Source organism: Actinoplanes octamycinicus, from assembly GCF_014205225.1.
GTDB lineage: Bacteria > Actinomycetota > Actinomycetes > Mycobacteriales > Micromonosporaceae > Actinoplanes > Actinoplanes octamycinicus.
The window spans coordinates 4,118,952-4,175,623 of the sequence record NZ_JACHNB010000001.1; the positions used below are offsets into that span (position 1 = coordinate 4,118,952).

Here is a 56,672-nt window from a genome sequence, read left to right on the forward strand (position 1 = left end):
CGGCACGTGGAAGAACGGGACGCCGAAGAAGCGCACCTCGTCGGCGGTGTCCGGGTGGTTGGAGATGACCATCGAGACGTTCACCGGCAGCTCGCCGCGGCGGTGCCGCCAGAGCAGGTCGAGCAGGCAGTGGTCGTCCTTCGAGGCGAAGATCGCCACGCGCTTCGGCTGGGACAGGTCGCGAAGGGTGTACTCCAGCTCGAAGCCCTCGGCCAGCTTGGCCTGCAGGTCCAGCTCGACCTGCGGCAGCCGGGCCTTGAGGTGGTCCAGCGCGAAGACGGTCCGCTGGAAGAACGCGCCGCCGTGCGGGTTGTCGGAGTACTGGTCGAGCGACACGATGTTGGCGTCGTGCTTGCCCAGCACGGCGCTGATCGCGGCGACGATGCCGGTGCGGTCCTTGCCGTGCACGATCAGGACGGCCTGATTGTGGGTGGGCGTGGGCTCTGTGCGGACCGCGAGTGCTTCCTGGGTCAGCGTCACGTCAGGTCCTCCTCTCTTGTCGCCGGAGCGAGCATTGTCGCCGGAGCGAGCGTTGCCCCGGGGCGGGCGTCATCCCCGGAGCGAGCATCGCTCCCGGAGCGGGCGTCATCCCCGGAGCGTCTGCCGTTGGGGCGGTGCGGGTCCCGGTGGCGCGCGTCGTTGCGGCGGGCACGGTAGCACCTGAAGATCTTCCGTCCGGGATTCTCCCGCAACGCGGGCGGCGGAGGTAGGCCGGGGCGGCGCGGGCCAGGTCACAGGGGCGGCGTGCGGTGCCGGGGCGGCGCGGGCCAGGTCACAGGGGCGGCGTGCGGTGCCGGGGCGGCGCGGGCCAGGTCACAGGGGCGGCGTGCGGTGCCGGGCGGCGCGGGCCGCCGGGTCACAGGGAGCCGGCGAGCCGCTCCCCGAGCAGGTGGGTGCCGGGTGGCAGCTCGCCCGAACCGCGCCGGATCAGACTGGTCGGGATCCAGTGCTCGGCCGGCGGCCCGCTGTCCCCGTCGAGGCGGCGGAACAGCGCCCGTGCCGCCGTCCGCCCCATCAGCGCCGGGTCCTGGGCGATCACCGTGACGGCCGGCTCGAGCAGGTCGGCCAGCGGGAAGTCGTCGAAGCCGACCACCGCGACGGCGCCCTGCAGGCCGAGCCGGCGCAGCGCCCGGACCGCCCCGATGGTGATCAGGTTCTGGCTGGTGAACAGGGCGGTCGGCGGGTCGGGCCGGTGCAGCAGCTCCATCACCGCGCTCTCCGCCGCGGCCGTGGTGTGCAGCTCGGTGACGACCAGCCGGGCGTCCGGCTCCAGGCCGGCCTCGCGCAGCGCGGTGTGGTAGCCGTCCTGCCGGAACCGGGCGGTGGAGATCCGGGTGTAGTCGGTGAGGCAGGCGATCCGCCGGTGCCCGTGGGCGATCAGGTGCCGGGTGGCCTCGCCGGCCCCGATCACGTTGGTGGCCAGCACGGTGTCCGCCGGGAAGCCCTGGCCGGGCCGGTCCACGAAGACCACCGGGGTGTCGGTCTGCACCTCGGTCATCAGGTAGCTCTGGTCCGAGCCGACCGGGGCGATGATCAGCCCGTCGGCGCGGCGCATGGCGAACGCCCGGGCCAGCTCCCGCTCCCGCCGCGGGTCCTCGTCCAGGCTGCCGGTCAGCACCTGCACGCCGCGGGTACGGGCCTCGTCCTCGACGGCCCGGTGCAGGGCCGCGGAGAACGGGTTGCCGACGTCCTCGAGCAGCAGCGCGATCGTCCCGGACCGGCGGTCGCCGCGGCGCAGCGTGCTGGCCCCGATGTCGGGCCGATAGCCGAGCGTCTCGATGGCGCTGCGGACCTGCGCGATCAGCACCGGGGAGACGTTCGGCTCGTTGTTCACCACCCGGGAGACGGTTTTGAGGCTGACCCGGGCGACGCGGGCGACGTCGTTCATGGTGGGCCGGCCGGGGCGGCGGCCGGCGGAGGCGGGCACGCTGCCAGCTTAAAGACCGCGTCGCGGCGAGACAACGATGTCATCTCGATCGGCCGTTGCGGTGAGCTGGGCAAACCGCCCACCCGGGCAGATACGCGGCAAGCCGATACAAGCAATAAACCTTTGTAATACATGGTGTTGACAAGGCAATTCGCGTCGCGTTCACTCCGTGACAACGTTGTCTCCGGACGCGTTCGCCACCCCGCCCCCGGCACATCCCCCGGCATCGTGCGCCCGCGCCGATGCCTCGCCGCCTTGTTCCCCAGGAGTCACGAAGAGATGCCGGAGGCCCCCCGCTCCGACCGGCGCGCGCTGCTCGCGCTGGCCGCCGCCACCGTGTTCGCGGTGCTCGGCTACGCCGCCACCGTGACGGTCATGCTGCACACCGAGGCCGAGCCGCCGGGTGGCGCGGCGGCCCCCACGCCGCCCACCTGGGTGCTGCCGGTGGCGTCCGCGCCGGCCTCCCCGCCGGTCTCCATCGCGCCGGCGCCGAGCAGCCGGTCGATCCGTCCAAGCCCGATCCGGGGCGGCACCCGGCCGGTCAGCGCCGCGACGAAGGGCGCCGGCCGGAAGCAGACGGCGAAGCCGACGCCGCCCGCGCCGGTGCTGGTCACCGGCAGCACGATCGGGCTGGGCCTGGTCGACGCGCCCGGATACCGGCTGCGGCACCGGGATTTCGTGGCCCAGGTCGAGCCGCTCACCGCGGACAGCGCTCCGTTGGACCGGATGGACACCCGGTTCACGGTACGGGTGGGCCGCGCCGACAGCCGGTGCGTCGCCTTTGAGGCGGCCGGCCATCCCGGCTTCTTCCTCCGGCACCGGGACTTCGTCCTGCGGCTGGACCGGGCGGACGGCACCGTGCTGTTCGACCGGGACGCCACCTTCTGCCCGGTGCCGCTGGCCGGTGGGTTCGTCCTGCGCTCGGTCAACTTCCCGGACCGTCACCTGGTGCTCGCCGACGGAGGGGTCCGGCTGGAGCCGGTGGCGGCCGGGCAGGCCACCAGGTTCCGGGCGTTGCCGCCGCTATGAATGAGCCGCTCACCCCGGTGGACATCCACAACGTGTCGTTCCGGCGGCCGGCGCTGGGCAAGCGCGGTTACGACGAGGATCAGGTGGACGCGTTCCTGGACGAGGCGGAGCAGGAGTTCACCCGGCTGCGGGCGGAGAACCGGGCGCTCCGCGAGGAGCTGGACCGGGCCGGGGCCATGCCGGAGCGGGAACTGGCCGCCCTGGCCGTCCAGCTGGGCCGGCTGAGCGCGGAACGGGCCGAGGCCGAGCGGCAGGCCCGCGCGGTCGAGGCGGAGCTGGACCGCGCCCGCGCCGCCGGGGCCGAGCCGCCCGCCACCGGGGTGATCGCGATGGCCCGGCGGACCGCGGACGAGTACCTCGACGACGCCCGGCGGGAGGCGGAGCAGCTGCTGACCGCGGCCCGCACCGAGGCCGACCGGCTGACCAGCGACGCCCAGCTGCGCGCGTCCACCACCGACAGCGACGCCCGGCACCGGCACACCCAGGCGCTCAGCGGGCTGGCCGAGCGGCGGGAGGAGGCGCTCGCCGACCTCGACCGGCTGCGCCTGCTCGCGCAGGCGCAGCGGGAGGAGATCCGCCGCATGGTCGCCCAGCGGCTGGCCGACCTGTGACGCCGGCCGGCCGGCGCCGGCTCACGCGGCGGGCGGGTCGGCCAGCGGCCAGCCGCCGGCCGCCAGGTGTGCGGAGACCCGGACCACGTCGGCCGGGGTGGCCTCCTGCAGCATCCGGTCGCTGATCATCTCCTCGATGTCGGCGCCGGTGATCGGCCCGTCACCCGGCCGCGCCTGGGCGACCAGCGCCCGGGCGATCGTGCGGACCTCGTCCTCGGTCAGCTTGCGGCGCAGCAGGCCGAGCAGGACCACGTAGTCCCGGCGGGGGACACCCTCCGGGTAGCCGGCCCGGAGCCACTCCACGGCCCGGGCCAGGAAGTTCGACCGTTGCTCGCTCATGCAGCCTCCCGGCCAGTGCTTGTCGGCGGTGGTGAGAAGAGATGCTCGAAGCGGGTGCCGCTCAGTGCTTGTCGGCGATGGTGGGGAAGACGTGCTCGAAACTGAGTGTCTTACCCAGCGCGCTGGCCACGATGTAGGTGATGCCGAGGACCACGCCGAGCAGCACCACGGTGAAGGCGACGTATCCGCCGACGGTACCGATCCGGTGCGGCCGGGGCCCGGCGGTGCCGGCCGCGTGCACCTCGGCGTCGCCGCCCGCGCCGTAGGCGAGCGACCGGATGCCGAGCGCGAACAGGGCCGGCAGCCCGGCGCCCAGGATCAGGCCGGCGAGCAGGATCTTCCAGACGCTCTCGAAGGCCAGGGTCAGGTTGTGCACGTCGTCCCCCTCAGCTCGCCGTGCCGGCGGTGGCCCGCGGGGTCGCCGGGGCGTCCCAGTCGTCGTTGACGTTGTTGTGGTCGATCGGCTCCCGGCGCGAGCGGTGGTACATGAAACCGGCCAGCAGCACCAGGACCGCGAAGATCGCCAGCGCGCCGGCCAGCCCGCCGATCAGGTCGCTGATCCACCACATCACGGCACCGGCCAGGCCGGCCGCGGGCAGCGTGATCACCCAGGCGGAGACCATCCGGCCGGCGACCGACCAGCGCACCCGCGCGCCCGGCCGGCCGACGCCGCTGCCCAGGATCGAGCCGGTCGCCACCTGCGTGGTGGAGAGCGCGAAACCGAGGTGGCTGGAGGTGAGGATGACCGCGGCCGAGGCGGACTCGGCGGCCATTCCCTGCGGCGGGGAGATCGCCACCAGGCCCTTGCCCAGGGTCCGGATGATCCGCCAGCCGCCCAGGTAGGTGCCGAGCGCGATGGCCACCGCGCAGGACACCTTCACCCAGAACGGGATGGCGCCGGTGTCGGTCCACTCGCCGGCCGCGATCAGCGCCAGGGTGATCACGCCCATCGTCTTCTGCGCGTCGTTGGTGCCGTGCGCCAGCGAGACCAGCGAGGCCGAGCCGATCTGGCCCCAGCGGAACCCGCCGTCGGTGAACCGGGTGGCCACCCCGGCGACGATCCGGAAGATCATCCAGGTGCCGGCCGCGGCGACCACGCCGGCGACGATCGGCGACATGATCCCGGGCAGGATCACCTTGCCGATGACGCCGTCCAGCTTGGAGCCGTCGCCGGTCCACTTGACGCCGGCCCAGCCCAGGCCGGCGACGGCGGCGCCGATCAGCCCGCCGAACAGCGCGTGCGAGGAGCTGGACGGCAGGCCGAGCAGCCAGGTGAACAGGTTCCACAGGATGCCGCCGACCAGGCCGGCCAGCACGATCAGCAGCAGGCCCAGGCCGCCGTCGGCGGTCAGCTCGGCGGCCGGCGTACCGTCGCTGTTCTGGATTCTGACCACCGCGTTGGTGACGGTCAGCGCGACCTCGACGGAGAGGAACGCGCCGACCAGGTTGAGCACGGCGGACAGGAGCACAGCCACCTTGGGACGCAGCGCGCCGGTGGCGATCGAGGTCGCCATCGCGTTGGCCGTGTCGTGGAAGCCGTTGGTGAAGTCGAAGCCGAGGGCGGTGATGACCACGAGGATGAGGACCACGGTTGTCTCGGTCACGAGATCAGCGTCTACCCGCGGCGCGGCGCCCCTAAAGGCACGCCCGGCAGAGTTCGCCCGGTATTCAGCTGGGTTTCAGCTTCCGCCCGCCGGGTCGCGGAGCCGGGTGGGGCGTCGCCGGGTGGGCTCAGCTTTCCGCCGGGCGGATGGGCGGCCAGGTGAGGACGTCGTCCGGGATGGCCGGATCGCGCAGCGCGCGACGGTCGCGGCCGGGGAGGGACCGGCCGGCGGCGACCACCAGGCGGGCCACCTCGATCGCGCCGTGCGCCTGGAAGTGCGTGTTGTCGGCGGCCCCGGCCGGGTAGGTGGGCTGCTCCCCGGCGTCCAGCCAGAGGAAGTGGTCCTTGGTGGCCTCCGGGCCGAGCCGGCCCCACAGGTCGAAGGAGAGCGCGGTCAGGTCGATCAGCGGGGTCCGGGTCTGGCGCGCCAGCGCGCGCATCGCGTCCGGGTAGGCGCCGTGCGAGAGGTAGGGGACGCCGTCGGCGGTGAACCGGCGCCGCTCCACCGGGGTGACCAGGATCGGGTGGGCCCGGGCCGCGCGGGCGCCGTCCAGGTAGCGGCGCAGGTAGTCCTGGAACGTGGTCCACGGGTCGGTGCCGCGGGCCGGGTCCTCGACCTTCTCGTCGTTGTGGCCGAAGGAGATCAGCAGGGTGTCGCCGGGGCGGATGGCGGCCCGGATGAGGTCGAGCCGGCCCTGGTCGGCGAAGCTTTTCGAGCTGGCGCCGGAGAGGGCGGCGTTGACCACGGCGACCCCGTGGTGCAGGAAGACGGGCAGCGCCTGGCCCCAGCCGGCCCGGGGGAGGTCGGCCAGGGCGTAGGTGGCGGCGGTCGAGTCGCCGGCCACGAAGATCGTGGACCGGCGACCCGGACCGGGTGCGGCGCGGGCCGCGGTGGTGACGCCGAGGACGCCGGCGGTGGCGCCGCCGAGGGATGCGCGCAGGAGGGTTCTCCGGTCGATCGTCATCCGCTCATGGAATCAGCTCACATCGATGGAGGCAAGCGCTTTCCCCGTGCTCAGAGTCGGTAGCTTCGACGGCGTGGCGCGGCGCGGCGCGGCCAGCGGGGCGGTGCCCGGCGGCGTCCGGCGGAACAGCCGTCCACCGCTGCGGAACCAGGCCACCGACCCGTCCGCGCCCCGGACGAAGTCGTCCCGCCCGGTCCCGTACTCGCCGTCCGGTGCCTGCTCCAGCACGTAGTCCCGGCGGTAGAAGACCAGCCGCCCGCCGGTCGAGCCGTCGGCCGCCCGGAAGAGCAGCGTCCCGGCGTCCGGCACCAGGTCGAAGCTCACTGAGGCGGTCTCGCCGTCGAAGCCGATCTGCTCGAACGAGTAGGTCCCGGCGTACTCGGCGAGCCGGTCGGCCGGCAGCAGCCGGGGCTTGGCCGGCAGGTTGTGCACGCCGGCGAACCGGCTCAGCGCCCAGTCGTCGGCGAACAGCTCGGCCAGCAGCGCCGGGCCGGTCTCCGAGTTGGTCAGCACGGTGATCGCGAAGTCCCGCTCCGGCACCATCAGGAACCCGGAGTGCTGCCCGGACCAGTCGCCGCCGTGCTGCACCACCAGTGGACCCTCCGCGGTCGGCCGCAGCATCCAGCTGATCCCGACCCCGTTCAACTCGACGAAGAGGGTGCCGCCCGGACCGGGGTGCGACTGCATCAGGTGCATCGAGTGCCGGTTGAGCAGCGGTTTCCCGTCGCCCAGATGGAACCGGGCCCAGCGCAGCTGGTCCCGGGCGCTGGAGAGCAGGCCGCCGGCCGGGGCGAGGCTGCGCGGCACGGCGAACAGCTCGGGGTAGGGGACCGGGTTGCCGTCCTCGCCCGGCGCGTGCGGCAGGGCGATCCGGGCGCCGGGCAGGTCGGCGGGGGAGAACCCGCTGGTGCGCAGGCCGAGCGGACCGGTCACCAGATCGCGGATGGCCTTTTCGTACGGCCGCCCGCTGGCCACCTCGATCAGCCGCCCGGCCACCGACAGCGCCGCGTTGTTGTACCCGAACGTGCTCCCCGGCGCGGTCAGCTGCGGCACCCGGGACATCGCCGCCACGTACCGGGCGAGCGCCCCGTCGTCGGTGCCGGTGTCCAGCAGGAAGTCGCCCAGCCAGCCGGGGCTGTGCTGGATCACCTGGCGCACGGTGACCCGGGCCGAGGCGGCCGGGTCGGCGGTCCGGAAGTCGGGCAGATAGCTGCGGACGGTCCGGTTCAGGTCGAGCCGGCCGCGCTCGACGAGCCGCATCAGCGCGGTGCCGGTGAACGTCTTGGTGGTGGACGCGACCTGGAAGACCGTGTCCGGGTCCACCGGGTGCGGGTCGGCGACGCTGGTCACGCCGTAACCGCGCAGGTAGTCCCGGCCGCGGTGACGCAGGCCGAGGGCGACGCCGGGGATCGCGTACTTCGCCATCCCCTCCTTGATCTTCGCTTCCAGCTCGGCGAAGGCGGATCGGGCCGCCTTCGCGGGTGTCGGGACGAGGGTTGCCGCGCCGGTGGCGGCTGCGGCGACCAGAGCGGTACGCCGGGTAACCGATACGGACATGCGGCCGACTCTATCCATGGCTGTCACTTCCGGGTTCCGGTCGGCGGCGAGCGGGTATCCCGGAGCCACGACCTGGGAGGTGGGATGGCCGACACGACGGCGGAGCAGGCCCGGCTGGACCGTGAGGACGAGGAGGAGCGGGAACTGGTCCGGCCCCCGGACGTGAACCGCGACTCGAACCGCTCGGCGACCCGGCTGGAGCTCTTCTTCGACCTGGCCTTCGTGCTGTTCGTGGCGCGCTGCGCGGACGTGCTGACCGAGCACCAGACCTGGGACGCCGCGTTCAAGTTCACCGCGGTCCTGGTGGCCGGCTGGTGGGCGTGGGCCAGCACCACGCTCTACGCCAACCGGTTCGACACCGACGACGCGATCTTCCGGCTGTTCACCCTCACCGGGATGGGCGGGGTGATCGTCATGGCGGCGGCCGCCGACCAGGCGGTCGGCGCGCACTCCGGCTGGTTCGCGGCCGGCTACGTGCTGCTCCGGCTGGTGCTGGTGGCCGGCTACCTGCGGGTGTGGCGGAACCTGCCGGACACCCGGCCGGGGATCCGGCCGTACCTGTGGGGGCACTCCGCCGGGGCGGTCTGCTGGCTGGTGTCGCTGGCCGTGCCGGAGCCGGCCCGGTACGCGCTGTGGGCGGTCGGCGTGCTGCTCGACCTGATCGGCCCGTACCTGGCGGCCCGGGTCCCGGACGCGCCCCCGCTGCACATGGAGCACCTGCCGGAACGGTTCGGCCTCTTCGTGATCCTGGTGCTCGGCGAGTCGGTCGCGGCCACCGTGGTCGGGCTGCGCGAGGGCGAATGGTCCGGCGGGGCGGTGGCCACCGCCATCTTCGCCTTCCTGGCCGCGGCCGCGCTCTGGTGGTCCTACTTCGACCTGTCCGGCGGCGCGGCGAAACGCCGCCTGGTCGAGGAGGGCGGCGAGCACACCCGCCGCGGCGTGCACGACTTCTATGTGTACGCCCACCTCCCGATCGCCGTGAGCCTGGCCGCCGTGGCGGTCGGCCTGGAGCACGCCATCGCGCACGAGCACCTGTCCACCGGCGCGCGGGTGGTGCTCGGCGCCGGGCTGGCCGGCTACCTGCTCAGTGCCGCGGTGATCCAGGGCGTGCTGTCCCGGCGGTGGCGGGTGGCGCTGGTCTGGCCGGGACTCGGCGTACCGTTGGTCCTGCTGGCCGTGCTGCTGCCGGACGGCCCGCCGGCACTGCTCGTGGCACTCTGCGCGACCGTCCTGGTCGCGGGCGTGATCACCGGGGTGCTCCAGCACCGGGCCGGCGCGGTGCGGGTGGCCAAGGTGTGAGCGGCCAGGTGTGTGAGTGGCCGCCGGCCGGTACTATCCGTGACTTGCACGCTGTGACCCGGGCGTGCGCCTACTCACAAAACGGCAGGTCACCGGCTTTGGGGGCGCGTGATCATGCCGACCGGCGGTAACGTGCCGCCGTTGCGTAGGATTTCGGGCCGCACCACGTCCGCCGACGGGAACCGAGGAATGCGATGCCGCTCACCCCAGCTGATATCCACAACGTGGCCTTCAAGAAGCCGCCGATCGGCAAGCGTGGATACGACGAGGAAGAGGTCGACGCCTTCCTCGATGAGGTCGAGCAGGAGCTGATCCGCCTCCTCGAGGAGAACAACGCGCTGCGGAACCAGGCGCAGCGCGGCGGCGGTGGTGGGATGGCCAGCAACCCGGCCGCCACCATGGTGATCACCAACGAGTTCGCCGACCTGCAGGCCCAGTTGGAGCGGCTGCAGGAGGCCCGGGCCCGGGCCGAGCAGAACGCCCGCGACATGCAGGCCCAGCTGGAGCGGGCGCGCAGCGCCACCCCGTCCGGCGCGATGCCGACCGTCGGCGACGACGACCGCAACGCCCGGGTGCTGATGATGGCCCAGCGCACCGCGGACGAGCACATGCGCGACGCGCAGCGCGAGGTGGAGGCGCTGCTCGACGCGGCCCGCGGCAAGGCCGAGCAGCTCACCGCCGAGGCGCAGATGAAGGCGAGCACGATCGAGAGCGACGCGCGCCGCAACCACGCCGAGGCGATGGACAGCCTGGTGGAGAAACGCGCCGCGCTGATCGACGAGATCGACAAGCTCGGCCAGCTGGCCAAGGGTTACCAGCAGGCCCTCACCAACCACGTCACCCAGCAGCTGATGGACCTGACCAGCGGCCCCGACGCGGCGGGTCGCGAGCTGGAGTAAGCAACCGCCCGGCGGTCCGGAGCCCCGCGGACCTTTTTCGGTCCGCGGGGCTTCTGCATTGAACGCTCTCACTCCATCCGCTGTATTCGGCGATACAGGGGGTGAGCGTCGCTTCACGCGGTGTTCCCCACGACGCCGATGGGGAGGGGCGCCATGGCCTACGGTGAGGCGGCGGACGGCCGGGTCCGGGTCGAACTGGCCGACGACGGGCGGCTGTCCGACCTGTACCTGGATCCGCGGGTGGCCTACCTGCCACTGGAGGAACTGCGCGAGGCGCTCTTCGACGCGTTCGACATGGCCCAGGACACGCTGCGGGACCAGACCGATCAGGACACTTCCCGGTACGCTGCCGGCGCCGCCCCGGACCGTCTGCAGGCCGTGCTGGCCGAGGCGTCGGACACCGCGGACCGCCGGTTCGCCGAGGTCTCCACCGTCCTGTACGACCTCAGCCGGCGGGCGGCCCGGCCGTGGTAGCCGGGCAGCTCCGGCTCGACCCGGAGAGCGTGGCGGCGGCCGGGCGGGAACTGGCCGGCGTCGCCCAGCGGATGGCCGACGACGTGACCCGGCTGGAGCGCGAGGTCGGCGGGCCGGCCGGGCCGTGGGGCGGGGACGAGGCCGGCGGGGTCTTCGCGATCGCGTACCGGGCCGTGGTGGTGACCGCGCTGGACGCGCTCGGCTCCTACACCGAACAGGTCGGCTTCGCGGCGGCGACGCTGGTCATGGAGGCCCGCGCGGTCGCGGCCGAGGACGCCGCGGACGCCCTCTCCCTGTACGGCGCGGCGCCCGGCCTGCCCGGCGCGGCACTCGGCGCCGCGGCTCGTGGTCCCGCCGCCCCGGCTGCCGGGGGACAGCCGTGACCATCACCCTGCCCGCCGAGCTGACCGAGCCGCTCAGCTGGATCGGCCTGGAGTGGCCGGAGGCCGACGAGGACCAGCTCCAGGCCGACGGCCAGGCCTGGATCGAGCACGGCACCCGGATGCGGGCGCACGCCGAGCGGGCCACCGGCACCGCCCGCAAGGTGTGGCTGGAGAACGAGGGTGCCTCGATCGAGGCCTTCGAGCGGTGGTGGAACGGCGAGGACGGGCCCGGCCGGCACCTGCGCGAGGCGGCCGTCGCGGCCGAGCTGATCGGCGGCGCGCTGATCGCCATGGCCGGCGTGACGATCAGCCTGAAAGCGGCGTTCATCGCGCAGCTCACCGCGCTGGCGCTGGAGGTCGGGCAGGCGGTCGTGACGGCGGCGGCCACGGCCGGGGCGACGCTCGCCGAGATCCCGGTGTTCATCGCGCTGACCCGGGTGGCCTGCCGGAAGCTGCTCCACGAGGCGATGGCGCTGATCGAGCGGGAGATCGCCGCGCTGCTCCGCAAGGCCGCCAAGATGCTGGAGAAGGCCGGCGCCAGGCACCTGGCCGACAAGACCCTGAAAGGCAGCGAGAAGACGGCGTTCAAGGGGTTCCTGCACCAGGTGGAGAACGCCGACGTGCGCAGCCCGGTCAACGGCGCCCACTTCTACTCCGGCAAGCAACCGAACGGCGAGAAGATGCGGCAATACGCTGAGAAGCAGGTCGACGGCGTCCTCTCGGTGACGTTGGAGATGACACCGGGCGGCCGTCGCTTCGACGACATGAAGCTTTTCGAGCACGACTCACCGATCAATCGGGACCAGGCGGCCGCGGTGTGGAAACGGCTCTCGCAGCGCTACGCGCAGGACGCGTCCGGAGTGGCCACCGGCTGGACGCACGACAGCTGGGCGGGAAGCATCTGGAACACTGCGGAGAAGCCCGCCTTGCAGCTGAACCCGAAGATTACCAGGATCGATGAGATCGACCCGTTCGCGTAGGAGGCCTCCGGCATGACGGTGCGCGCGTTGGAGTCGCAGCTGGCCCTGCACGTCGAGAGCGGGGTGACGCTGGCCGGCGCGGGGCGTGAGGACGTGCTGCTGCGGCTGGGGGAGCACTCGGTGATGATCGGAGTGGATCACGGGAGCGGCCAGATGCTGTTCCGGCTTCCGGCAGAGCCGCGGTGGGATGACAACGGCGAACTGCTGCCGCCCGACCTGGCCGGCAACCTGCGGGAGATTCTTGGCGAGATCTCGCGGTTCTGGAAGTTCGAGCCGGTGTTCTGGACCATCGGGCAGGAGCCGAAGGAAGGGTGAGACCGGCCCGGCGGTGGGCCGCCGGGCCGATGTCGCGGCGGGTCAGGCGGCCGGGGCGTCCCAGAAGACGTAGAGCGCCTTGTACTGCACGGAGGCCTTCTCGCCGGTGGCGCACGGGCCGGCCGGCGCCACCCCACCGGAGGTGTGGAGCCGGTTGATGTAGTCCGCCTTGGACAGGATCCCGGTGCCGGTGTGCGAGTTCACCTTGAGCAGCAGCTCGGCGATGGTCCCCTCGCGCTTCAGCTCCTTGTCCTTGACCGCGGTGACCAGCGAGCCGTCCCGGGTCGACTGCCAGCTGGGCCCGGCGAAGTGGTGGATCCACCCTCCGGTGCCGAGCAGCTGCGCCTCCGGCACCGACGGCCCGGTGTACGCGCCACTGGCCGCCCCGGCCGGCACCACGCACGTGTAGGTCTGGGTGCCGGTGACCACCAGGTAGGCGCCGACCGGCTTGGACCCGGCGGGCGGCCGGATCGCCTCCGGGACCGCCGAGAGGACCGGCGTGACCGGGCGCAGATTCCCGGTCGCCGCGGCCGTCGTCTCGGCCGCCGAGGCGTCGAAGGTGACCGCCCCCACCGTGCCGAGCGCGGCGACCATGCTGCCGGCCAGGGTGAGCGCGCGGATCTTGGAACGCTTGGTACGGAACATGAATCCCCCTGCGTCACGGGTGAGCCCCCTGCCCACCGTCACCACACACGGATCCGGCGTCCGCCACGGATCGATGCCGACGCGGTTACTGACCGTTCGGACGCCCGGAAGTCATCGTTCGGTGGATGTCGATGTCTTGCCGTGCGCCGGGCCGCGCGGATCGGGCTAATCATTCCGGGTTCAGAACGTGTGCCGGTACAGCGAACAGCCGGCGCACACCTCGGGCGGGGTGGCGCTGTCCAGCCGCCGCCGGAAGTCCCGGTAGGCCGGCCCGTGCCAGATGTCGGCGAAGCTCGACTCGGTCAGGTCGCCGAGCCGGACCCGGTCGTCGCCCATCACCATGCAGCACGGCTGGACGACGCCGGCGCTGGTCACGTACGCCGCCTCCCACGGCCAGCCGCAGTTGCCGCCGCCCTCGTCGGACAGGCTGGGCAGCCGCAGCCGCAGGTCGCTGTCCCGGGCGGCGGCCAGCGCCGCGGCGAACACCGACCGGACCCGGGCCAGGTCGGCGCCGGTCCACAGCGCCTGCCGGGCGGTGAAGTCGCGGATCTCGTCGTAGCCGCCGGTCCCGGTGTCGTCGAAGCTGTGCGACAGGTTCTGCACCCGCAGCTCGTTCACCCCGATCCCGGCCAGCAGCCGGACCAGCGCGGGCAGTTCGGCGACGTTGTCCCGCATGGCCACGAAGACCACCCGGATCCACGGGGTCGCGCTGCCGGCCGCCCGTTTCGCGGCGACCAGCCCGGCCAGGTTGCCGAGCACCGTGTCGAACCGGGCGCCCTCCCGGATCGCCTCGTAGACCTCCGGCCCGGCGCCGTCCAGCGACACGTGCAGCCAGTCCACCCGGCTGGCCACCAGCTCCTCGGCGCGGCGCCGGTTCAGCAGGGTGGCGTTGGTGTTGAAGCCGACCCGGATGCCGCCCCGGACCGCGGTGGCGATCATCTCGGGCAGGTGCGGCGAGAGCAGTGGCTCGCCGAGCCCCTGCAGGGTGAGCTGCCGTAGTGGCAGCTCACCGACCAGCCGGTGGAACAGTTCCAGCGGCATCGCGCCGGCCAGCTTGTTCACCGGCGGGCGGTAGCGGACCAGGCACATCGTGCAGCGCAGGTTGCAGGCCGAGGTCACCTCGACCTGCAGGTGAGCCGGCAGCGGCGGATCCTCCACGGAAACGGGCATGAGGCGCCGGATGCCCGGTGCCGGGCACTCGAAACGCCCGGGGACGGCCGGACAGGCCGCCATCGGGCGATCCCGGGCGGGTCAAGGGGTGTGGCTCGCGGCGCCGGCGGTCCTGGTCGCGGCCACCTTGTGCAGCAGATCGGCGGCGGTGAACGGCTTCTCCAGGAAGGCGATGTCCTCCTCCAGCACGTGGGTGGTGCCGAGCAGCCCGTTGCTGTACCCGGACATGTAGATCACCGGCAGGTCCGGCCGGTGCTCGTGCAGCAGCTCGGCCAGCCGCGGGCCGGACATCCCCGGCATGATCACGTCGGTCAGCAACAGGTCGCAGCCGTGCTGCCGGTACATCGACAGGGCGGTCGTGCCGTCGGCGGCGGTCAGCACCCGGTAGTCGTTCTCGGTCAGGATCCGGGTGATGATCCGGGACAGCGCCACCTCGTCCTCGACCACCAGCACGGTCCGGCCGTCGCCGCGCGGCGGGTCGGTCCGCCGGTCGGCGCCGTCGGTGGTCTCGGTGGGCGATTCCACCAGCGGCAGGTAGATCCGGAAGGTGGTGCCGACGCCGGGCTCGGAGTACAGGTTGATGCTGCCGCCGGCCTCGGTGATGATGCCGTAGACGGTGGCCAGGCCCAGCCCGGTGCCCTTGCCGCGCGGCTTGGTGGTGAAGAACGGCTCGAAGACCCGCTCGGCCACCTCGGGCGGGATCCCCTCGCCGGTGTCGCTGATCAGCAGCCGGGCGTAGCGGCCGGCCGGCAGCGGCGGCTGCATGTTGACCTCGTCGCCGTCCAGGTCGGCGGTGTTCGCCTCGAGCACCAGCGTGCCGCCGTCCGGCATCGCGTCCCGGGCGTTGATCGCCAGGTTGAGCAGCACCTGCTGCACCTGGCCGGGGTCGGCGTGCACGGTCAGCGGGGTCGCCGAGGGCACCGTCACCAGGTGGATGTGCTCGCCGATGGTGCGCTCCAGCATGGCCTGGACCTCGGCCAGGGCCGCGTTGAGCGAGACGTCGCGGGGCTGGATCGCGTCCCCCCGGGTGAAGGTGAGCAGTTGCCGGGTCAGGTTGGTGGCCCGCTCCACGGCGGTGCGCACCTGGACCAGGTCGGCCTGCACGGCCGGCTGGCCGGCGGTCTCCTCGATGGCGAACTCGGTGTAGTTCGCGATGATCGCCAGGATGTTGTTGAAGTCGTGCGCCACCCCGCCGGCCAGGTTGCCCAGGCTCTCCATCCGCTGCGCCTGCTGGGTGCGCTCCTGCACGGCGCGCTGGCGTTCGGCGCTCTCCTTGGCCGCGGTGATGTCCCGGGCGACCAGGGAGATGCCGGTGACCGTGCCGGCCGGGTCCCGGATCGGCGAGACCGTCATGGCGACGTCCACCACGGTCCCGTCCTTGCGCAGCCGCCGGGCCTCGTAACTGACGCTGCGGGCGCCACCGCGGACCCGGCTCAGCACGTCCATCTGGTCGGCGACCGTGCCGTGGCGCTCGGCCAGAATGCTGACCGGCTGCCCGAGGACCTCCTCGGCGGTGTAGCCGAAGAGCCGCTCGGCGCCGCCGTTCCAGGCGGTGAACCTGCCGTCCGGGGTGAGCCCGGCGATCGCGTCCTCGGTGTCCTGGACCACGGTGGCGAGCATGGCCCGCTGGGCCTCGGCCACGTCCCGGGCGGCACGTTCCCGCGCGTCGGCCTCGTCCAGCCGGTTGCGGCTCCACGGGTCGTCGTAGATCGCGCCCCTGGCCAGCAGCAGCCCGTAGCTGCGTCGCAGGGTCCAGTAGTAGACCGCCACGGTCGCGGTGAGCACGTCCCAGGCCGCCGAGGTCCAGAACCAGTCGGCCGAGGCGGCGTGACTGGCCGGGTGGCGGGCGAGGCGGAGTTCGGCGAGCAGCATGGAGAGTGCGTGCAGCCCGTGCCCGACCGAGCAGCTGAAGAAGATCAGCGCGGTGGCCGTCGCGAGCCGGTTGGTGCGCAGCTGGCCGGCGCGGCTGACCGGCACCAGGATCGCCGTCGTGATCGCCGCGTAGGCCACCATGATCACCAGGTTGGCCAGCAGGAACATCTGATCCGGCACGCTCGTCCTATCGGACGCGGCCGGGAGGAGCTGAGGCATTGTCCTGGGAGCGCTCCTACATAACGAGGACGGTCACTGTTCCCGCAGTGAAGGAACGCAGACGCGCGTATTCGCGCGGCTCGCCCTGGGCCAACCCGGCTCCGGACGCCTTCACCGTGAACGGCACCGCCTGCTCGGTGCTCTGACCTGCGATCCGGCGGATATTCCGAAACTTCCGGACCGCCCGCCGGATCGATGTCCTGCTGCACTCATTGACTCAATAGACGCATGGCTATACGTTGCCGGTACCCGATCGGCATGTTTCCGAAAGTTCCGGAGCGCTTCGTCCACCGGAGGCGTACCCATGCGAAGTCCCCTCGCGGGCGCGTTCACCGTGCTCGCCCTCCTCCTCTCCCCGCTCTCCGCTCCTGCCCGGGCCGCCACCACCAGCGGCCAGAACCCCGCGAACTACATCTCCACCCGGCCCGGCCCCGGCCGCTTCCCGCTGGTCTCGGCACCTGTCGTGACCAGCGCCAACGACTACCCGGGCGTCCAGCGGGTGGCCGGCGACCTGCGGTCCGACCTGGGCGCCGCCACCGGCGTCACGCCGTCGGCCGGGCAGGACGCCATCCCGGCCGGTCGCGACCCGATCATCGTCGGCACCATCGGCCGGTCCACCCTGGTCGACCGCCTGATCGCGGCCGGCAAGCTGGACACCCGCGGCGTCGCCGGGAAGTGGGAGACCTCGCTGCAGCAGGTCGTCGAGCATCCGCTGCCCGGCGTCCGGCGGGCGTTCGTGATCGCCGGCAGCGACCAGCGCGGCACCATCTACGGCGTCTACGACGTGTCCCGGCGGATCGGCGTCTCGCCCTGGCACTTCTGGGACGACGTGCCGGTCCCGCACGCGGACGCGCTCTACGCCCTGCCCGGCCGGCACACCCAGGGCACCCCGAAGGTCAAGTACCGGGGGGTCTTCATCAACGACGAGAACCCGGACACCGGCACCTGGGCGCCCGCCTTCTTCGGCCCCGGCAAGGCGCCCGGGTATCCGGGCGGGCTGAACGCGAACTACTACGCCAAGGTCTTCGAGACCATGCTCCGGCTCAAGGCCAACTACCTGTGGCCGGCCGTCTGGGGCCGGGCGTTCGCCGAGGACGACCCGGCCAACCACGCCACCGCCAGCTACTACGGCGTGGTGATGGGCACCTCGCACGAGGCGCCGATGATGCGCGGCATCGAGGAGTGGAACCGGCACCCGACCGGCACCGGTGAGTGGAGCTTCCGGCGCAACCCGGAGGCGATCAAGGACTACTGGCGGGCCGGCATCGAGCGGATGCGCGACCAGGACATCGAGGGCGTGGTCACGCTCGGGATGCGCGGCAACGGCGACGTCAGCCTGCCGGACGGCGACGGCATCGACCTGATGAGCTCGATCATCGACACCCAGCGGCAGATCCTGACCGAGGAGGGCATGCTGGGCGCGCCCCAGGTGCAGACCCTCTACAAGGAGGTGCAGCGCTACTGGGACAAGGGGTACCGCCCGCCGGACGACGTGACCGTGGTCTTCTGCGACGACAACTGGGGCAACATGCGCAAGCTGCCCGACCCGTCGCTCCCGGCCCGCAGCGGCGGCTACGGCCTCTACTACCACTTCGACTACGTCGGGGACGGCCGCAACTACAAGTGGGTGGACACCGCCAACCTGACCAACACCTGGGAGCAGCTGAACCGGGCGTACCGGTCCGGAGTGGACCGGCTCTGGGTGGCGAACGTCGGCGACCTGAAGAACGAGGAGGAGCCGGCCCAGTTCTTCCTCGACTACGCCTGGAACCCGGACGCCATCCCGCTGGACGGCATCAAGGACTGGGAGCGCCGCTACGCGGCGGAGAACTTCGGCACGTCAATGGCCGCGGACATCGCGGAGGTCCTCTCCCGGTACGGCGTGCTGCAGTCCCGCCGCAAGCCCGAGCTGCTGAACCGCCGGATCACCGTGGACCCGGCCAAGGACCTCACCACGGATCCCACCGCGGTGGTCTACGACGACCAGGGCAACCCGTTCAGCCTCACCGACTACCGGGAGATGGACCGGGTGGTCGCCGAGTGGCAGGCGCTCGCCGCGCGGGCGGAGCGGATCAAGGCACGGGTGCCCGACGCCTGGCAGGACGCGTACTTCCAGCTCGTCCACTACCAGGTGAAGGCGACCGCGAACCTCTACGAGCTGCGCCGCGCCGAGTTCACCAACATCCTCTACGCCGCGCAGGGCCGGGCCGCCACCAACGACCTGGCCGACCAGGCCGAGGCCCGGTTCGCCACGGACCAGGCGCTGAACGCGCACTACAACACCGCGCTGGCCGGCGGGAAGTGGAAGGACTGGCAACTGCAACCCAAGATCGGGTACGGCAACGTGGCCCGCTACGGCCCGAACGCCCCGTGGCAGCAGCCCGAGCTGAACAACGTGGCCCTGCCCGACGAGATCTACCCCTACCTGCAGCGGATCGAGGTGCCGGCCGGCGCGGCGCTCGGCGTGGCGCTGGACGGCGGCGACGCCACCACGCTGCCCGAGTTCAGCCCGTGGCAGAGCCAGCCGCAGCAGTACGTCGAGGTCTACAACAAGGGCACCACGCCGTTCGCCTACACGATCACGGCGGAGCAGCCGTGGGTGCACGTGACGCCGGCTGCCGAGACGGTGGACAAGCAGGTCCGCGCCCTGGTGTCGGTGGACTGGCGGCGGGCGCCGGCCGGGCTCACCGTCGTACCGATCAGGGTCGAAGGCGCGGGCAGCGCGGTCGTGGTCCGCGCGCCGGTCCGCAACCCCGGGATCAGGCCGCGTGGTTTCGCCGAGGCGAACGGGTACGTGTCGATCCCGGCGACCGGATTCGATCGCAAGGCCGGGAGCTGGCGGGTGCTGCCCGGGATCGGCAAGACCGGCGACGGGATCATGCCGGCCGGGGCCGGTGACGCCCGGCTCGACTACCGGGTGACGCTGACCAGCACCGGTCCCGTGAAGATCAACGCGCTGCTGGCGCCGCGGAACGGGCAGCTGCGCTACGCGGTCTCGGTGGACGGCGCGCCCCCGCAGGTGATCGACGCGGTCGCCGCCACCGGCGCGGTGGACACCACGATGAACCGGCAGTGGGCCCGGAACACCTCGGACAACGTCAACGTCACCAGCACCACGCACCAGATCGCCACGGCCGGGACGCACACCGTCTCGTTCTGGGCGCTCGACTCCTCGGTGATCCTGCAGCGCCTGATCGTGGACACCGGCGGGGTCAAGGACAGCTATCTCGGCCCGCCGACCAGCCGGAGGTTCTGATCATGAAACGTCGTGCCCTGCTGGCCGGCTCGGCCGGTGTCGCCGCCGCCGGAGTCGTCCCCGCCCCGGCCGCCGCCGGATCCCCGCGCCCCTCGTGGGTGCACACCTGGACCGCGATGCCGCAGCTCACCGAACCGCACAACATGCCGCCGGCGCCGTTCACCGGGACCGACGCGGTGCTGGTGGACACCACGCTGCGGCAGACCGTGCACACCTCGATCGGCGGGAAGGTGCTGCGGGTCCGCTTCTCCAACGCCTTCGGCACCACCGATCTGCCGATCACCGCCGCCTCGGTGGCTCATCCGGTCGGGGACAAGCCGGGAACCTCCGAGATCTCCGGTCCGCGGACCCTGACCTTCGGCGGCCTGCCCTCGGTCGTCGTGCCCGCCGGAGCGCAGATCGTCTCGGATCCGGTGGCGATGCCGGTCGCGGCCAGATCGAACCTGACCGTTTCTGCCTATCTCGCCACCGGCCAGGCCGGGCTCGGCCTCACCGGGCATCCCGGCTCCCGGACGACCTCCTGGCTGACCCAGGGGGAGCAGGTGGACAAACCCGAATTATCCGGTGCGACCCCGATCGATCACTGGTATCTGATCAGCGGGATCGAGGTGAGTGCGCCGTCCGCCGCCGGCGTGGTGATCATCGGGGACTCGCTGACCGACGGGCGGGGCTCGACCACCAACGGCAACGACCGCTGGCCCGACCAGCTGGCCGCCCGGTGGCGGGACCCGCGCCTGGCCATCCTCAACCAGGCGGCCGGCGGCAACCGGGTGCTGCACGACGGGCTCGGGCCGAACGTCCTGGCCCGGCTGGACCGGGACGTGCTCGGGGTCAGCGGCGCCGCCTGGGTGCTGATCTTCGAGGGGGTCAACGACATCGGCACCGCCGAGGCCACCGAGGCCGGGCAGCGGCAGGTGGTGGCGGCGCTGACCGGGGCGTACCGGCAGATCGTGCAGCGGGCGCACGCCCAGAAGCTGCGGGTCTACGGGGCGACGATCACGCCGTTCGGCGGGAACACCGGCTACGACGACCCGGGCGGGCTGCGCGAGCGGGCCCGGGTGGCGGTCAACGGGGTGATCCGGGGCGGGGTGTTCGACGCGTACGTCGACTTCGCGGCGGCGGTGGCCGACCCGGCGGCGCCGAGCCGCCTCGATCCGGCCTTCGACGTGGGCGATCACCTGCACCTGAACCCGGCCGGGTACGCGGCGCTCGCCGCCGCCGTGCCACGCCGGCTGTTCTGACCGGTGCCGGCGGGGCCCTGCCGGTCAGAACAGCAGGGACCCGCCGGCCACGGTGAGCACGCTGAGGACGTGGGCGACGTGGTGGCCGATCGAGGTCACCGTGACGATGCAGATGCCGGCGACGATCGCGGCGAGCAGGGAGTACTCGACGGCGGTGGCGCCCTCATCGGGGCGGCCACCCGGGGTCAGCTTCTCCATGAGACGTCTCCCTGTTCGACGTGCACCGTTCCGGCACCCTTCCCTTCGGACCGGACCCCGCCGCGCTGAGGTTCATCGTGGGTGCGGAACGGGTCCCGGACGGGTGCCGGCCGCCACGATCGGCCGGGCCAGCACCACCGCGACCAGGGCGACCACGCACAGCGCGGCCAGGCTGAGGAACCCGGCCCGGAACGACCCGGTCACGTCCTTCACCGCGCCGAGCAGATAGACGAAGGCGAAACCGCCCAGGTTGGCGCAGAAGTTGCCGAACCCGCTGAGCAGCCCGGCCCGGCCGGCACCGAGCACCGCGATCGGCAGCGCGAACAGCGGCCCGAAGTAGACCTGCACGACCACCGAGATCATCGCGACCACCATCAGCACCGCCGGCATCCCGGGCAGGTAGGTGAGCAGCGCCAGCCCGGTGGCCAGGACGGCAAGCGAGCCGCCGATCACCAGCAGTGGCCGGCCCAGCCGGTCGGAGATCAGCCCGCCCAGGTAGTTGGCCGGCGCGGTCACCGCCGCCCCGAGCGCGACCACCAGCCCGGCCGCGGCCAGCGACTGGCCGCGGTCCACCACCAGCCAGGTGGCCAGCCAGAAGGTGAAGCCCTGGGCGACCGCCAGCCGGGCGAACTGGATCACCCCGGTCAGCCAGACGATCCGATGCCGGAGCAGGACCGGCAGGTCGCCGATCCGGGCCGGGTCAGCGGCCGGCGGTTTCGGCACGGCCGGCCCGGCGGCCCGCCGGTAGAGCACCAGGGCGACCAGCCCGGCGGCCGCGAACAGCGCGAACAGCAGCCGCCAGCCGAGCGGCCCGACCAGCCACGGGCCGAGCGAGCTGAGCAGGATGTTGGAGGAGAAGCCGCCGGCGACGTACAACCCCATCGCGGTGGCCCGCCGGTCGCTCGGGAACTGTTCGCTGATCAGCAGCAGGCCGGGCGCGAAGACCAGCGCCCGGAAGAACCCGGAGAGAGCCTGATCGACCAGGAGGGCCTGGTACGACGAGAGCACCGCGAAGACGGCGGCGAGCAGGTTCGTGCCGAGCAGCCCGATCAGGAACAGGGTCCGTGGCGAGAACCGGTCGGCGAGGAATCCGGACGGCACCTGCATCAGGGCGTACGTCAGATTGCTCGCCGCGGCCAGCGTCCCGGCCTGGCCGAAGGTCAGCCCCAGATCGGTCCGGATCAGCGGCAGGAACAGCGCGATCCCGCCGAAGATCAGCGCCTGGGCGCTCTGACAGACGACGAGGAGAGTGATGATCGCGCGGCGCACCGCGGGATGATCTCACGCCTCAGCGGCCGGGCCGGCGTGCCGAACAGGGGGGTGTCGACTACGTCCGGCCCGGCCGAGGGGGCATCGGTGCGCCTGCCACGTCTCACCATCAAGCTGCGCCTGATCATCTGCGTGGCGCTGCTCACCGGGCTGTCGCTGCTGCTGGTCGCCACCTACATCACCCGGCACAACATGAGCGAGGCGCGTCGTACCGGTCTGGCGTTCGCCCAGGAGACGGCCGCCCGCAACGCGGCCGACGTGCAGGAGCGGCTGACCGCCGGGATGCGGACCGCGCGCGACCTGGCGCGGGCGCTGCCCGCGGTGGCCGCGACCGGCGGCGGGCGCCGGACCGCGAACGCCGAGCTGCGCTCGGTGCTCGCCGGGCACCCGGACTACCTGGCGGTGTGGACCGCGTGGGAGCCGGACGCCTTCGACGGGCGGGACCGGCGGTACCGGAGCCGGGACGCCTCGCACGACGCGACCGGCCGGTTCGTGCCCTACTGGTTCCGGGACGGGGAGACGATCAAGGTCGCGCCGCTGACCGATTACGACAAGCCGGGGGCGGGCGACTACTACCTGATCGCGCAGCAGAGCGGCACGGAGAAGGTGGTCGAGCCGTATCACTACAACGTCGGCGGCACGGACGTGCTGATGACGTCGATGGTGGCGCCGATCATCCGGGACGGCGCGACGGTCGGGGTGGCCGGGATCGACATGCAGCTGGACGGGCTCACCCCGCTGATCGCCGCGATCAAGCCGTTCGGCACCGGGTCGGCGGAGCTGACCAGCACCGGGGGACTGCTGGTGGCCGGCGCGGACGGCGGGACGCCGGGCGAGGCGGCCGACGCCGGCGTGGTGGCGCTGGCCGGGCAGGCGGCCTCGGCGGGCAAGGCCGTGCAGCAGGTGCTCGGCGGGGACGACGAGCGCGTGCGGATCGCCGTGCCGGTCCGGCTCGGCGCGGTGGACACCTGGTCGCTGATCGTCACCGTGCCGACCGCCACCATCCTGGCCGACGCGGTCGCGGCCCAGCACACCAGCATGTGGATCACCCTGGTCGCGGTCCTGCTGGCGGCCGCGATCGCGCTGGTGGTGGCCCGCTCGGTGGTCCGGCCGATCGACCGGCTGCGGGACCGGATGGCGCAGATCGCGGACGGCGAGGGTGACCTGACCCAGCGGGCCACGGTGCTGCGGGACGACGAGGCCGGGCAGCTGGCGCAGGCGTTCAACCGGTTCGTCGAGAAGGTGGCGGTCACCGTGCGCGGCATCGCCGGCTCCGCGGACCAGGTGCGGGCGGCCGCCGACCGGCTCAGCGCGACCACCGCCCGGCTCGGCGCCGACGCGGCCCAGGTCTCCGGCAAGTCGGGCACCGCCGCGGACGCCACCCAGACGGTCAACGAGGGGGTGCAGTCGGTGGCGGCCGGCTCCGAGGAGATGAGCGCGTCGATCGCCGAGATCGCGTCCAGCGCGGCCAAGGCCGCCGGGGTGGCCAACGACGCCCGGACCGTCGCGGAGAGCACCAACGGTCAGGTGGCCGAGCTGGGCACGGCGACCGAGGAGATCGGCGACGTGGTCCGGCTGATCACCAGCATCGCCGAGCAGACCAACCTGCTGGCGCTGAACGCCACCATCGAGGCGGCCCGGGCCGGCGAGATGGGCAAGGGCTTCGCGGTGGTGGCCGGCGAGGTGAAGGAGCTGGCCCAGCAGACCGCGCAGGCGACCGAGCAGATCACCAACCGGATCACCGCGATCCAGGCGATCAGCGGCGCCGCGGCCGCCGCGATCACCGAGATCGTCCAGGTGATCGCGACGATCGGCGACTACACCACGTCGATCGCGTCGGCGGTCGAGGAGCAGACCGCCACCACCACCGAGATGAGCCGGGGCGTCGCCGAGGCGGCCGGCAACACCGGGCTGGTGTCCGAGGCGATCGCCGACGTGGCGACGGTGGCGCAGAAGGCCTCCGAGAACGCCCGGGACGCCCAGTCCGCGGCGGCCGACCTGACCCGGCTGGCCGGGGAGATGACCGCGCTGGTCAACACGTTCCGGTACTGACCGGTGCGGGAAGTTTACGTTAACATCGAGGTCTCTCGATCCCCAGCCGGCTCCGGCCGGCCGAGACGGAAGGCCTCGCCATGCGGGCACGCATCCCCCTCGTCCTCCTCCTTCTCCTCACCGGCGCGTCAGCCCTCCCCAGCGCCCCGGCCGCGGCCGCCACCACCGGCTTCCGCGGGGTCAACTGGGCCGACCAGCGGGACAACTTCGTCGACGACACCCTGGTCCTCGGCGGCCTGAGCAGGTCGGACAGCTACGCCACCACCCAGGCCAAGGCGAACGCGATCCTCACCGGCTTCCAGAACAACCTGGGCGCCAACACGGTCCGGATGCCGGTCAACCACCCGACCGTCGCCGGGTCCTACTGGGCGTCCTACACCGGCGCGATCGACATGGCCGCCGCGAAGGGCATGAAGGTCATCCTCAGCTACTGGGAGGCGAACAGCTCCCGGGACGGCAGGGTGGACGACGGCACCCAGTTCTGGTCGATGTGGCAGACCATCGTGAGCAGGTACTCGTCGAACGCGAACGTCTACTTCGAGCCGTTCAACGAGCCGTACGGCTACAGCGACGCCGACTGGAAGAACCTCGCGGCCCAGTGGCTGGCCACCTACCCGGGCGTGCCGCGCGGCCGGGTGATCATCAGTGGGGCCGGGTACAACCAGCGGCTCACCACGATCGGCGGCGACAGCCGGTTCGACGGCACGCTGATCTCCCGGCACCTCTACCAGTTCTTCGACGCCGGCCGGCACACCGAGGACTCGTGGCGGGAGTCGTTGCGGAGCAGCGTCGGGTCGTACGCGAACCGGGTCCTGATCACCGAATTCGGCGCGACCATGACCGACGGGCGCGACTACGACGCGCCGTCGGCGACCAACGACATGATCGCCTTCATCCGCGGGGTGGCGGCCGAGGCGCGGGCCGAAGGGCTCGGCACGGTCTACTGGCCGGGCGTGCGGATCGCCGACCCCTACCGCCTGCAGGAGATCACCGGCAGCGGCACCGCGCTGACCCTGACCACCACCAGCAACTCCGGCCGGGACCAGCTGCGCTACTCGTGGGGGCTGGACGTCAGCGTCAACACGCCGCTCACCCACTACCGGGTCACCAGCCGGAACAGCGGCAAGGTGATGGACCTGGTCGGCTCGTCGATCGCGGACGGCGCCGAGGTCAAGCAGTACACCTGGAACGGCGGCGCGAACCAGAAGTGGTCCTTCGAGGACCTCGGCAACGGCTACCTGCGGGTGGTCGACCAGTACAGCGGCAAGTGCCTGGACGTCGCGTCGGCGTCGACCGCGGACGGCGCGAACATCATCCAGTACACCTGCGGCGGCGGCACCAACCAGCAGTGGTCCTGGGTCGCCGCGGGCGGCTACCACACGCTGGTCGCCCGGCACAGCGGCAAGTGCCTCGACGTGGTCGGCGCCGGGACCGCGGACGGCGCCGACATCAGCCAGTACACCTGCAACGGCGGCGCCAACCAGCAGTGGACCAGGAGCGCGGCATGACGGCGCTGCTGGCTCTGCTGCTGATGCTCTCCCCGGTCACGATCACCAACGGCACCCAGTTCGGCGGCGTGCACGCGCACGGCGGCGGGGTGCTCAAGGCCGGCGCCTACTACTACTGGTTCGGCGAGAACCGGAACGCCGACGACACCTTCAACGCGGTCAGCGTCTACCGCTCCACCGACCTGCGGACCTGGGAGTTCCGCGCCGACGTGCTGACCCGCTCGTCCGCGTCCGAGCTGGCCTCCGCCAAGATCGAGCGGCCCAAGGTGATCTACAACGCGTCCACCGGCAAGTACGTCATGTGGATGCACAAGGAGAACGGGTCCGATTACGGCGAGGCCCGCGCGGCGGTCGCGGTCTCCGACACGATCGACGGCGATTACGCGTACGAGGGCAGCTTCCGCCCGTTCGGCAGCTACATGTCCCGGGACATCACGCTCTACCAGGAGGGCTCGGCGGCCTACATGATCTCCGCGGCCGACGAGAACCGGGACCTGATGATCTACCGGCTCACCGCGGACTACCGGAACGTCGCGTCGGTCGTCGGCAACTTCTGGAACGACGCGTCCCGCGAGGCCCCGGCCCTGTTCAAGCGGGGCAGCACCTACTTCATGCTGACCTCGGGCACCTCCGGCTGGAACCCCAACCAGTCCCGGTGCGCGACGGCGCCGAGCATCACCGGCCCGTGGACCGGCTGGACCGACGTCGGCGACGCGACCACCTACCACTCGCAGCCGGCCTTCGTCCTGCAGCTCGGCAACAGCTACCTCTACCTGGGCGACCGCTGGGCCGGCGCGTGGGGCGCCCCGGTGAACAACTCCGAGTACGTCTGGCTGCCGATCACCTTCCCGACCAGCACCTCGATGTCACTGTCCTGGTCGCCGGCGGTCACCGTGGACGCGGCGGCCGGCACGGTCAGCGGCAGTGCGGTCCCGTACCACCGGGTCACCAACCGCAGCTCGTCCAAGGTGCTCGACGTCTGGAACGCGTCGACCGCCGACAACGCCGAGGTGAAGACCTACGCGGCGACCAGCGGCACGAACCAGCAGTGGGACTTCCGGACCACCGGCGGCGGCTACCTCCAGGTGATCAACCGGAACAGCGGCAAGTGCCTGGACGTCGCCTCCGGCTCCACCGCCGAGGGCGCGAACATCATCCAGTACGCCTGCGGCGCCGGCGCCAACCAGCAGTGGCAGTGGATCGCGACCGGCGGCTACCACCAGCTCAAGGCCCGTCACTCCGGCAAATGCCTGACCCTGGCCGCCGACGCGGTCGACCTCCAGCAGGCCACCTGCTCGTCCGCCACCACCCAGCAGTGGTCCCGCGCCACGACCTGAGACCCGGAACACCCGAGCGCGGCCCGGCGGCCCGGCCGCCGGGCCCGTAGGCTCGGAAAACGTGGATCTTGGGACGGCGGCGCTGCTGGTGGCCGGGGGAGTCGGGGCCGGGCTGACCGGGTCGATGGCCGGGCTGGCGTCGCTGGTCAGTTATCCGGTGCTGCTCGCGGCCGGGCTCCCGCCGGTGGCGGCGAACATGACGAACACGGTCGCGCTGATGGGCAGCACGGCCGGATCCAGCGTGGGGGCCCGGCGGGAGCTGCACGGGCAGGGTCGCCGGATCGCCGGGCTCAGCGGGATCGCGGTGGCCGGCGGGGTGGCCGGCGCGCTGCTGCTGCTGTGGACGCCGTCCGAGGCGTTCGAGCGGATCGTGCCCGGGCTGATCGTGCTCGGCGCGCTGGTCCTGCTCTTCCGCACCGCCGTCCGGGACTGGTACCTGCGGCCCGGCCGGCGGCCGCCGCTGAGCCTCGCGGTGTTCCTGATCGCGGTCTACGGCGGCTACTTCGGCGCGGCCGCCGGGGTGCTGCTGCTCGCCGTGCTGGCGGTCGCGGCGACCGAGCCGTTCCCGGTCACCAACGCGGTCAAGAGCATGGTGCTCGGCGTGGCCAACCTGGTCGCCGCGGTCGTCTACGCGCTGACCGGCCCGGTGCACTGGGCGGCCGCGGCCCTGCTCGGCGCCGGCTGCCTGATCGGCAGCTGGACCGGCCCGGCCCTGGTTCGCCGCACCCCCGAACGCCCCCTCCGGGTGGCCATCGCCGTCGCCGCCCTGGGCCTCGCCGCCTACCTCTGGACCACCCCCTGACCCGGGTACGGTCCGCGGCACGGTCACGGTCCCGGCTGGTTCTCACGGGTGTCTCGGGTCCCCCGAGACACCCGTGAGAACCAGCCGGGACGGCCGGGCGCGCGCTGCGGACATGTGCCCGGGACGGGCGTCGCGGGGTTTCGGTGACCACCCGCGGACAGTGAAGGGCGCGGCGATCGCTTTGGACGCGCAGCGGCCAGATCGCCGGGCCCGCCCCGCGCGGGAGCATGCGGTCCGCACCCCGGCGGACCCGCGCATATGAAGTTCTTGAAGGTTTTTGCTCTTGGCGCCGCCGCAAATGAGTCGACATTTGCCGATTCACGGGGCGCGGCGTGAACTCAACATTCCGAATACAAAGATGGGGACTCGATCGCGTAACAACTCGGGGTGATACTGCTACCACGGACGGTGCGTTCAGGGCGGTGGTTGCCAGTGCTGAAGCGAGCGATCCACACGGGGGCGGCGGTGATCGCCCTCGCGGCAGTCACCCTGGGATGCGCGGCCCCGGAGTACACCTATGTCAAGAATTCCGACGAGAAGACCTACTTCAAGGTCCCGCAGGACTGGCGGCAGACCAGCACGGACGAGCTGGACGGCTACCTGAGCGGGTCCAATCCGGACTCGGCGGCCGCCGCGATCCGCCAGCAGCTGTGGTGGTCGGTCGCCTACGACGCCTCCTCGATCCCGAGCGCGGTGCATCTGATCTCCTACGACGCGACCGACGAGCCGATCGTCTACGCGCGGGTCGCCAAGCTCACCGAGCCGGAGCGGAACGCGGTGTCGCTGGACATGCTGCGCAACAGCGTCCTGCCGGTGACCGCGGCCGCGCGGGAGGCCGCCGAGGATCCGCGGCTGAGCGACTTCGAGCTGCTCAGCGACGATGTGCTCACCCCGTCCGACGGGACTCACGGGGTCCGGGTCGTCTACGACTACGCGATCACCGGTGTGATGCACACCTTCGACCTGACCGCTCTGCTCAACAACACCGGTGACCGGCTCTACCTGCTCCTCATCAGGTGTTCCACGAGCTGCTACCGGGAGCGCGGCGACCAGCTGGACACCATCGCGACATCCTTCACGGTGAGGAGCAAGTGATGACCGCTCCGACACAGATCGAGCCCGAGGGCCTGCGCCCACCGGACGAGGGCCCCCGGGAGCGGCGGGAACGCACCACCCGCAAGAAGCTCCCGTTCTGGGACCGGATCAAGTTCCTGCTGCTGTTCACCGTCGCCTTCTTCGCCCTGGTCTGGACCGACGTCGCGGACAACCCGATCCTGCCGTTCCAGGACGCGATGTACGCCCGGCTGCACAGCGGCTCCGGCATCGCCCTGCTGGCGCTGGCCGGCATCGAGGTGCTCCGCCAGCTGCACTACCTGATCAGCGAGCACGTCTCCTGGTACCACCGGATGTGGACGCACGGCATCTTCGGCGGCGTCGAGCGGCTCACCCACCGGATGTTCTCCGACTGGACCCGGTTCCGGCTGGCCCGGGTGTTCAAGTGGCTGCTGTTCCTGGCGGTGGTGTCCCTGGTGCTCGCCTCCGCCCTGGACACCACCCCGGCCCTGGCGCTCTTCCAGGTCCCCGCCCTGCTGTGGTCGGCCGCGCCGATGTTCCTGCAGGTCATCTTCATTCTGTTCATCGCGGTCGGGCAGTTCGCGGCGATCTTCTGGTTCCTGTCCCGGGGCGGTGTCGACGTCTACTACCCGGACGACGTGAAGACCCGGTTCACCGACGTGTGGGGTCAGGACCACGTGCTCGACCGGGTCAAGGAGAACATCGTCTACCTGGAACGCCCGGAGGCGATCGAGTCGCGCGGCGGCTACGTGCCCGGCGGCATCCTGCTCTGGGGCCCGCCCGGGACCGGCAAGACCCTGATGGCCGAGGCGGTGGCCGGCGAGACCGGCCGGCCGTACGTGTTCGTCGACCCCGGCGCGTTCATCAACATGTTCTTCGGCGTCGGCGTGCTCAAGGTCAAGAGCCTCTTCCGCAAGCTGCGCAAACTCGCCCTCCGCTACGGCGGGGTGATCGTCTTCTTCGACGAGGCCGACTCGCTGGGCAACCGCGGCGCGCTGGCCCAGGGCGGCCCGGGCTTCCCGCGCGGCGGTTTCAGCCACGCCGGCTGCAACGGCATGTCCTACCTCTCCGAGCAGTCCCGCTGGGAGGTCGCCCGGGAATCCATGATGTACGGCGGCGGGATGGGCGGCGGCGGTGGCATGGGCACCCTGGAAGCGCTGCTCACCGAGCTGTCCGGGCTGAAGAAGCCGCGCGGTTTCATCAACCGGCACGTGCGCCGGGCGCTGGGCATGCGGCCGAAACCGCCGCCGAAATACCGGATCCTGGTGATGATGGCGACCAACCTGCCGGAAGCCCTGGACGAGGCGCTGCTGCGGCCCGGCCGGATCGACCGGATCTACAAGGTCGGCTACCCGAGCAAGGCCGGGCGGGTCCGCACCTACCGGGGCTACCTGGACAAGGTGAAGCACGAGCTGGATGACGAGCAGATCGACAAGCTGGCGACGATCACGCCGTACGCGACCGGCGCCACCATCAAGGACATGGTGAACGAGGCGCTGATCACCGCGATCCGCGACGAGCGGGACACCATCACCTGGCGCGACATCATCCGGGCGAAGCAGCTCAAGGAACTCGGGCCGGCGGAGAACGTCGAGTACATCGAACGCGAACGGCACGCGGTGGCGGTGCACGAGGCCTGTCACGCGGTGGTGGCGTACCGGACCCGGCACCACATGGAGATCGACATCGCGACGATCGAGAAGGGCAGCGGCTACCTCGGCATGGTGGCCAGCATCCCGCCGGAGGACCAGTTCACCACCTGGCGCAGCCACTACGAGTCGGACATCCTGGTGTCGCTCGCGTCGCTGGCCGGCGAGCGGATGTTCTTCGACGGCGACAGCTCCTCCGGCGTCTCCGGCGACCTGGAGCAGGCCACCGCGGTCGCCACCAACATGGAGGGTGTCTGGGGCATGGGCTCGACGGTCTCCTCCTACGCCGCGTCCAGCCGGCTCGGCACCGGCACACCGGGCGGCGTGCCCAAGGGGGAGAAGAACGACCTGAGCGCCCGGCGCGCCCTGGCCGACCGGATCGAGGACAGCCTCGGCACGATGATGGAACGGGCCGCCGCCATCCTCACCGAGAACCGGCGGCAGGTGCTGGCCCTGGCACACGCCCTGGAGACGCACAAGACGCTGACCGGCGAGGACGTGGTCGCGGTCCTGGAGGGCCGGCCCGGTCCGCTGGTCGACGGCTCGGTCTACGCCGACGAGCAGTTCATCGCGGAGGTGGAGAGCTACCACCGGGCGGCGCTCGCCGCGCACCGCGGGCACGGGCGGCTCTCGGTGGCGCTGCCCGCCCGGCACGTGCCGGAGCCGGTGGTCCTGGAGGTGGCCGCTGCCGGCAACGGCGCCGTCCCTGGTAACGGCGTTGCCCCGGGCGCCGCCGCGAGCACCGGCGCTGTCCCCGGCGCGGCCACCGGCAAGGGGCCGGCCGGTCATGAGATCTGGCGCCGGCCGGACCCGATCGACCCGCCCGCCAACGGCAACGGCGTCCCGCAACCCCGGCAGCCGGAGCCGCCGGAGCCGCCGGACCAGCCCTGACGTCCACCGATCGGCGTCGTCCGCCCGCCCCGGCGACGCCGATCATGTGTCCGGACCCGATTACCGGGGTAGCTTGGGGCGGCATGACGACTGATGCGATCGTGTCGTACCGGACCAGCGACGACGGCACCACCCTGCACGCCACGCTGCTTGCCCCGGAGCTGGACGTCGACGTCGCCGACGAGCTGCGCGAGAGCCTGGAGAAAGCGGTCGCCGGCTCCCCCTGCCGGCAGCTGAGCCTGGACCTGGCCGAGGTGACCTTCATCGACTCGTACTCGCTGGGCGCTCTGGTCGGCGTCCGCAACACCGCCGCCGCGGCCGGCCTGACCATGGTGCTGACCCGGCCGTCCGCCCCGGTCCGCCAGGCCATCGAGGTGACCGGCCTGGCGGAGGTGTTCGGCATCGCCCCGGTCTGACCCCGGCAACCGCTCCGGTTCGATCCTGCCGGCAATCCCAAGATCAAGATCTTCGTTCACGCAGGTCCGCTTGGGTGCGGATCGCATGCTCCCGGCACCCCTCTGTCAAGGGGTTGGTGTGAGGGGTGTTTTAGGGTGGTGGTTGGCGGGTCCGGGTTGTGACTTTTCCGAAGTGTCGATCTTGGGGTTTGGGTCGGCCGCGCTGGAGTTCAGAGTCGCCCCCGTGTGTCCTCCCGGACCCGTCGCTGTCTGTTGTGCCGTGTGGTCGTCTTTGATCATTTGGCGGTAGACGGTGTCGGACAGGCGTCGTTTCAACGCTCGCATGGCTTCCATCGCGGTTTTGCCTTCGGCGCGTTTGCGCTGGTAGTAGGCGCGGCCGGGGGTGTCGAAGCGGAGCTGGGTGATGGCCATGATGTGCAGGACCCGGTTGATGCGCCGGTTCCCGGCCCGGTTGAGCCGGTGATGATGGTTGTCGCCGGAGGACACGTCGATGGGGGCGGTGCCGTTCCAGGTGGCGAAGTGCCCGCGGGTCGGGAAGCGGCTGATGTCGCCGATGTCGCCGAGCAGGCGGGCGGCGCCGGAGGGGCCGATGCCGTTGAGGCTGGTCAGCTGGGTGCCGGTGGCGGCCAGCACGGTCTTCAGCTGCCGGTTGGCTGCTTTGATCTTGGTGTCCAGGGTGGTGAGCTCGTCGGCCAGGTCGCCGGCCAGCTGATAGCGGGTGGCGGTGACGATGTCGCCGGCCGGGACGCTGACGCGTTCGAGCAGGGTGCGGGCCTGGTCGGTGGTCAGGTTCTTCTTCGCGCCGCCGGGGATCAGTTCGAGCAGTAGCTGGTGCAGCCGGTTGATGGTCTCGGTGCGGGCGACACCGAGCTGGTCGCGGCGGTCGGCCAGCAGCCGCAGCGCGACGGTGGCGCCGTCGGCGTGAACGCGGCGCAGGCCCGGGGTGCGCAGGGCGGTCACCGCGATGTGGTGCGCGTCGTGACCGTCGGTTTTACGGCCGTGCCCGGTGTCAAAGTTGCGGGCTTTCGCGGCGAGTTTCGCCGGGACGTCCAGCACGGTTTCGCCGTCGGCGACCAGCCGCTGGGCCAGGTGCCGGCCGATGCCGTTACAGCCCTCGACCGCCCACACCCGGCCGGCGTGACGGCGGCCGGCGGCGAGCATCTGCTGGTAGCCACCGGTGTCGGTGCCGTACCTGCCACGGGCCAGCACCTGTTCACGCTCGTTGATGATCTCGATCGTCGCGGACCGCTTGTGCGGATCGACTCCAATGATCAGCTGACCCATGTACCCGTTGACCTTCCCGTCGTCGCGGCAGAACCACACCAGCGGGAGGGCAACGCTACTTACAGCTGGGCAAACCCCTCTTCAGCCACTCCGCGCCACGGTGACCGGCAGGGTCCAAGCCGGGAGAGAGCCACACCCCGCCATATGAGTGGGCAGCGCGGGCCTGAGCACCCTACCGATCACCTCGACCAAGCCTGGCCGGGCCGCGGTCGTACACCAAATTCTCTTTAAGTAGCGCGGGCCGGGCCCGGCGATCTGGCCGCTGGCGCGTCCAGAACGATCGCCGCGCCCTTCACGGTCCGCGGCTGGTCACCGAAACCCCGACCCGGTCACCGACGTGGCCGGACGGCGGGGACCGTGGGCTCCGAGGACGGCACGGATGGCGCCTGCGCGGTGCCGGCGACCGGACTGTCGCCGGGACGCCGGTGCGCGGATCGGCGCCAGCGGGTGACGGTGAGTTGATCGGACCGTGACGGGTGGGGCTACGGTGGGTCGGGTGGAGAGGATGCCCAGAGTTACTCCGGTGGAGTGGGCCCGGCGGGTCCGTGCCGAGCGGGACCACCGCCGGCTGGAGAGCGCCGACGCGCGGGTCCTGGCCCGGCTGGACCGTCTCGGGCCGGACTGGTTCCTGGTGGATCTGCCGGTCGGCCCGGGGTTCCTGGCGATCGGGCCCGGCGGGACCTATGCGGTGACGGTGGCCGACCACGGCCGTTCCCGGGTGCTGATCGTCGGCGACACCGTGCAGATCGGCGGCCGGCGTCCGCCCTATGTGATCGACGCCCGGCTGACCGCGCGCCGCACCGCCGAGGCGCTCTCCGCGGATCTCGGGCGCGCCGTGCCGGTCACCCCGGTGCTCACCTTCATCGGCTCCGGGGTGATCAGCTTCCACGGCCTGCCCCGCGAGTGCCTGATCGCCACCGACCGCGAGCTGGACCGCCTGCTGCTCGCCGGTGGCGCCCGGCTGAGCAAGGCCACGGTCAAGAAGCTCGCCGAGATCGCCGAGGAGCAGTCCCGCCCCGCCGGCCGCTGACCGCCCCGGCCGCTCACGCCGGAGGCAGCTCCGGCGACGGGACGGCTTTGATGTCGTGTTGGCCGGCGGGAACGACGGGGCGGGCGGCGGGAAGGACGGGCCGTTGCCGGGGATCGCCGGCGAACCGGGCGGTGCGAACGGGTTGGCGCCGTCCGGCGGAGCCACCCGGGCGCTGCCGGAGGTGGGGCTGGCCCGCGGAATCAGGAACGGCGTTCCGCGGTGACCAGGACGGGGGTCTCGCCGGGGGCCTCCGGGATGCGCTCGACGTGGTCCACCTCGACGAAGCCGGCCTTGGCGGCAACCGCGGCGGAGGCTTTGTTGGCGGCGTCGTAGCGGATCGCCACACGCTCCACGCCCGGCAGGGTCAGGGCGACCCGGGTCAGCACCGAGACGGCGGCGGTCATGTAGCCGCGGCCGGCCCACGGGGTGCGCATCCAGTAGCCGATCTCCAGCGTGCCCGGGCCCATCCGGGTCATCAGGCCGATCGAGCCGACCAGGTCGCCGACGGTCGTGAAGATGGCGTAGTTGAACTCGGTGCCGGCCGCCCAGTTGTCCACCGACATCTGGATGAAGGAGAGGCTCTCCGCCAGGCCGTAGCCGTCCTTGGCCCAGGGCAGGAAGGGTTTCAGCTCGGGCAGCGACTCCTGCACCGCGGCCGCGGCCTCGGCGGCCCACTCCGGCTCCCACCGCTTGAGGACCAGCTCACCGGCGTTGATCATTTCAGGTGCTTCCATGGCGGCCACTGTGCCGCCGACCGGCCCGGCAGGCAAACCGATTCGCTTACCGCTTCCGGTCAGACCGGTTTCCGGTACGACCGGAGCCGTCCCCGGGCGCGGCGGAGCGCCCGGTCAGGCGGCTCCGACGCGCCGTTCCGTGAGCCGGAGAGAGCCGGTCAAGCGGCTCGGGGCCGGCGGCTGGGCTTGCCGGCGTACATGGCGGCGTCGGCCTGGGCGATCAACGCGGTGCGGTCGAGTGGGGCGCACGGGGTGGTGCGGGCCGAGCCGATCGTGACGCCTACCGAGACCTGGCCGGTGGCGAGGGGGATCGGGGTGCTGACCGTGGTGGTGATGCGGTCGCGGAGGTCGGCGATCTCGGCGTCGGTGCCGGCCTGGCAGAGGACCACGAACTCGTCGCCGCCCAGCCGGCCCACCGGGCGGCCGGGGCCGGCCAGCTCGGTGAGACGGGTGGCGACGGCGCGCAGCACCTCGTCGCCGGCCGCGTGCCCGTGCCGGTCGTTGACCGGTTTGAAGCCGTCCAGGTCGCAGAGCAGCACGGTGACCGGGTGCGGGCCGGTCAGCGCGCGGTCGATCTCGGCCATCATCCGCCGGCGGTTGAACAGGCCGGTCAGCTCGTCGTGCGAGGCCTGGTAGGCGAGCACCCGCTCGGCCTTCTCGCGCTGCCCGGACAGCTGCCGGAAGCGGATCAGCACCAGCGGGATGACCAGCAGGGTGGCGATCGGCAACTGCGGGCTGGCGGCCTGCTCGCCGCCGCTCAGCGCCTGCGCCGCGGTGATCGCCGGGTTGACGCTGAGCGCCACCCCGAGCCAGCCGAGCCGGAACCGGCCGGCCGGCCGTTCTGCCACCGAGGCCGGTTCGACCGCGGCGGGCGCGCCCGGGTGCACCGCGCCGGCCGCGATGGTCAGGAAGGCGAGCAGCATCAGTACGCCGGACACCGCCCCGCGGTGCGGCGCCCCGAGCGCCCCGGCGGTCAGCGCGGCGCCGGTCAGCACCACGGTGAGCAGCAGATAGCCGAGGGTGACCCGGGCCGCCCCGGACGCCGCCGCGGCCATCCGCAGCAGGCAGCCGACCACCGCGCAGAGCACCAGCACGTCGGTCAGCACCTGGGCCTGGCCGATCGGGGTGGCGTCGGCCGGCAGGTGCGGCTGGAACACCCAGATCCACAGCGCGCCGCCGGCGCAGACCCCGAACATCGCGGCGTCGACGATGCCGCCGGCGTCCGCGCTCATCCGGTGCCGGACCGCCATCGCGGCGCCGATCAGGAACAGCCCGTGCGCGGCGGCGAGGAGCAGGTCGGCCGGGCGGCCCTCGGCCCGGCCGAGGTGCCCGTCGATGATCCAGAACGGCCAGAGCAGCTGATCGACGAGGAGCAGGAGCAGGCCGCCGATCGCCACCAGCCAGGGCCGCCGGTGGGTCAGGTGCCCGGCCAGCAGGGCCAGCCCGAACAGCGCGATGGAGATCGCCACGACCAGCGTGTAGATGACCGCTCGCCATCCCGGCGTGGCCAGGGCGAAGCCGCCGCCCGCGCCCAGGGCGCAGGTCAGGAAGCCGGCGTGGACGATCCACGCCGGCGCGGTGGCGTGTGGCCAGCGCATCCGGTCACCCCTCTCGGCTCGGCGCGTTCCCATCGGCGGGGCCGGGGGTGATCTGAGTGATCGGGGAGCGGCGGCCGGGTCGTCCCGATCGCGACGAGCGGCGCGGGCGGACCAGACGAAAAGATGATATGCCCGAATTCTAGGGAAACTTAACGTAGATCCGGTCAGCCGATCCCCGGCGAAGGAGGTGCCCCCGATGCGCGGTCGTACCTGGAGCTGAAACTCCCCACCGTCAGCTGATCCCCCGGCGAAGGAGGTGCCTCGATGCGCGGTCGTACCTGGAGCTGAAGTTCCCCCACCGTGAGTCCGACGTCGTCTCTGCGGGAAGGAGTTCCCCACATGCGTGGTCGTAGCTGGGCCTGAGCCCCCTCGGAAAGCAGTGGTTTGACCGTCAGCGACGGCGGGCCGTCCCATCTGGACCTGGGACGGCCCGCCGTCGACCTATGTGCAGGGAAGCATCGTTGTCCGAACAGCAGGCCGGGTACCGCGAGATCTTCGCGGTCCGCGAGTACCGCCACCTCTTCGCCGCCAACCTGCTGTCGCTGATCGGCGACCAGCTGACCGCCGTGGCCCTGTCCTTCCTGGTCTACCAGCGGTCCGGCTCGCCGTTGCTGGCCGCGCTGACCTTCGCCGGCTCGTATCTGACCTGGGTGGTCGGCGGCCCGCTGCTCGCGGTCCTGGCCGACCGGCTGCCGCGCCGCCGGGTGCTGATCGGCGCCGACCTGATCCGGGCCGCCCTGGTGCTGCTCATGCTGCTGCCCGGGATGCCGGTGCCGCTGCTGGTGGCGATCGCCTTCGTGGCCAACCTGTGCCGCCCGCCGTTCCAGTCGGCGCGCGCCTCGCTGCTGCCGGACATCCTGCGGGGCGACCGTTACCCGGTCGCGAACGGCCTGGACAACATCGTCGCCGAGGTCACCCAGGTGGCCGGCTTCGCGCTGGGCGGCCTGCTGGTCACCGCCGGGTCGGCGCAGCTGGTGCTGGCCGCCGACGCGGCCACCTTCCTGATCTCCGCGGCGCTGATCACCACCGGTCTGCGCCGCTGCGCGGCGGCCACCGAGATCGCCGCCGAACCGTCCGGTTCCTGGTGGGCCGAGACCACAGCCGGCGTACGGGTGGTCTTCACCGACCGCACCCTCCGGTCGTACCTGCTGCTCTTCTGGCTGGCCTGCCTGGTCTACGCCACCGAGGGGGTGGTCGCCCCGCTGGCCGGCGAGTACGGCGGCGGCGCCCGCACCGGCGGCCTGCTGCTCGCGATGATGCCGGCCGGCGTGGCGATCGGCGGGGTGCTGCTCACCCGGTTCTGCGGCCCGGACCTGCGGGAACGGCTGATGCTGCCGCTGGCCGTGCTCTCCTGCGCCGTGCTGCTGCCGGTCGCCGCCCGGCCGCCGCTGCCGGTGGTGCTGATCCTGCTCTTCGTCAGCGGGCTGGCCGGCGCGTTCAGCATCCCGCTGAACGGCCTCTTCGGCCGGGCGGTGCCGGCCGCCTACCGGGCTCGCGCGTTCGGGGTGGCGATGTCCGGGCTCTGCGCGGTGCAGGGCCTGGCCATGCTCGGCGCCGGCGCGGCCGCCGAGTGGGTCCGCCCGAGCCTGGTGGTCGGCGGCGTCGCGCTGCTGGCGACGCTCGCCGTCCTGGCCGTGCTGGCCGGCTGGCCGACGGTCAGCCGAAGGTGGTGGGCTTGGTCGGGCAGCCGTTCTCGGCCTTCCACTTCTTGACCGCGGCGACCGGCGACTTGTTCTTCCCGGCCTTCCAGGCGTCGAGGTAGGGCCACGGGTAGACGGTGCCGCGCTGGTTCCACCAGTCGCCCGACTTGGCGCACGGCGGGGAGATGCCGAAGTGCAGGTGGCAGGCGCTGGCGTCGCCGGTGTCACCGGTCCGGCCGATGGTCTGGCCGGCGGTGACCCGGGCGCCGACGGTCACCCCGGCGGAAATCTTCTCCAGGTGCGAGCCGTAGTAGCGGACGCCGTCGTCGCCGAGGATCGAGATCGACAGGCCGCCGCGGGTGGCGCCGTCGTTGACCGAGGCCTTCCACTTGTCGACGGTGGTGACCGCCAGCACCTCGCCGTCGGTGACTGCCCGGAACTTGTTGCCGCAGCCGGTGATCAGATCGCTGGCCGGGTAGTCGTGGTGGGTGCGCGCATAGGAGTTGTTGCCGACCACCGGGAAGACGTACGTGAAGGAGGTCGCCTTCTTCGACGCGGACGGGCTGACGCTCGGCGAGGCGCTGGGGCTCGCGCTCGGGCTCGCCGCCGGCGCGCTGGACGCCTCGCTCGGTGCGGCGGCCGCCGAGGAGGCCGGCGCTCCGGAGGCCGAGGCGGTCGAGCCCTCGCTCACGAAGTACGGCTCCTCGCTCTTGTCGCCGCAGGCCGCCAAGGCCAGCGCCGCCGTCATGGCCGCGACTCCGGCCACGAACTTGCGCATGCCGCCGTCCCCTCATCCGCCGTCCGGCGCCGCGGGCGCGACGCCGACCGCCCACTCTAGGGAACTCGGCGTCGGACGGCGACCCGGACTTGTGGGGATTTGCGCCACTGGTGCTCCGGCCGTACCGGAAAGCGGCGATCGGAAGCCGAGCGGACCGGGCGTCTCAGGCGGGCCGGGAGAGGTCGGTGATGATCCGGTCGATCTCGGCGAGGGCGTAGCCGGCCAGCCGTTCCTGGGCGGCGATCGCGTCCGGGTTGCGCTCCTCCAGGTCGCCGAGGACGACGATGTTCTCGTCGTTGAGGGTGGCGGCCGGCGCGGTGTAGTTGAAGCTGCCGATGATGGTCAGCTTGCGGTCGATCACCATCAGCTTGTGGTGGATCTTCCGGACGCCGTTTCCCGGGACGTTCTCGAAGAGCTGCGCCCCGGCCGCCTTGAGCGGCTCGGTGGCGGCCCACCGCTGCGAGCCCTGCCCGCGGTCGAGCACGCCGCGCACCGGGATGCCGGCTCTCAGCATCCACTCCATGGTGTCGTCGATGCCGGACGACTGGGCGAAGGTGAACATCGCGAAGTCCACCCGCTCGTGCGCCTTCAGCATCTGCTTCATGATCTCCATCTCCGGGCCCTGCTCGGGCGCGAAGACCGGCTTGACCCGGATGCCGCCGAGCCGGAACTCCCGGGGCCGCGGCTCGTGCCGCTCGTGCAGGTCGCCGAAGGTCCCGCTGCGCAACCGGGCGAACTCCGCGAGATAGAGCTCGGCCGCGGTCCTGCCGTGCAGCACCACCACGTGGTTCAGGTTGTTGCCCGGCTTGTCCAGCACGTCCGGCGGGTTGGTGCCGGTGTCGGTGTGGGTGAAGTTGGTCGAGCCGGTGAGCACCGCCGCGGTCGGCCGGCCCGGGTCCCGGACCATGAACTTCTGGTGGAAGATGTACGGGTTCAAGTCGGTGACCAGGTCGATCCCGGCGCGCAGCAGGGCCGCGTGGATCACCCGGTTGCCCTCGTTCTCGCCGCCGATCACCCACGGGTCGGCGACCGGTTTCTCCTCCCGCAGATAGTCGCCCTCCAGCACGATCTGCATCCGGACCCGCCGGGCCCGGGCCGCCACGATCGCGTCGGCGATCAGCCGCGAGTCCAGCTCCTGCACCGCGATCAGCAGCCGGGTGGTCGCGCCGTCGATGAAGTCACGAATGACCGCGTCCAGGTCGTCCGGCCCACCGAGCACCGGGGGACCCGCGTAGAACTCGATTCCGCCGAGGTCAGCACCCATGGGGTCAGTCTGCGCCGGGGGCCCGGCGCCGGCCCATCCACCGATCATCCGCCGTCGTTATGGTGATCGGCGTGACGGTGCGCGTGATGGTGGTGGACGACCACCCGATGTGGCGGGACGGGGTGGCCCGGGATCTGGGCGAGGCCGGATACCTGGTCGCCGCCGCCGTCGGTGAGGGACGGCAGGCGCTGCGGGTGGCCCCCGCGGCCCGGCCCGACGTGGTGGTGCTCGACCTGCAGCTGCCCGACCTGTCCGGAGTGGACGTGATCCACGGGCTGCGGGCCGCCGACCCGGCGGTGCGGATCCTGATGCTGTCGGCCAGCGGCGAGCACCGCGACGTGCTCGAGGCGGTCAAGGCCGGGGCCACCGGGTACCTGCTGAAATCGGCCGGCCGGGCGGAGTTCCTGGACGCGGTGCGGCGGACCGCCGAGGGCGACCCGGTGTTCACCCCGGGACTGGCCGGGCTGGTGCTGGGGGAGTACCGCCGGCCCGGGCGGCCGCGGCTGACCGAGCGGGAGACCGAAGTGCTGCGGCTGGTGGCCAAGGGGTTGTCGTACAAGCAGATCGCCGAGCGGCTCGTGCTGTCGCACCGCACGGTGCAGAACCACGTACAGAACACGCTCGGCAAACTTCAGATGCACAACCGGGCCGAGCTGGTCCGTTACGCCCTGGAGGAGGGCATCTCCTGAAGGCCCTCGACCAGCTGCTCCCGCCGCCCGCCGCCCTGGTAGGTGTCCAGCGGGACCGCGTCGCAGCCGGCGCCGGCGCAGCGCCACACCGTCTCCCGGCGGAACCCGCCGAGGTCGCCGCCCAGGCTCACCCGTAACCCGTCCGGCGGGGCCGACGTCACGGCCGCCGCCACATAGGTGACCCGGCCGCGCGCGGCCCGGGATGGTGTCAACGGCGGCGTGGCAGCCAGAACTCCACCTCGGTGCCCTCGCCCGGCCGGCTGTCGACGGTCATCGTCCCGCCCAGGTCGGCCACCCGGCCGCGCATCGACTGGGCGACGCCGAGCCGCCCGTCACGTTCCGCCTCGGCGAGCCGGCCCGGCGCGATCCCGGCCCCGTCGTCCCGGACCGTCACCCGTACGCCGTCGCCCTCGTCCTCCAGCAGCAGCCAGGCGTGCGCGCCCGGACCGGCGTGCCGCCGGACGTTGTCCAGCGCGGCCCGCACCGCCGCGATCAGCTCCCGGCCGTCGTCGCCGGGCAGCGGCACCGCCTCGGCCGGGGTGGCCACCTCGACCCCCGGACCGGCCAGCTCGGACAGCGCCGCCCGCAGGTCGACGCCATCCGCCCGGCTCACCGGCGGGACCAGCGTGCCGCCCCCGGCGAGCAGCCGGCGCAGCGCCGACTCCTGCTCGCCGGCCAGCGTGGCCAGATCGGCCAGCGCGGTGCCGGCCGCGGCCGGCTCGGCGCCCTGCCGCTGCACCATGGCCAGCACCTGGAGCACCCCGTCGTGGATCGGGCGGGCCAACCGGTCCCGCTCCGCGGCGGCCGCCTCCCGGCGGATCTCCTCGGCCCGTTTCCGCTCCGCCCAGCGTTCGGTCAGGTAGTGCGCGAGCCCCAGACCACCGACCGCGGCGCCGGCCACCAGCAGCAGCACACCGGAGGTGTTCAGGTGCCGGGCCGCGTTCAGCGTGTCCGACGCGGGCCGGCCGTCGCCCTCCAGATAGGTGGCCTGCAGCAGCAGCGCGGCGCTGGCCGCCATCATCCCGGCGACCGGGCCCAGCATCGCCGGCACCGAGCCGCGCCGGGCCAGCACCGGCACCGTCGCGCCGGCCGTCGCGGTCACCGCCGCGACCACCACGACCAGGATGATCAGCGCCGGGACCACCCGGTGCTGGGTGCCGATCCGGCCCGGGTCGCCGGTGGTGGCCGAGTAGGCGATGAACAGCGACGTCGCGGCGAGCACGCTCAGCGTCCCGGCGGCGGCGACCCGCCAGCGGGTGATCGCGGCCAGCACGCCGATCGCCGTCCCGGCCAGCAGGCCCGACCAGCGGGCCGCGGTCTGACCCTCCAGCGCGAAGAAGGCCAGCAGCAGCGGCGTGCCCAGCGCGGCCTGGGCGAGGGCCATGGTCAGCGCGGCGCCCAGCGACCACAGCCCGGCCGCCGCGGCCAGCCCGGCGGCCAGCACCAGGGACGCCCCGCCGGCCAGCGCGTTCTCCACCCACGGGTGCCGGAACAGCACCGACGAGTCGATGCCGAGTAGGGCGGCGACCTGGCCCCGGGTCACCATCGACAACGGGATCACCAGGAACAGGGTGGCCGCCGCGACGATCACCGGCCGGGCCCGCGGACCGCGCTCGCCGGGCCGCACCCGCCAGGCGAAGGCCAGCACCCCGAACAGCGCCACGGCCACCACGGTGGCCTGGAACAGCTGGTGGTCGTGGTGCCGCATGGTGCCGCGGCCGATCAGCCCGGCGGAGAACAGCCGCAGACCCAAGGCCACCACGGCGATCGCCGTGCCCCACCGCGGCACGCCGTCCCGGATCAGGCCCTGCGCGCCGGCCAGCACCCCGATCAGCGTGAACGACAGGGTCAGCGGCACGGCGAGGATCGGCAGCGGCACCACGTGCAGCGTCGTCCCGGCGGTCAGCAGCCCGGCCGCCAGCAGCTGCCACGGCCACCAGCGGACCAGCAGCAACGCCACCACCACCGCGGCGACCTGCGGGAAGACCACGACCACGGCCGCCGCCCGGGGCATCCCCGAGTAGTAGTCGCTGCCGAACGGGGCGACCAGGCTGAGCCCGCCACCCACCGACGCCGGCTGGGTGGCCAGCAGCAGGCAGCCGCTCAGAGCGGTGACGATCGCCGGCCATCGGTAGCCATTCATGGCGGAGATCATCGCTGATGACAGAGATTCCGGTGTGCGCCCGGATGTGGCAGGCGCGGCGGACGTCCGTCCGGGCGGTACTCGAAGTGCCACCACTCGTTGTCGTAGACCCGGTAGAGGCCGTGCAGCGCCCCGTGTCGCTCCAGCCACCGGGCCCCTTCGGTGGGGCGGACGTCCATCGCCGTGCCGGCCACATGCCGGGACTCCTCGGGCGGCAACACCCACCGCCGGGCCTCGGCCACCGAGCCGCAGCGGCGCACCTCGGCGAGGTACAGCGCGGTCTGGGTGTCCCGGTCCCGGTGCCCGGAGGTGAGGCCGATCAGCTCGCCGTGCCGCCACAGCGCCCGGGTGCGGGCCGCCTCGAACGCCGCCCGGGCGGCCGGGGCCAGCCCGTCCAGGTTCTCCGCCGGGAAGCGCGCGGCCAGCGCCCACCGGCAGGCGGTCTGCCGGGCCCGCCCGGGGGCGACCAGGGCGGCGACCGGCGAGAGCGCGAAGGCGAGCATCCGGGTGGCGGCGGCGTACACCGGGTCGCGGCGGCGCACCGGCTCCACCGCACCCCGATCCGTGTCGTGCACAAGCATGTACTCAAGATCCCGGCTGGCCGCCCCGGCTTCATGAGTACGGATACTCAGAAATCCACGATCCGCTTCGGGTCCGCGGTGAGCCCGGCCGGACGGGTTGACGGGGCGGGCGGGCTCCGATACTCATGGGTAACAAAGCTCGGAAGGCTGGTGAGACGTCATGGCCGACGTGACCCGCACGGCGTACCGCACCTGTCCGCTCTGCGAGGCCGCCTGCGGCCTGGAGCTGACCGTCACCGGGGAGGAGGTCACCGCGGTCCGCGGCGACCGGGAGCACGTCTTCAGCCACGGGTTCATCTGCCCGAAGGGCGCGACCTTCGGGCGGCTCGCCGACGACCCGGACCGGTTGCGCCGGCCGCTGGTGCGGCGACCGGACGGGCGGCACGAGGAGGTCTCCTGGGACGAGGCGTTCGCCGCGGTGGAGGCCGGGCTCCGGCCGATCCTGGAGCGGCACGGGTCGCAGGCCGTCGCCGCCTACCTGGGCAACCCGAACGTGCACACGATGGCCGGCGGCCTCTACCTCACCCCGCTGCTCAAGGCGCTCGGCACCCGCGCCATCTTCTCCGCCAGCACCGTCGACCAGATGCCCAAGCACGTCTCCTGCGGCTATCTGTTCGGCAGCCCGCTCGCCATTCCGGTTCCCGACCTGGACCGCACCGACTTCCTGCTGATGCTCGGCGCCAACCCGTGGGAGTCGAACGGCAGCCTGGCCACCGCCGCCGACTTCCCCGGCCGCCTCAAGGCGATCCAGGCCCGCGGCGGCCGGTTCGTGGTGGTCGACCCGCGTCGCACCCGGACCGCCGACGCCGCCGACGAGCACCTGTTCATCCGGCCGGGGACCGACGCGTTCCTGCTCTTCGGGATGGTGCACACCCTGTTCGACGAGGAGCTGACCGCGCTCGGGCGGCTCATCCCGTACGTCAGCGGGCTTGACCTGGTCCGTGAGCTGGCCGTGGGCTTCCCGCCGGAGAGAGTCGCCGCGGTCTGTGATGTTCCCGCGGAGCGGATCCGCGGGCTGGCCCGCGAGCTGGCGGCGGCGCCGACCGCGGCGGTCTACGGGCGGATCGGCACCTGCACGGTCGAGTTCGGCACGCTGACCAGCTGGCTCGTCGACGTGCTGAACGTGCTGACCGGCAACCTGGACCGGCCCGGCGGGGTGATGTTCCCGCTCGCCGCGCACCTGCGGCAGCACACCGAGCCGGGCGGCAAGGGCTTCACCGTCGGCCGCTGGCACAGCCGGGTCCGCGGCCTGCCCGAGGTGAAGGGCGAGCTGCCGGTCGCGGTGCTGGCCGAGGAGATCGACACGCCGGGCGAGGGGCAGGTCCGGGCGCTGCTCACCGTCGCCGGGAACCCGGTGCTGTCCACCCCGAACAGCGGCCGCCTGGACCGCGCGCTGGCCGGCCTGGAGTTCATGGTCAGCGTCGACCCTTACCTGAACGAGACCACCCGGCACGCCGACGTGATCCTGCCGCCGCTGGACCCGACCCGGAAGGGGCACTACGACTTCTCCTTCCTGGCGCTCGCGGTGCGGAACTTCGCCGCCTACTCGCCGCCGGTGCTCGCCGCCGAGCCGGACACCCTGGACGAGTGCGACATCCTGGCCAGGCTGATCCAGATCGTCACCGGCCGTCCCGGCGATCTGCACGAGCAGCTGCTCGGCGGCGCCCTCCGGAAAGTCGCCGACGTGCTCGGCCAGGAGGCGGACGACCTGCGGAAAAAGGTGGTCGGCGACGGGCCGGCCGAGCGGCTGCTGGACGTGGCGCTGCGCACCGGGGCCTACGGCGACTGGTTCGGCGCGGTCCCCGACGGGCTCTCCCTGCAGCGGCTCCTGGACGCCCCGCACGGTGTCGACCTGGGCGCGCTGAAACCGCGGATCCCGGAGGTGCTGCGCACCCCGAGCGGCACCATCGAGCTGTGCACGCCGCCGCTGGCCGCCGAGACCGCGCGGCTCCGCGAGGCCCTCGACCGGCCGCGGCCCGGACTGGTTCTGATCGGGCGCCGGCATCTCCGGTCGAACAACAGCTGGATGCACAACGTGCCGGCGCTGGTGAAGGGCCGGGACCGCTGCACGCTGCAGGTCCACCCGGACGACGCGGCCCGGCTCACCCTGGCCGACGGGGCGTCGGCCGAGGTGACCTCGCGGGCCGGGTCGCTGTCCGCCCGGGTCGAGGTGACCGATCAGGTGATGCCCGGGGTGGTGAGCCTGCCGCACGGGTGGGGGCACGATCTGCCGGGCGTGCGGCTCGCGGTCGCGGCGGCCCATCCCGGGGTCAACTCCAACGTGCTGACCGATGAGCTGGTGGTCGATCCGCTCTCCGGCAACGCGGTGCTCAACGGCATTCCGGTCGAGGTCAAACCCGTTTGAGCTTTCGGTACGGGGTGGTGCCCGTGCCCCGTGCCTATTCGTGGCCGGGCGGCAGCTGATCGGCGCGCCCGGTCTGCCCGGCGGTCGCGAGGTCCGTCTCCCCGGCGGCCGTGCGGTCCGTCTCCCCGGCGGCCGTGCGGTCCGTCTCCCCGGCGGGTGTCAGTCGTCCGGCGCGCCGGGCTATGTCGGTGGCGGTCTCGGTGACCTGGGTGGCGACGTCGTGCAGGCGGGCGCGTGCCGTCCGGTCGGGGATGGACTCCGCGCGGTGGTGCAGGCACGCCTCGGTCTCCTCCAGCTCCGCGGCGGTGGCCCGCATGGTCTCGGCGGTGCGCTGCCGTTCTCTGCTACCCATGATCTTCCGGTACCCATCCTTCCCGGGGATCTCACCTTCCTCGTGCGTCCCGGACATGGGTCCCTCGACCCGGATAATCTGGGCCGGATGGGCTAGATTTTCGAGCGCGGGTCGATTAGAGTTCTTTGTGTTGACAGCAGAGATCAGTTGACGACGCTGACGATGCAGGCCGAGCTACAGCAGGGCCCGGAGGTTCGTGGCTCGCTCGGCCCGCACACTTCGGGGCCCCAGTCGCCCCGCGGCAGGACGCTCGTCGCACGTGTGTGGGGCCATGAAGTCGCGTGGGGCTCCGCCACCGGCGAGCAGCACAGGAAAAGGTAAAGCAGAGGAAAGGGAGGGCAGGACACCGTTGGATCGCCCGCCACCGAGGTGGCGGACACCGCAGTTACCTTCGATTGAGAGGTGGTCTCCGGTCACGCATATGCGATCCCCGCAGCTACGGCCCTCGATGGCAGTGGGTGCGGATCTGACAAGCCGGCGAACCTGCCGGTGAATGGTGTTTCAACCCGTAAACCCTGGGCCCCGGCGCTTGCGCCGGGGCCCTCGTCATGGAGAGGTGTAAGTGGCCCAACCCGACGACATGTTCGGAGACGACGACTACCCCGCCTACACGATGGGCCGCGCCGCCGAGATCGTCGGCGCCTCGCAGGACTTCCTGCGCCGGCTCGACGAGGAAAAACTGATCACCCCGTTCCGGTCGGCCGGTGGTCACCGCCGGTACTCCCGCCACCAGCTGCGGCTGGCGGCGCGGGCACGCGAGATGGTGGACCAGGGCACGGCTCTGGAGGCGGCCTGCCGGATCATCAGCCTCGAGGATCAGCTCGAGGCAGCCCTGGAAGAAAACCGCAAACTGCAACGCGACCGGTCGTCGGAGACGGCCTGATCGCCTTCCCGCTTACGGTCCTTCGCCACCCCGCGAGGGACCGTTCGTCGTCTCCGGCCCGCCGCTGTCCGGCCCGGTACCGTGGTCTCCCGCCCGCCGACTGTCCTGCCCGGCCTCGCGGTCTCGGGCCCGCCACCGTCCTGGCGCCCCGCGAGCCTGTCCGACCTCGTCCTTGGCCGGACCTCGCCGGCCCGCGCCGAACCGCGCCGTCCGTGGCGAGGGCCGGGCTCGGGTCGTGACGGGGCTCCCGCTGCCCGGTGCCCGCGTTCTCCGGTGCCCGCGTTCTCCGGTGCCCGCGTTCTCCGGTGCCCGCGCTCCCGGTCCCCGCCCACCCTTGGGGGAGCCGCCCGAAGACAGTGTGACGCGGAAGCGGGATCTTGCGAGGCCGGACTGTGGACAACGCGCTGATGTGGATGACGCGCCGAGGACCCGGCGGCGGTTGCCACGAGTGACCGGCGGAGTCAGCGAGGACTCCGCGAGTGGTGGTCAGGGCTGGCGGGTCAGCGGTCGTCAGCTTCGGCGGAGGGTGCGCAGGGCGGTGACGAAACCGGGCAGCGCGCCCCCGAGGTCCGCGAAGAAGGCGGCGTCACAGGCTTCGACGGCGACGACGGCGCGGTTGGCCAGGTCGCGGCCGGCTTCGGTGACGGCGACGGCTCGGGCTCGGCGGTCTGCCGGATCCGGGGGGCGGTGCACCAGGTTGCGGGACTCCAGGGTGCGGAGCACCTGGGAGGTCATCATCGGGTCGGTGGCGGCCATGCCGGCCAGGGCTTTCTGGGTCACCGGGCCGGAGGCCTGCAGGTAGGTGAGGGTGGCCAGCAGGACGAACTGGACGTGGGTGATGTCGAACGGCTTCAGCGCGGCCCGCTGGGCGGCCTGCCAGCGGTTGGTGACCTGCCACAGCAGCAGGCCGGGGCTGTCGTCGGCGCTCTCGTGCGCGGTTGCCAGGGTCATGCCGCCACCCGTCCGGACTGCGGTCGGCGGTCGGTGACCGACCGAAGCGGTGGTGCGGGGCTCATGCCGCCGCCCGTCCGGACTGCGGTCGGTGGTCGGCGACCGACGGAAGCGGTGGTGCGGGGCTCATGCCGCCGCCCGGTCGGCCAGCATGGCGGTGCGGATGCGGGTGAAGTCGCCGTCGGTGAGGGGGACCAGGCCGCGGCGCAGCTGGGCGCCCCAGCCGGGCTGGGCAGTGAGGTCCAGGCGCAGCGAGCGGACCGGTGTCTCGATCACGTCCGGAAGGTAGTCGATCCGGCGCCGCCACGGGTGGAAGTCGCCCTCGTCGGCCTGCCAGATCTCGCCGTCGGGGACCTCCCCGAGCGCGGTGAACGCCTGCAGCGGCTCGCCGTCGCGCAGGCTGGTCCGCGGCGAGTAGTAGACCAGCCAGTCGCCGGGTGCCAGGCGGGCCAGCCCGCTGCGCTTGCCGTGGTCGAGCTGGGCGATCCCGAGCCGGACGCCCCGCTGGACGTGGTCCCGGCACACCACGCCGAGCCAGTGGTTCATGCCGGCACCTCGGCCTGGTGTGCGGCGCGGGCGGCGGCCTCGAGACGGGTGAGGTCGCCGTCGATCCCGGTGGCGATGCCCTTGCCGAGGATGGCGGTCCAGAGGAAGGCGAGCGGGCCGGCGATGGTGACCCGGACCGCGACGGTGGTGTGCCCGTCCTCCTCGGTGACCAGGTGCTGGAAGGTCAGGCGCGCGCCGAGCAGCAGCGAGACGTCGGTGAACTCGCGGCCCGGGATCAGCGACGTGACGACGAACCGGGTGACCGGGCCGCCTCTCGGCTTCAGCCGGCCGGTGGCGCCGGTGCCGAACGGGCCGTCGAGCCGGACCCACTCGGTGTCGGTGTTCCACTCCGGCCAGGTGGCCATGTCGGCCCAGCGGTCGAAGAAGGCCTGAGCCGGGACGTCGGTGGTGAGCTGAGCGGTGGCGATCGTCTTCATGAAATTAGTATGCGCGCTTACTATCTCGCCGTCAAGACGGCGGTGGCCCGGACCTCCCGAGGTCCGGGCCACCGCTGGGAGCCGTCCGGTCAGGGGCGCATCTCGTAGGCGCCCACCAGGGACAGAACCTGCTCCCAGACCGCCGCGGTGCGTGCCTCGTCGGCGACCGGCCGGCGCACGTTCGCGAGCGCCCACGCCGCCTGCTCCGCGGTGGTCGCGGTCTTGCCGTGCAGGTCGGTCGCGTGCGCCGAGAAGTCGCGGACCAGCACCGCGAAGATCTCGTCGAGCAGGTGCCGGTCCAGGCCGGTCAGCTCGGCCTGCTCCAGGATCAGCTGGCCGTAGACGACCAGCGCGAACAGCTGCCCGACCGAGAGCAGGAAGTCCAGGTCGGCGTGCTGCTCCTTGGCGACGTCCAGCTCGCACAGCGCGTCGGCCTGCTGGCGGAACTCGGCCACGTTCGGCAGGTCGGCGAACCGGTCGTAGGCGATCCGCCAGTCGTGGAAGCGGATCGCGCCGAGCCCGCGGGCCGGCCCCTGCCGGAACAGGAACTCGTCGTCCGAGGCGTCGGTCCGGGTCGGCACCTCGTCGAACGCGGCCGGATGGTGCAGGTAGTTCGGCATGAACTTGAGGATCAGCGCCAGGTTGACGTGCACCGTGCCCTCGAGTTTCGGCAGGCCGCGGATGTCCATCGCGGCCTTGTCGAAGTAGGTGTCCGCCTCGAAGCCCTTGGCCGCGATCACGTCCCACATCAGGTCGATGACCCGCTCGCCCTCGGTGGTCACCTTCATCTTGGTCATCGGGTTGAAGAGCAGGTAGCGCCGGTCGTCCGGGCCGGCCGAGCGGAAGTAGTCGACGGCCCGGTCGCTGAACAACTTCATCGCGACCAGCCGGACGTACGCGTCGGCCAGCTCCCGCCGCACGTGCGGGAAGTCGGTGACCGGCTTGCCGTAGAGGATCCGGCGGTGCGCGTGGGTGACCGCCTCGTACATGGCGTGCTCGCAGATGCCGATCGCGGCGGTGCACAGATTGAACTTGCCGATGTTGACCGTGTTCAGCGCGGCGTCGAAGGCGGCCTGCCCGGTGTGCAGGACGTCCTCCTCACGCACCGGGTAGTCGCGCAGCTCGAACGTGCTGACGTACATCTGCTTGTTCACGACGTTCTTGATCAGGTGGTAGGCCGGGTGGCGGCTGTCGGCCTTGAAGAAGACGTAGCCGTCCGTGGTCTTGCCGAACACCGACACCAGCCCGGCGACATTTCCGTTGCCGATGTAGTACTTCGTGCCGTTGGCGACATATCCAGAGTCGGTGGGCGTCAGGACCATGTCCGTCGAGTAGATGTCCGCCCCGTGGCTGCGCTCGGACAGGCCGAACGCCATCACGTGACCGTCGTCGAGCAGCTCGGCGGCCTGCGCACGAGCTGCTTGGTTGGCGCTCTGCCAGACCGGGCCGAGCCCGAGCACGGTGACCTGCCAGACGTACCAGTAGTCGAGGCCGTAGAACCCGAGGATCTCGCTGAGCGCGGCGTTGCGGGCGGTGTCCCACCGCTTGGCCCCGGAGCCGTCGGAGGACGGCGTCAGGAACGTCGCGAACAGCCCCTCCTTGGCGGAGAAGGCGAGGAAGTCGTCGTACCAGGAGCGGTTGATGTACCGCTCGATCAGCGCCTTCTTGCCGCGCTCCTCGAAGAAGTCGACGGTGGCCCGCAGCAGCCGCCGGGTCTCCGGGTCGAACTGATCGAAGTCGGACGTGTTCGGGTTGAACAGCACTGTTCAGGATTCCTCTCGGAGATGACGGAGCGTGGTGAGGACCTCGTCCAGCCAGTCGAGCAGCATCCGCTCGTAGGCGATGCCGCCGCGCAGCACGACGTGCTGCAACCGGTCACCGGCGCTCAATGACGAAACATCGGGGAAGTCGCGTTTCTCGCCGGCCAGGTAGCGGGCCAGCAGCTCTTCGTGCTCCGCGCGATACCGGACCACCTCGTCGATCAGCGTGGCCCGCCCGGCCGGGTCGTCGAAGGCGGCGCCGCGCACCTTGACCGCGAGATCGTGCCGCACCGCCTCGGGCTGCACCGGCTCGTGCAGCCACCCGGTCAGCTCCGCCCGCCCGGCCGCGGAGACCGAGAAGGTCCGCTTGTCCGGCTTGCCCTCCTGGCCGACCTCGACCGCGGTGACCCAGCCGTCCGCCTCCATCCGCTTCAGCACCCGGTAGATCTGCTGGTGGGTGGCGGTCCAGAACCGGCCGATGGACCGCTCGAACCGGCGGGCCAGCTCATATCCGGATCCGGGCTGCTCCAGCAGGGAGACCAGGATCGCGTGCTCCAGCGCCATGCCCGCATCCTGCTATGCAATTCGTTGCATAGCAAGCGGGGTGCCGCCCGGCCCGACCGCGACCGGGCGGGGGCGGCGCCACTCATGGAAACCCGCGCCGGTGCGGATTACTGTGCGGACATGGAGGACGGTCTCTTTCCCGCCGACGCGGTGGTCCGCCGGGTGGCGGGCGAGAGTCTGCTCCTGGCCGGCGGCGGCCGGGCGACCCTGTTGCAGATCGCGCACCCCGCCGTCGCCCAGGGGGTGTATGAGCACAGTGACTTCGCCGAGCGCCCGCTGGACCGGCTGCGGACCACGTTGAGCTACGTCTACGCGGTCCTGTTCGGCACCCGGGCCGAGGCCCTCGCGGTCAGCCGGGCGGTCACCACCCTGCACCGCCGGGTGGTCGGCCCCGGGTACGACGCCGGCGACCCCGGCCTGCAGGTGTGGGTCAACGCCACGCTGTTCGACACCGCGACCCTGCTCCACCAGCGCCTCTTCGGGCCGCTGCCGCCGGCCGACCTGGACGTCTGCTACCAGCAGTACAGCGTCCTGGCCACCTCGATCGGCTGTCCCGAGGACGCCTGGCCGGCCGACCGGGACGCCTTCGGGCGCTACTGGGACCAGATGATCCGGACGCTCCCGGTCGGTGCGCCGGCCCGGGAGATCGCCACCGCCCTGCTCCGCCCGCGGAACCTGCCGGTCGCGCTGCGTCCCGGCATCCCGCTCCACCGGTTCGTCACCGTCGGGCTGCTGCCCGCGCCGATCCGGGCCGGTTACGGCTTCACCTGGTCGGCGCGACAGCAGCGGCGGCTCGACCGCGCCCTGTCCGTCACCTCGGCCGTCTATCCCCGCCTGCCGGTGCGTCTGCGGCACGGGCTCAAGGACCACTACCTGCGCGATCTTCGACAGCGAATGGCTGGAAGGAGACAACCTCGATGGACTCCTCGCTCGCCCAGCGGTGCGCCGACACCGCCCGGGGCCTGACCGTTCCCGCTCTGCTGCACCGCAACGCCACCGAGTTCGGCGACCTGCCGGCGCTCAGCACGCTCGGGGCGCCCGGCACGCTGACCTGGCGCGAACTGCGCGACCGGGTCGCCGCCACCGCCCGCGGCCTGGCCGAACTCGGCCTCGGCGCCGGCGACCGGATGCTGATCATGATGTCCAGCCGGGTCGAGCACTGGCTGGTCGACCTGGCCGCGGTGCACCTCGGGGCGATCCCGTCCACCGTCTACGCCACCCTCGCGCCGGCCCAGCTCAACTATCTGGCCCAGCACAGCGGCGCCCGGATCCTGGTTCTGGAGGACGAGGCCGACCTGGCCAAGTGGGAACCGCTGCCGGAGCACGTGGAGCACGTCCTGCTGCTGGACCGGGACCTGCCCCGGCTGGCCGCGCAGCCGGCCGACCCGGAGACCTTCGAGAAGACCTGGCGGGCCGTCCAGCCGGACCAGCCGGTCACCCTGCTCTACACCTCGGGCACCACCGGCGACCCGAAGGGCGTGGTGCTCACCCACCACAACGTGATCTACCAGTCGGTGGTGCTGGAGGCGACGGTGGAGACACCGGACCACGCGCCGTCGCTGGCCTACCTGCCGCTCGCGCACATCGCGGAACGGATGCTCGGCGTCTACAACGCGATCTACCGGGCCGGGCACGTCACCATCTGCCCGGACCCGGCACAGCTGCTGGCCGGGCTGATCGCGGTCCGGCCGATCTCGTTCTTCGGGGTGCCGCGGATCTGGGAGAAGTTCGTGGCCGGCATCCAGGCCCAGCTCGCCGCGGCCGACCCGGCGGTCCGCAACGCCGTCGACACCGCCCGCGAGGTGGCGTTGCAGGCCTACAAGCTGCGCGAGGCCGGGCAGCCGCTGCCGCCCGAGCTGGCCACCCGGCTGGACCTGGTGGACACCCGGGTGCTGCGGCCGCTGCGCGCCAGGCTCGGTCTGGACAACGTGGTCTGGCCGGGCAGCGGGGCCGCCCCGATCCCGGTCGAGGTGCTGCTCTACCTGGCCGGCATCGGCATCGACGTGCTCGAGGTCTGGGGGATGACCGAGACCACCGGGACCGCCACGCTCAACACCCCGGGCAGCTTCCGGACCGGCTCGGTCGGCCGGGTCAACCCGGGCATGGAACTCAAGCTGGCCGAGGACGGCGAGATCCTGGTCCGCGGGCCGCTGGTCTGCGCCGGCTACCTGCGGCCGGACGGCGGCGTCGAGCCGGTCACCGACGCGGACGGCTGGCTGGCCACCGGGGACGTCGGCACGCTGGACGCCGACGGCTTCCTGACCATCACCGACCGGAAGAAGGAACTGATCATCAACTCGGCCGGGAAGAACATCGCCCCGGCCCAGATCGAGAACCTGCTGCGCGCCCACCCGCTGATCGCCCAGGCGGTCGCGATCGGCGACCGCCGGCCGTACGTCACGGCGCTGATCGTGCTGGACGAGGAGACCGTCCCGGCCTGGGCGGCCCGGCAGGGCATCACCGCGGCGACCCTGGAGGCCCTCGCCACCGACCCGGCCCTGCTCGCCGAGATCACCGCCGCGGTCCGTGCGGCCAACGACCGGCTGTCCCGCCCCGAGCAGGTGAAACGCTTCCACGTCCTGCCGACCGGCTGGACCCCGGAGACCGGCGAATTGACCCCGACCCTGAAACTGCGCCGCCGCGTCGTCCAGGACCGCTACGCCGACGCCATCGACGCGCTCTACGCGGGGTAGGCGGCCGGTTGCGGCCCCGGCTGGCTTCCACGGGTCCCTCGAGGACGGTGTGGGACCCGTGGAAGCCAGCCGGACTCCGCGTGGTCAACGCGGGTGCTCGGCGGGGAAGCCGGCGGCCGGGGCGTCGGCGCCCAGGTCGGACGGGCGGCGGCCGCCGGGGTAACCGGGGTAGGTGCGGTTGCGCGGCGAGACGCCGAGGACCGAGTCGCGGCGGGGCGGGAAGAAGCGGAGCACCCGGGCGCGGGCACGCAAGCCCAGGTCGCCGGTGGCGCCGACCCAGCGGGGTGCGGGCCGGAAGCCGAACGCGCGCAGCATCGGCTCGTCCAGCATGCCGCGGACGGCGAGCCGGACCGCCGGGCGGAGGACGGCCGGGAACCACGCGGCGAACAGGCCGACCGTGTACTCGCCGATCCTCTGGTTGGTCTCCGACCAGACGAACCGCTCGCGCTCGTAGCGCTGCTTGAAGGCCCGGAACTCGGCGTACCCGGCCGGGATCTCGCGGATGCCCATCCGGCGGCCGACCTCGCGGTAGTAGTGGAAGGCGGCGAGCCGCTCGTTCTCGTGCGGCGGGCGCCAGCCGTACCGGTCGAGCCAGTCGATCGGGTCGTAGATGAACGTGGACAGCACGTACAGCATGTCGTCGTTGCTGATCGCGAAGCGGCCGTGCGCCCGGTTGACCAGCTTGAGCGCTTCCCGGCCGCGCGGCGAGTCGTAGCCGTGCGCGGCGATCTCGGCCATCAGCAGCGACGTGTCGTCGTAGCGTTTCTGCGGCCGGTCGCGGAACTCGCCGGTGGCCGCCAGCAGCCGGGAGATGCTCGGCACGCAGTAGGTGCGGAACAGCGCGAACTCCAGCGCGCGGGTGTAGTCCCAGGGGAACTCGCGGCCCGCGGACAGCTGATAGATCTCCAGGTGGTCGCGTTCCGGGTCCAGACCGGCGATCCGGTCCCTGAGCTCCCAACGACGGCGCGGCATCGGTCGATCATCTCCTTGGCCCGGACGGTTCGGATAGTCGATCAAGGCGCTGCCGGCGGCGCGGCACTCCACCGCGGCGCCGGCCCGCTTGCCGAGCACCTTCGCGACCTGAGCATCGGGGACGGCAGTGGCGGATGGCAACCATCCCGGCTGCCGCGATGCCGCCCGATTCTCGCGGATTCCTTTCCGGTACGACCAGTAGCTCGCGGCAGCCGGCTCGCGAGGCTGCGACCCGCGCACGACCGCTGCGCGTGTCGTGCGGGTCCGCCGGCGTACCGCGATGCCTCACCCGCCTGCGACCGCGACGCGAGCCACGCGATCAGCCGAGGCCGCGGACGGGTGGCGCGCTCGCTTCGGCCGGGTCCGCTGCGACTCAGGGTTCGGTGGTCGAGCCGGTCCAGGCGTGGCGTGTCGCCGCCTGCGCGGCGCCGCGTTCGAAGACCGCGGCGGTGAGCCAGGCCCGCGCGAGAAGGTGCGCGTCGTGCGGGTCGAGGCGGCCGAAGACATCCCGGGTACGCCGGACGCCGGCATCCCCGAGAGCGAGCAGCACCGCGCTCGCCGCGCCGAGCTGGGCACCGGCCAGGCGGCGGGCGTCGGAGTCGACACCGGACAGCAGGGTGGCCCGGCCGCCGGCGACGACGCGCTCGACCTGATGCCGCAGCAGGTGAAGTGGCGGTGCCTCGGGCTCGCGCCACTCGGCTGCGCCGACCGGTCCCGGCCACCCGCTGCCGTGCGGGCCGTCGGTCGGTGGGCCGGCTGGGGCGGGCGGCCTGTCGGTGGGTGGGCCGGCTGGGGTGGGCTGGCGATCGGTGGGCAGGTCGGGTGGGGCGGCTTGGCGGTTGGTGGGTAGGTCGGGTGGGGCGGCTTGGCGGTTGGTGGGTAGGTCGGGTGGGGTGGGCCGGTGGGTGGTGGGCAGGTCGGCTCGGGTGAGGACGGTGGCGCCGAGATCGACGTGGCCGCCGTGGGAGGCGGGCAGCCAGTGGGCGGCGAAGGCGACACCGGCCACCCGGCGCGGCCCGGCGAACCGGCCGATCAGGCGGATCCGCAGGCCGGCGGCGTGGGTGGCGAGCAGGCGGAGGTTCGTGACGGAGGGCAGCGCCGGATCCTCGTGCGGTGCGGACACGGCGACGGTCAGCCGGTGCCGTTCGACGGCGAGCAACAGGCCGCGCCGGTCCGCGCCGAGGATGACGCCGTCGAGGAAGGCCAGGTCGTGCGGCGCGGGCCGGTCGTGCGCCGGCAGCGCGGCGGCGGCCAGCCAGCGGTCCACCTGGGCGGCCGGGTCGGTCTCCCAGAGCGCGGTCAGCGGCGGGTCGAACCAGCCGGCGCCGGCCGCGGACACCGCCTGCCGGGCCCGCCCGTGGCTGAGCCGGCCGGTCGGCGAGGCGTGCGCGTTGCTCGCCAGCAGACCGGCCCGGGCCAATTCGTGGT

Annotated in this window: 52 protein-coding genes (2 of these 52 cut by a window edge); 24 read left to right on the forward strand and 28 right to left on the reverse strand. The window is 72.4% G+C overall.

The features are described from left to right. Both purU and BJY16_RS18460 read right to left on the reverse strand, forming a co-directional pair. A protein-coding gene (gene purU / locus BJY16_RS18455) for a formyltetrahydrofolate deformylase (protein WP_185040645.1) crosses the window boundary here: on the reverse strand, positions 1-480 show its 5' portion. The gene continues 426 nt to the left of window position 1, outside the view; only the first 480 of its 906 coding nucleotides appear in the window; it begins with the start codon at positions 478-480; its stop codon lies off the left edge, out of view. 376 nt (positions 481-856) lie between these two features. Then, positions 857-1,927: a LacI family DNA-binding transcriptional regulator gene (locus BJY16_RS18460; RefSeq protein WP_239177545.1), complete on the reverse strand. Its 1,071-nt coding sequence runs from the start codon at positions 1,925-1,927 to the stop codon at positions 857-859. 279 nt (positions 1,928-2,206) lie between these two features. Here BJY16_RS18460 and BJY16_RS18465 point away from each other — a divergent pair, with 279 nt between their 5' ends. Both BJY16_RS18465 and BJY16_RS48450 read left to right on the forward strand, forming a co-directional pair. Then, positions 2,207-2,956 (forward strand): AbfB domain-containing protein, encoded by a 750-nt coding sequence (locus BJY16_RS18465; protein ID WP_185040646.1) that lies wholly within the window; start codon positions 2,207-2,209, stop codon positions 2,954-2,956. Continuing rightward, positions 2,953-3,567 carry a DivIVA domain-containing protein gene (locus BJY16_RS48450; RefSeq protein WP_185040647.1) on the forward strand — a complete coding sequence of 205 codons (615 nt, stop codon included), beginning with the start codon at positions 2,953-2,955 and terminating at the stop codon, positions 3,565-3,567. The genes BJY16_RS18465 and BJY16_RS48450 overlap by 4 nt, the downstream gene beginning before the upstream one ends. A 21-nt stretch (positions 3,568-3,588) precedes the next feature. Here BJY16_RS48450 and BJY16_RS18475 read toward each other — a convergent pair whose 3' ends face one another. The 5 genes from BJY16_RS18475 to BJY16_RS18495 all read right to left on the reverse strand — a co-directional run bounded on the left by BJY16_RS18475 (position 3,589) and on the right by BJY16_RS18495 (position 8,031). Beyond that, positions 3,589-3,906: a DUF3349 domain-containing protein gene (locus BJY16_RS18475; protein WP_185040648.1), complete on the reverse strand. Its 318-nt coding sequence runs from the start codon at positions 3,904-3,906 to the stop codon at positions 3,589-3,591. 61 nt (positions 3,907-3,967) lie between these two features. After that, entirely contained in the window at positions 3,968-4,282 is a 315-nt protein-coding gene (locus BJY16_RS18480; RefSeq protein WP_185040649.1) for a hypothetical protein, read from the reverse strand. A gap of 10 nt (positions 4,283-4,292) precedes the next feature. Further along, on the reverse strand, positions 4,293-5,510 hold the full coding sequence (locus tag BJY16_RS18485; RefSeq protein WP_185040650.1) for an inorganic phosphate transporter: 1,218 nt from the start codon (positions 5,508-5,510) through the stop codon (positions 4,293-4,295). Between the two features lie 127 nt (positions 5,511-5,637). Then, complete coding sequence (locus BJY16_RS18490; RefSeq protein ID WP_185040651.1) at positions 5,638-6,474, reverse strand: rhamnogalacturonan acetylesterase; 837 nt, start codon at positions 6,472-6,474, stop codon at positions 5,638-5,640. A gap of 12 nt (positions 6,475-6,486) precedes the next feature. After that, positions 6,487-8,031, reverse strand: coding sequence for a serine hydrolase domain-containing protein (locus BJY16_RS18495; protein ID WP_185040652.1), 1,545 nt, complete (start codon positions 8,029-8,031; stop codon positions 6,487-6,489). Between the two features lie 84 nt (positions 8,032-8,115). On the opposite strand from BJY16_RS18495, the gene BJY16_RS18500 reads away from it, so the two are divergent. The 6 genes from BJY16_RS18500 (at position 8,116) to BJY16_RS18525 (ending at position 12,381) form a co-directional block, all read left to right on the forward strand. Next, entirely contained in the window at positions 8,116-9,330 is a 1,215-nt protein-coding gene (locus BJY16_RS18500) for a low temperature requirement protein A (protein WP_185040653.1), read from the forward strand. A 194-nt stretch (positions 9,331-9,524) separates the two neighbouring features. Beyond that, complete coding sequence (locus BJY16_RS18505) at positions 9,525-10,229, forward strand: DivIVA domain-containing protein (protein WP_185040654.1); 705 nt, start codon at positions 9,525-9,527, stop codon at positions 10,227-10,229. Between the two features lie 153 nt (positions 10,230-10,382). Continuing rightward, positions 10,383-10,703 carry a hypothetical protein gene (locus BJY16_RS18510; protein WP_185040655.1) on the forward strand — a complete coding sequence of 107 codons (321 nt, stop codon included), beginning with the start codon at positions 10,383-10,385 and terminating at the stop codon, positions 10,701-10,703. Beyond that, entirely contained in the window at positions 10,697-11,086 is a 390-nt protein-coding gene (locus tag BJY16_RS18515) for a hypothetical protein (protein WP_185040656.1), read from the forward strand. The genes BJY16_RS18510 and BJY16_RS18515 overlap by 7 nt, the downstream gene beginning before the upstream one ends. Next, the gene (locus tag BJY16_RS18520) at positions 11,083-12,066 is read left to right on the forward strand and encodes a WXG100-like domain-containing protein (RefSeq protein WP_185040657.1); all 984 of its coding nucleotides are present in this window, start codon (positions 11,083-11,085) and stop codon (positions 12,064-12,066) included. The genes BJY16_RS18515 and BJY16_RS18520 overlap by 4 nt, the downstream gene beginning before the upstream one ends. A 12-nt stretch (positions 12,067-12,078) precedes the next feature. Then, positions 12,079-12,381 (forward strand): hypothetical protein, encoded by a 303-nt coding sequence (locus tag BJY16_RS18525; RefSeq protein ID WP_185040658.1) that lies wholly within the window; start codon positions 12,079-12,081, stop codon positions 12,379-12,381. A gap of 42 nt (positions 12,382-12,423) precedes the next feature. Here the strand turns inward: BJY16_RS18525 and BJY16_RS18530 are convergent, their stop codons facing one another. The 3 genes from BJY16_RS18530 to BJY16_RS18540 form a co-directional block, all read right to left on the reverse strand. After that, positions 12,424-13,026: a DUF3455 domain-containing protein gene (locus BJY16_RS18530; protein WP_185040659.1), complete on the reverse strand. Its 603-nt coding sequence runs from the start codon at positions 13,024-13,026 to the stop codon at positions 12,424-12,426. A 180-nt stretch (positions 13,027-13,206) separates the two neighbouring features. Then, on the reverse strand, positions 13,207-14,196 hold the full coding sequence (locus tag BJY16_RS18535) for a radical SAM protein (RefSeq protein ID WP_185040660.1): 990 nt from the start codon (positions 14,194-14,196) through the stop codon (positions 13,207-13,209). 81 nt (positions 14,197-14,277) lie between these two features. Continuing rightward, entirely contained in the window at positions 14,278-16,248 is a 1,971-nt protein-coding gene (locus tag BJY16_RS18540; protein ID WP_239177546.1) for a hybrid sensor histidine kinase/response regulator, read from the reverse strand. Positions 16,249-16,591: 343 nt separating this feature from the next. On the opposite strand from BJY16_RS18540, the gene BJY16_RS18545 reads away from it, so the two are divergent. Continuing rightward, complete coding sequence (locus BJY16_RS18545; RefSeq protein ID WP_185040662.1) at positions 16,592-19,543, forward strand: glycosyl hydrolase 115 family protein; 2,952 nt, start codon at positions 16,592-16,594, stop codon at positions 19,541-19,543. Positions 19,544-19,545: 2 nt separating this feature from the next. After that, positions 19,546-20,784, forward strand: a complete 1,239-nt coding sequence (locus BJY16_RS18550; protein ID WP_185040663.1) for an SGNH/GDSL hydrolase family protein — start codon at positions 19,546-19,548, stop codon at positions 20,782-20,784. A 24-nt stretch (positions 20,785-20,808) separates the two neighbouring features. On the opposite strand, the gene BJY16_RS18555 is transcribed toward BJY16_RS18550, so the two are convergent. Continuing rightward, a complete protein-coding gene (locus BJY16_RS18555; RefSeq protein ID WP_185040664.1) occupies positions 20,809-20,982 on the reverse strand; it encodes a Flp family type IVb pilin in 174 nt (57 codons plus the stop codon). A 72-nt stretch (positions 20,983-21,054) separates the two neighbouring features. After that, complete coding sequence (locus tag BJY16_RS18560; protein ID WP_185040665.1) at positions 21,055-22,251, reverse strand: MFS transporter; 1,197 nt, start codon at positions 22,249-22,251, stop codon at positions 21,055-21,057. Between the two features lie 87 nt (positions 22,252-22,338). On the opposite strand from BJY16_RS18560, the gene BJY16_RS18565 reads away from it, so the two are divergent. The 7 genes from BJY16_RS18565 (at position 22,339) to BJY16_RS18595 (ending at position 31,980) form a co-directional block, all read left to right on the forward strand. Further along, entirely contained in the window at positions 22,339-24,303 is a 1,965-nt protein-coding gene (locus tag BJY16_RS18565) for a methyl-accepting chemotaxis protein (RefSeq protein WP_185040666.1), read from the forward strand. A gap of 80 nt (positions 24,304-24,383) precedes the next feature. Further along, positions 24,384-25,811, forward strand: coding sequence for an RICIN domain-containing protein (locus BJY16_RS47215; protein WP_239177547.1), 1,428 nt, complete (start codon positions 24,384-24,386; stop codon positions 25,809-25,811). Next, positions 25,808-27,148 carry an RICIN domain-containing protein gene (locus tag BJY16_RS18575; protein WP_185040667.1) on the forward strand — a complete coding sequence of 447 codons (1,341 nt, stop codon included), beginning with the start codon at positions 25,808-25,810 and terminating at the stop codon, positions 27,146-27,148. The genes BJY16_RS47215 and BJY16_RS18575 overlap by 4 nt, the downstream gene beginning before the upstream one ends. A gap of 61 nt (positions 27,149-27,209) precedes the next feature. Then, positions 27,210-27,950 carry a sulfite exporter TauE/SafE family protein gene (locus BJY16_RS18580; protein WP_185040668.1) on the forward strand — a complete coding sequence of 247 codons (741 nt, stop codon included), beginning with the start codon at positions 27,210-27,212 and terminating at the stop codon, positions 27,948-27,950. A 432-nt stretch (positions 27,951-28,382) separates the two neighbouring features. Then, positions 28,383-29,045, forward strand: a complete 663-nt coding sequence (locus BJY16_RS18585) for a hypothetical protein (RefSeq protein ID WP_185040669.1) — start codon at positions 28,383-28,385, stop codon at positions 29,043-29,045. Beyond that, the gene (locus BJY16_RS18590; RefSeq protein ID WP_185040670.1) at positions 29,045-31,564 is read left to right on the forward strand and encodes an AAA family ATPase; all 2,520 of its coding nucleotides are present in this window, start codon (positions 29,045-29,047) and stop codon (positions 31,562-31,564) included. Before BJY16_RS18585 ends, BJY16_RS18590 begins: the two co-directional genes overlap by 1 nt. Before the next feature lie 83 nt (positions 31,565-31,647). Next, entirely contained in the window at positions 31,648-31,980 is a 333-nt protein-coding gene (locus BJY16_RS18595; RefSeq protein WP_185040671.1) for an STAS domain-containing protein, read from the forward strand. Between the two features lie 105 nt (positions 31,981-32,085). Here the strand turns inward: BJY16_RS18595 and BJY16_RS18600 are convergent, their stop codons facing one another. Beyond that, complete coding sequence (locus BJY16_RS18600) at positions 32,086-33,303, reverse strand: IS110 family RNA-guided transposase (protein WP_311775285.1); 1,218 nt, start codon at positions 33,301-33,303, stop codon at positions 32,086-32,088. Positions 33,304-33,769: 466 nt separating this feature from the next. Between BJY16_RS18600 and BJY16_RS18605 the strand changes: the two genes are divergently transcribed. Next, positions 33,770-34,294, forward strand: a complete 525-nt coding sequence (locus BJY16_RS18605) for a hypothetical protein (protein ID WP_185040672.1) — start codon at positions 33,770-33,772, stop codon at positions 34,292-34,294. 200 nt (positions 34,295-34,494) lie between these two features. On the opposite strand, the gene BJY16_RS18610 is transcribed toward BJY16_RS18605, so the two are convergent. Together BJY16_RS18610 and BJY16_RS18615 are read right to left on the reverse strand one after the other, a co-directional pair. Continuing rightward, on the reverse strand, positions 34,495-35,028 hold the full coding sequence (locus BJY16_RS18610) for a GNAT family N-acetyltransferase (RefSeq protein WP_185040673.1): 534 nt from the start codon (positions 35,026-35,028) through the stop codon (positions 34,495-34,497). A 158-nt stretch (positions 35,029-35,186) separates the two neighbouring features. After that, the gene (locus BJY16_RS18615; protein WP_185040674.1) at positions 35,187-36,626 is read right to left on the reverse strand and encodes a GGDEF domain-containing protein; all 1,440 of its coding nucleotides are present in this window, start codon (positions 36,624-36,626) and stop codon (positions 35,187-35,189) included. A gap of 461 nt (positions 36,627-37,087) precedes the next feature. Here BJY16_RS18615 and BJY16_RS18620 point away from each other — a divergent pair, with 461 nt between their 5' ends. Then, positions 37,088-38,338 (forward strand): MFS transporter, encoded by a 1,251-nt coding sequence (locus tag BJY16_RS18620; RefSeq protein WP_185040675.1) that lies wholly within the window; start codon positions 37,088-37,090, stop codon positions 38,336-38,338. On the opposite strand, the gene BJY16_RS18625 is transcribed toward BJY16_RS18620, so the two are convergent. Next, positions 38,283-39,044, reverse strand: a complete 762-nt coding sequence (locus tag BJY16_RS18625; RefSeq protein ID WP_185040676.1) for a M23 family metallopeptidase — start codon at positions 39,042-39,044, stop codon at positions 38,283-38,285. The two genes, BJY16_RS18620 and BJY16_RS18625, sit on opposite strands and share 56 nt — an antisense overlap. A 163-nt stretch (positions 39,045-39,207) precedes the next feature. Next, a complete protein-coding gene (locus BJY16_RS18630) occupies positions 39,208-40,308 on the reverse strand; it encodes a phospholipase D-like domain-containing protein (RefSeq protein WP_185040677.1) in 1,101 nt (366 codons plus the stop codon). Positions 40,309-40,394: 86 nt separating this feature from the next. On the opposite strand from BJY16_RS18630, the gene BJY16_RS18635 reads away from it, so the two are divergent. Next, positions 40,395-40,997, forward strand: coding sequence for a response regulator (locus BJY16_RS18635; protein ID WP_185046532.1), 603 nt, complete (start codon positions 40,395-40,397; stop codon positions 40,995-40,997). On the opposite strand, the gene BJY16_RS18640 is transcribed toward BJY16_RS18635, so the two are convergent. From BJY16_RS18640 to BJY16_RS18650, 3 genes are read right to left on the reverse strand one after another with little or no spacing between them, the layout of a single operon-like run. Next, on the reverse strand, positions 40,970-41,209 hold the full coding sequence (locus tag BJY16_RS18640; RefSeq protein ID WP_185040678.1) for a hypothetical protein: 240 nt from the start codon (positions 41,207-41,209) through the stop codon (positions 40,970-40,972). The genes BJY16_RS18635 and BJY16_RS18640 overlap by 28 nt on opposite strands. Next, positions 41,206-43,140, reverse strand: coding sequence for a sensor histidine kinase (locus tag BJY16_RS46445; RefSeq protein ID WP_203759379.1), 1,935 nt, complete (start codon positions 43,138-43,140; stop codon positions 41,206-41,208). The genes BJY16_RS18640 and BJY16_RS46445 overlap by 4 nt, the downstream gene beginning before the upstream one ends. Before the next feature lie 8 nt (positions 43,141-43,148). Then, complete coding sequence (locus BJY16_RS18650) at positions 43,149-43,721, reverse strand: D-alanyl-D-alanine carboxypeptidase family protein (RefSeq protein WP_185040679.1); 573 nt, start codon at positions 43,719-43,721, stop codon at positions 43,149-43,151. 160 nt (positions 43,722-43,881) lie between these two features. Here BJY16_RS18650 and BJY16_RS18655 point away from each other — a divergent pair, with 160 nt between their 5' ends. Beyond that, the gene (locus BJY16_RS18655; RefSeq protein ID WP_185040680.1) at positions 43,882-46,086 is read left to right on the forward strand and encodes a molybdopterin oxidoreductase family protein; all 2,205 of its coding nucleotides are present in this window, start codon (positions 43,882-43,884) and stop codon (positions 46,084-46,086) included. A 34-nt stretch (positions 46,087-46,120) separates the two neighbouring features. Here the strand turns inward: BJY16_RS18655 and BJY16_RS18660 are convergent, their stop codons facing one another. Continuing rightward, positions 46,121-46,438 (reverse strand): hypothetical protein, encoded by a 318-nt coding sequence (locus BJY16_RS18660; protein WP_185040681.1) that lies wholly within the window; start codon positions 46,436-46,438, stop codon positions 46,121-46,123. Positions 46,439-47,018: 580 nt separating this feature from the next. Between BJY16_RS18660 and BJY16_RS18665 the strand changes: the two genes are divergently transcribed. Then, complete coding sequence (locus tag BJY16_RS18665) at positions 47,019-47,321, forward strand: MerR family transcriptional regulator (protein ID WP_185046534.1); 303 nt, start codon at positions 47,019-47,021, stop codon at positions 47,319-47,321. A gap of 510 nt (positions 47,322-47,831) precedes the next feature. Here BJY16_RS18665 and BJY16_RS18670 read toward each other — a convergent pair. The 5 genes from BJY16_RS18670 to BJY16_RS18690 all read right to left on the reverse strand — a co-directional run bounded on the left by BJY16_RS18670 (position 47,832) and on the right by BJY16_RS18690 (position 51,579). Beyond that, on the reverse strand, positions 47,832-48,272 hold the full coding sequence (locus tag BJY16_RS18670; protein ID WP_185040682.1) for a MarR family winged helix-turn-helix transcriptional regulator: 441 nt from the start codon (positions 48,270-48,272) through the stop codon (positions 47,832-47,834). A 126-nt stretch (positions 48,273-48,398) separates the two neighbouring features. Next, positions 48,399-48,818: an EVE domain-containing protein gene (locus BJY16_RS18675; protein WP_185040683.1), complete on the reverse strand. Its 420-nt coding sequence runs from the start codon at positions 48,816-48,818 to the stop codon at positions 48,399-48,401. After that, positions 48,815-49,255: an SRPBCC family protein gene (locus BJY16_RS18680; protein WP_185040684.1), complete on the reverse strand. Its 441-nt coding sequence runs from the start codon at positions 49,253-49,255 to the stop codon at positions 48,815-48,817. The genes BJY16_RS18675 and BJY16_RS18680 overlap by 4 nt, the downstream gene beginning before the upstream one ends. Before the next feature lie 89 nt (positions 49,256-49,344). Then, the gene (locus BJY16_RS18685) at positions 49,345-51,018 is read right to left on the reverse strand and encodes an acyl-CoA dehydrogenase family protein (protein ID WP_185040685.1); all 1,674 of its coding nucleotides are present in this window, start codon (positions 51,016-51,018) and stop codon (positions 49,345-49,347) included. A 3-nt stretch (positions 51,019-51,021) separates the two neighbouring features. Continuing rightward, positions 51,022-51,579 (reverse strand): PadR family transcriptional regulator, encoded by a 558-nt coding sequence (locus tag BJY16_RS18690; protein WP_185040686.1) that lies wholly within the window; start codon positions 51,577-51,579, stop codon positions 51,022-51,024. A 120-nt stretch (positions 51,580-51,699) separates the two neighbouring features. Here BJY16_RS18690 and BJY16_RS18695 point away from each other — a divergent pair, with 120 nt between their 5' ends. Further along, positions 51,700-52,545 carry an oxygenase MpaB family protein gene (locus tag BJY16_RS18695; protein ID WP_185040687.1) on the forward strand — a complete coding sequence of 282 codons (846 nt, stop codon included), beginning with the start codon at positions 51,700-51,702 and terminating at the stop codon, positions 52,543-52,545. Then, a complete protein-coding gene (locus BJY16_RS18700) occupies positions 52,497-54,272 on the forward strand; it encodes an AMP-dependent synthetase/ligase (protein WP_185040688.1) in 1,776 nt (591 codons plus the stop codon). Before BJY16_RS18695 ends, BJY16_RS18700 begins: the two co-directional genes overlap by 49 nt. An 84-nt stretch (positions 54,273-54,356) precedes the next feature. On the opposite strand, the gene BJY16_RS18705 is transcribed toward BJY16_RS18700, so the two are convergent. Beyond that, complete coding sequence (locus tag BJY16_RS18705; RefSeq protein WP_185040690.1) at positions 54,357-55,244, reverse strand: oxygenase MpaB family protein; 888 nt, start codon at positions 55,242-55,244, stop codon at positions 54,357-54,359. Positions 55,245-55,617: 373 nt separating this feature from the next. Then, positions 55,618-56,672: the 3' portion of an SWIM zinc finger family protein gene (locus BJY16_RS18710; protein ID WP_185040692.1), read on the reverse strand. It continues 1,036 nt past the right edge of the window; 1,055 of the gene's 2,091 nt are visible here — the last part of the coding sequence; its start codon lies off the right edge, out of view — the gene reads right to left on this strand; its stop codon occupies positions 55,618-55,620.

Bases quoted from the DNA above. Each gene is read 5' to 3' on its own strand.
- BJY16_RS18690 (WP_185040686.1), bottom strand. From the start codon at position 51,579: ATGGCGCTGGAGCACGCGATCCTGGTCTCCCTGCTGGAGCAGCCCGGA.
- BJY16_RS18700 (WP_185040688.1), top strand. From the start codon at position 52,497: ATGGACTCCTCGCTCGCCCAGCGGTGCGCCGACACCGCCCGGGGCCTG.
- BJY16_RS18605 (WP_185040672.1), top strand. From the start codon at position 33,770: ATGCCCAGAGTTACTCCGGTGGAGTGGGCCCGGCGGGTCCGTGCCGAG.
- BJY16_RS18625 (WP_185040676.1), bottom strand. From the start codon at position 39,044: ATGCGCAAGTTCGTGGCCGGAGTCGCGGCCATGACGGCGGCGCTGGCC.
- BJY16_RS18610 (WP_185040673.1), bottom strand. From the start codon at position 35,028: ATGGAAGCACCTGAAATGATCAACGCCGGTGAGCTGGTCCTCAAGCGG.
- BJY16_RS18465 (WP_185040646.1), top strand. From the start codon at position 2,207: ATGCCGGAGGCCCCCCGCTCCGACCGGCGCGCGCTGCTCGCGCTGGCC.
- BJY16_RS47215 (WP_239177547.1), top strand. From the start codon at position 24,384: ATGCGGGCACGCATCCCCCTCGTCCTCCTCCTTCTCCTCACCGGCGCG.
- BJY16_RS18665 (WP_185046534.1), top strand. From the start codon at position 47,019: ATGTTCGGAGACGACGACTACCCCGCCTACACGATGGGCCGCGCCGCC.
- BJY16_RS18575 (WP_185040667.1), top strand. From the start codon at position 25,808: ATGACGGCGCTGCTGGCTCTGCTGCTGATGCTCTCCCCGGTCACGATC.
- BJY16_RS18655 (WP_185040680.1), top strand. From the start codon at position 43,882: ATGGCCGACGTGACCCGCACGGCGTACCGCACCTGTCCGCTCTGCGAG.
- BJY16_RS18615 (WP_185040674.1), bottom strand. From the start codon at position 36,626: ATGCGCTGGCCACACGCCACCGCGCCGGCGTGGATCGTCCACGCCGGC.
- BJY16_RS18630 (WP_185040677.1), bottom strand. From the start codon at position 40,308: ATGGGTGCTGACCTCGGCGGAATCGAGTTCTACGCGGGTCCCCCGGTG.
- BJY16_RS18495 (WP_185040652.1), bottom strand. From the start codon at position 8,031: ATGTCCGTATCGGTTACCCGGCGTACCGCTCTGGTCGCCGCAGCCGCC.
- BJY16_RS18680 (WP_185040684.1), bottom strand. From the start codon at position 49,255: ATGAAGACGATCGCCACCGCTCAGCTCACCACCGACGTCCCGGCTCAG.
- BJY16_RS18550 (WP_185040663.1), top strand. From the start codon at position 19,546: ATGAAACGTCGTGCCCTGCTGGCCGGCTCGGCCGGTGTCGCCGCCGCC.
- BJY16_RS18635 (WP_185046532.1), top strand. From the start codon at position 40,395: ATGGTGGTGGACGACCACCCGATGTGGCGGGACGGGGTGGCCCGGGAT.
- BJY16_RS46445 (WP_203759379.1), bottom strand. From the start codon at position 43,140: ATGAATGGCTACCGATGGCCGGCGATCGTCACCGCTCTGAGCGGCTGC.
- BJY16_RS18660 (WP_185040681.1), bottom strand. From the start codon at position 46,438: ATGGGTAGCAGAGAACGGCAGCGCACCGCCGAGACCATGCGGGCCACC.
- BJY16_RS18500 (WP_185040653.1), top strand. From the start codon at position 8,116: ATGGCCGACACGACGGCGGAGCAGGCCCGGCTGGACCGTGAGGACGAG.
- BJY16_RS18525 (WP_185040658.1), top strand. From the start codon at position 12,079: ATGACGGTGCGCGCGTTGGAGTCGCAGCTGGCCCTGCACGTCGAGAGC.
- BJY16_RS18590 (WP_185040670.1), top strand. From the start codon at position 29,045: ATGACCGCTCCGACACAGATCGAGCCCGAGGGCCTGCGCCCACCGGAC.
- BJY16_RS18595 (WP_185040671.1), top strand. From the start codon at position 31,648: ATGACGACTGATGCGATCGTGTCGTACCGGACCAGCGACGACGGCACC.
- BJY16_RS18475 (WP_185040648.1), bottom strand. From the start codon at position 3,906: ATGAGCGAGCAACGGTCGAACTTCCTGGCCCGGGCCGTGGAGTGGCTC.
- BJY16_RS48450 (WP_185040647.1), top strand. From the start codon at position 2,953: ATGAATGAGCCGCTCACCCCGGTGGACATCCACAACGTGTCGTTCCGG.
- BJY16_RS18675 (WP_185040683.1), bottom strand. From the start codon at position 48,818: ATGAACCACTGGCTCGGCGTGGTGTGCCGGGACCACGTCCAGCGGGGC.
- BJY16_RS18490 (WP_185040651.1), bottom strand. From the start codon at position 6,474: ATGACGATCGACCGGAGAACCCTCCTGCGCGCATCCCTCGGCGGCGCC.
- BJY16_RS18650 (WP_185040679.1), bottom strand. From the start codon at position 43,721: ATGCTTGTGCACGACACGGATCGGGGTGCGGTGGAGCCGGTGCGCCGC.
- BJY16_RS18510 (WP_185040655.1), top strand. From the start codon at position 10,383: ATGGCCTACGGTGAGGCGGCGGACGGCCGGGTCCGGGTCGAACTGGCC.
- BJY16_RS18530 (WP_185040659.1), bottom strand. From the start codon at position 13,026: ATGTTCCGTACCAAGCGTTCCAAGATCCGCGCGCTCACCCTGGCCGGC.
- BJY16_RS18505 (WP_185040654.1), top strand. From the start codon at position 9,525: ATGCCGCTCACCCCAGCTGATATCCACAACGTGGCCTTCAAGAAGCCG.
- BJY16_RS18535 (WP_185040660.1), bottom strand. From the start codon at position 14,196: ATGCCCGTTTCCGTGGAGGATCCGCCGCTGCCGGCTCACCTGCAGGTC.
- BJY16_RS18670 (WP_185040682.1), bottom strand. From the start codon at position 48,272: ATGACCCTGGCAACCGCGCACGAGAGCGCCGACGACAGCCCCGGCCTG.
- BJY16_RS18545 (WP_185040662.1), top strand. From the start codon at position 16,592: ATGCGAAGTCCCCTCGCGGGCGCGTTCACCGTGCTCGCCCTCCTCCTC.
- BJY16_RS18555 (WP_185040664.1), bottom strand. From the start codon at position 20,982: ATGGAGAAGCTGACCCCGGGTGGCCGCCCCGATGAGGGCGCCACCGCC.
- BJY16_RS18695 (WP_185040687.1), top strand. From the start codon at position 51,700: ATGGAGGACGGTCTCTTTCCCGCCGACGCGGTGGTCCGCCGGGTGGCG.
- BJY16_RS18705 (WP_185040690.1), bottom strand. From the start codon at position 55,244: ATGCCGCGCCGTCGTTGGGAGCTCAGGGACCGGATCGCCGGTCTGGAC.